The 41,877-nt window shown below is 70.1% G+C and carries 39 protein-coding genes, 1 pseudogene and 1 riboswitch; of the genes and pseudogenes, 26 read left to right on the top strand and 14 right to left on the bottom strand.

Going from position 1 to position 41,877, the window contains the following annotated elements; all coding sequences use genetic code 11:
* The 4 genes and pseudogenes from ABZS97_RS24715 to ABZS97_RS24700 form a co-directional block, all read right to left on the bottom strand.
* A pseudogene (locus ABZS97_RS24715) lies at positions 1–178 on the bottom strand (PTS fructose transporter subunit IIA); the annotation flags it as partial.
* Positions 153–770: a dihydroxyacetone kinase subunit DhaL gene (gene dhaL / locus ABZS97_RS24710; RefSeq protein WP_356140511.1), complete on the bottom strand. Its 618-nt coding sequence runs from the start codon at positions 768–770 to the stop codon at positions 153–155. The pseudogene ABZS97_RS24715 and the gene dhaL, both read right to left, overlap by 26 nt.
* Positions 771–816: 46 nt before the next feature.
* Positions 817–1,809 (bottom strand): dihydroxyacetone kinase subunit DhaK, encoded by a 993-nt coding sequence (dhaK, locus tag ABZS97_RS24705; RefSeq protein WP_356140510.1) that lies wholly within the window; start codon positions 1,807–1,809, stop codon positions 817–819.
* 149 nt (positions 1,810–1,958) lie between these two features.
* Positions 1,959–2,522, bottom strand: coding sequence for a PadR family transcriptional regulator (locus ABZS97_RS24700; RefSeq protein WP_356140509.1), 564 nt, complete (start codon positions 2,520–2,522; stop codon positions 1,959–1,961).
* 82 nt (positions 2,523–2,604) lie between these two features.
* On the opposite strand from ABZS97_RS24700, the gene ABZS97_RS24695 reads away from it, so the two are divergent.
* Both ABZS97_RS24695 and ABZS97_RS24690 read left to right on the top strand, forming a co-directional pair.
* Positions 2,605–3,000: a nuclear transport factor 2 family protein gene (locus tag ABZS97_RS24695; RefSeq protein ID WP_356140508.1), complete on the top strand. Its 396-nt coding sequence runs from the start codon at positions 2,605–2,607 to the stop codon at positions 2,998–3,000.
* Between the two features lie 122 nt (positions 3,001–3,122).
* The gene (locus ABZS97_RS24690; RefSeq protein WP_356140507.1) at positions 3,123–3,497 is read left to right on the top strand and encodes a ferredoxin; all 375 of its coding nucleotides are present in this window, start codon (positions 3,123–3,125) and stop codon (positions 3,495–3,497) included.
* A gap of 52 nt (positions 3,498–3,549) precedes the next feature.
* Here the strand turns inward: ABZS97_RS24690 and ABZS97_RS24685 are convergent, their stop codons facing one another.
* Positions 3,550–4,128, bottom strand: coding sequence for a histidine phosphatase family protein (locus ABZS97_RS24685; protein ID WP_356140506.1), 579 nt, complete (start codon positions 4,126–4,128; stop codon positions 3,550–3,552).
* 99 nt (positions 4,129–4,227) lie between these two features.
* Positions 4,228–4,391: riboswitch (cobalamin riboswitch) on the top strand.
* 36 nt (positions 4,392–4,427) lie between these two features.
* On the opposite strand from ABZS97_RS24685, the gene ABZS97_RS24680 reads away from it, so the two are divergent.
* From ABZS97_RS24680 to ABZS97_RS24655, 6 genes are all read left to right on the top strand, one after another.
* The gene (locus ABZS97_RS24680) at positions 4,428–4,649 is read left to right on the top strand and encodes a CbtB-domain containing protein (protein WP_356140505.1); all 222 of its coding nucleotides are present in this window, start codon (positions 4,428–4,430) and stop codon (positions 4,647–4,649) included.
* A gap of 25 nt (positions 4,650–4,674) precedes the next feature.
* Positions 4,675–5,439, top strand: a complete 765-nt coding sequence (locus ABZS97_RS24675) for a CbtA family protein (RefSeq protein ID WP_356140504.1) — start codon at positions 4,675–4,677, stop codon at positions 5,437–5,439.
* 194 nt (positions 5,440–5,633) lie between these two features.
* On the top strand, positions 5,634–6,824 hold the full coding sequence (locus ABZS97_RS24670) for an acyl-CoA dehydrogenase family protein (protein WP_356140503.1): 1,191 nt from the start codon (positions 5,634–5,636) through the stop codon (positions 6,822–6,824).
* Positions 6,825–6,881: 57 nt separating this feature from the next.
* Complete coding sequence (locus tag ABZS97_RS24665) at positions 6,882–7,760, top strand: oxygenase MpaB family protein (protein ID WP_356140518.1); 879 nt, start codon at positions 6,882–6,884, stop codon at positions 7,758–7,760.
* Positions 7,742–10,021 (top strand): tetratricopeptide repeat protein, encoded by a 2,280-nt coding sequence (locus ABZS97_RS24660; RefSeq protein WP_356140502.1) that lies wholly within the window; start codon positions 7,742–7,744, stop codon positions 10,019–10,021. Before ABZS97_RS24665 ends, ABZS97_RS24660 begins: the two co-directional genes overlap by 19 nt.
* 171 nt (positions 10,022–10,192) lie before the next feature.
* On the top strand, positions 10,193–11,752 hold the full coding sequence (locus tag ABZS97_RS24655; RefSeq protein ID WP_356140501.1) for an NAD(P)/FAD-dependent oxidoreductase: 1,560 nt from the start codon (positions 10,193–10,195) through the stop codon (positions 11,750–11,752).
* Between the two features lie 23 nt (positions 11,753–11,775).
* Here the strand turns inward: ABZS97_RS24655 and ABZS97_RS24650 are convergent, their stop codons facing one another.
* The gene (locus ABZS97_RS24650) at positions 11,776–13,545 is read right to left on the bottom strand and encodes a serine hydrolase (protein WP_356140517.1); all 1,770 of its coding nucleotides are present in this window, start codon (positions 13,543–13,545) and stop codon (positions 11,776–11,778) included.
* Between the two features lie 243 nt (positions 13,546–13,788).
* Between ABZS97_RS24650 and ABZS97_RS24645 the strand changes: the two genes are divergently transcribed.
* The 4 genes from ABZS97_RS24645 to ABZS97_RS24630 all read left to right on the top strand — a co-directional run bounded on the left by ABZS97_RS24645 (position 13,789) and on the right by ABZS97_RS24630 (position 19,261).
* Positions 13,789–14,901, top strand: coding sequence for a nitronate monooxygenase family protein (locus ABZS97_RS24645; protein ID WP_356140500.1), 1,113 nt, complete (start codon positions 13,789–13,791; stop codon positions 14,899–14,901).
* A complete protein-coding gene (locus ABZS97_RS24640) occupies positions 14,898–16,448 on the top strand; it encodes an acyl-CoA synthetase (protein ID WP_356140499.1) in 1,551 nt (516 codons plus the stop codon). The genes ABZS97_RS24645 and ABZS97_RS24640 overlap by 4 nt, the downstream gene beginning before the upstream one ends.
* A gap of 201 nt (positions 16,449–16,649) precedes the next feature.
* Positions 16,650–18,188: a carboxylesterase family protein gene (locus ABZS97_RS24635; protein WP_356140498.1), complete on the top strand. Its 1,539-nt coding sequence runs from the start codon at positions 16,650–16,652 to the stop codon at positions 18,186–18,188.
* A 146-nt stretch (positions 18,189–18,334) separates the two neighbouring features.
* Complete coding sequence (locus tag ABZS97_RS24630; protein WP_356140497.1) at positions 18,335–19,261, top strand: hypothetical protein; 927 nt, start codon at positions 18,335–18,337, stop codon at positions 19,259–19,261.
* A gap of 56 nt (positions 19,262–19,317) precedes the next feature.
* Here the strand turns inward: ABZS97_RS24630 and ABZS97_RS24625 are convergent, their stop codons facing one another.
* Positions 19,318–21,732, bottom strand: a complete 2,415-nt coding sequence (locus ABZS97_RS24625) for a penicillin acylase family protein (RefSeq protein WP_356140496.1) — start codon at positions 21,730–21,732, stop codon at positions 19,318–19,320.
* Between the two features lie 112 nt (positions 21,733–21,844).
* Between ABZS97_RS24625 and ABZS97_RS24620 the strand changes: the two genes are divergently transcribed.
* Both ABZS97_RS24620 and ABZS97_RS24615 read left to right on the top strand, forming a co-directional pair.
* Entirely contained in the window at positions 21,845–23,341 is a 1,497-nt protein-coding gene (locus tag ABZS97_RS24620; RefSeq protein ID WP_356140495.1) for a fatty acyl-CoA synthetase, read from the top strand.
* Positions 23,342–23,399: 58 nt separating this feature from the next.
* Positions 23,400–23,717 carry a MarR family winged helix-turn-helix transcriptional regulator gene (locus tag ABZS97_RS24615; RefSeq protein WP_356140516.1) on the top strand — a complete coding sequence of 106 codons (318 nt, stop codon included), beginning with the start codon at positions 23,400–23,402 and terminating at the stop codon, positions 23,715–23,717.
* 112 nt (positions 23,718–23,829) lie between these two features.
* Here the strand turns inward: ABZS97_RS24615 and ABZS97_RS24610 are convergent, their stop codons facing one another.
* Positions 23,830–24,471 (bottom strand): LUD domain-containing protein, encoded by a 642-nt coding sequence (locus tag ABZS97_RS24610; protein WP_356140494.1) that lies wholly within the window; start codon positions 24,469–24,471, stop codon positions 23,830–23,832.
* On the bottom strand, positions 24,468–24,950 hold the full coding sequence (locus tag ABZS97_RS24605) for a nuclear transport factor 2 family protein (RefSeq protein ID WP_356140493.1): 483 nt from the start codon (positions 24,948–24,950) through the stop codon (positions 24,468–24,470). The genes ABZS97_RS24610 and ABZS97_RS24605 overlap by 4 nt, the downstream gene beginning before the upstream one ends.
* A 193-nt stretch (positions 24,951–25,143) precedes the next feature.
* On the opposite strand from ABZS97_RS24605, the gene sigJ reads away from it, so the two are divergent.
* Both sigJ and ABZS97_RS24595 read left to right on the top strand, forming a co-directional pair.
* Positions 25,144–26,022, top strand: coding sequence for an RNA polymerase sigma factor SigJ (gene sigJ / locus ABZS97_RS24600; protein ID WP_356140515.1), 879 nt, complete (start codon positions 25,144–25,146; stop codon positions 26,020–26,022).
* Between the two features lie 101 nt (positions 26,023–26,123).
* A complete protein-coding gene (locus ABZS97_RS24595) occupies positions 26,124–26,597 on the top strand; it encodes a hypothetical protein (RefSeq protein WP_356140492.1) in 474 nt (157 codons plus the stop codon).
* 43 nt (positions 26,598–26,640) lie between these two features.
* Here ABZS97_RS24595 and ABZS97_RS24590 read toward each other — a convergent pair whose 3' ends face one another.
* Positions 26,641–27,318, bottom strand: coding sequence for a helix-turn-helix domain-containing protein (locus tag ABZS97_RS24590; protein WP_356140514.1), 678 nt, complete (start codon positions 27,316–27,318; stop codon positions 26,641–26,643).
* A gap of 85 nt (positions 27,319–27,403) precedes the next feature.
* Here ABZS97_RS24590 and ABZS97_RS24585 point away from each other — a divergent pair, with 85 nt between their 5' ends.
* On the top strand, positions 27,404–27,838 hold the full coding sequence (locus ABZS97_RS24585; protein ID WP_356140491.1) for a DoxX family membrane protein: 435 nt from the start codon (positions 27,404–27,406) through the stop codon (positions 27,836–27,838).
* A gap of 129 nt (positions 27,839–27,967) precedes the next feature.
* On the opposite strand, the gene ABZS97_RS24580 is transcribed toward ABZS97_RS24585, so the two are convergent.
* Positions 27,968–28,807, bottom strand: coding sequence for an endonuclease/exonuclease/phosphatase family protein (locus ABZS97_RS24580; protein WP_356140513.1), 840 nt, complete (start codon positions 28,805–28,807; stop codon positions 27,968–27,970).
* A gap of 172 nt (positions 28,808–28,979) precedes the next feature.
* Here ABZS97_RS24580 and ABZS97_RS24575 point away from each other — a divergent pair, with 172 nt between their 5' ends.
* The 6 genes from ABZS97_RS24575 (at position 28,980) to ABZS97_RS24550 (ending at position 37,766) form a co-directional block, all read left to right on the top strand.
* Complete coding sequence (locus ABZS97_RS24575) at positions 28,980–29,756, top strand: class I SAM-dependent methyltransferase (RefSeq protein ID WP_356140490.1); 777 nt, start codon at positions 28,980–28,982, stop codon at positions 29,754–29,756.
* A 240-nt stretch (positions 29,757–29,996) separates the two neighbouring features.
* Complete coding sequence (locus tag ABZS97_RS24570; RefSeq protein WP_356140489.1) at positions 29,997–30,647, top strand: dihydrofolate reductase family protein; 651 nt, start codon at positions 29,997–29,999, stop codon at positions 30,645–30,647.
* A gap of 612 nt (positions 30,648–31,259) precedes the next feature.
* Complete coding sequence (locus ABZS97_RS24565; RefSeq protein WP_356140488.1) at positions 31,260–32,396, top strand: chitinase; 1,137 nt, start codon at positions 31,260–31,262, stop codon at positions 32,394–32,396.
* A gap of 108 nt (positions 32,397–32,504) precedes the next feature.
* Positions 32,505–34,658 (top strand): RICIN domain-containing protein, encoded by a 2,154-nt coding sequence (locus tag ABZS97_RS24560; protein WP_356140512.1) that lies wholly within the window; start codon positions 32,505–32,507, stop codon positions 34,656–34,658.
* A gap of 32 nt (positions 34,659–34,690) precedes the next feature.
* On the top strand, positions 34,691–35,974 hold the full coding sequence (locus ABZS97_RS24555) for a ThuA domain-containing protein (protein WP_356140487.1): 1,284 nt from the start codon (positions 34,691–34,693) through the stop codon (positions 35,972–35,974).
* A gap of 373 nt (positions 35,975–36,347) precedes the next feature.
* On the top strand, positions 36,348–37,766 hold the full coding sequence (locus tag ABZS97_RS24550) for a condensation domain-containing protein (RefSeq protein WP_356140486.1): 1,419 nt from the start codon (positions 36,348–36,350) through the stop codon (positions 37,764–37,766).
* A gap of 80 nt (positions 37,767–37,846) precedes the next feature.
* Here the strand turns inward: ABZS97_RS24550 and ABZS97_RS24545 are convergent, their stop codons facing one another.
* Both ABZS97_RS24545 and ABZS97_RS24540 read right to left on the bottom strand, forming a co-directional pair.
* On the bottom strand, positions 37,847–38,422 hold the full coding sequence (locus ABZS97_RS24545) for a hypothetical protein (RefSeq protein WP_356140485.1): 576 nt from the start codon (positions 38,420–38,422) through the stop codon (positions 37,847–37,849).
* Positions 38,423–38,569: 147 nt separating this feature from the next.
* Entirely contained in the window at positions 38,570–38,887 is a 318-nt protein-coding gene (locus ABZS97_RS24540) for a hypothetical protein (protein WP_356140484.1), read from the bottom strand.
* 245 nt (positions 38,888–39,132) lie between these two features.
* Between ABZS97_RS24540 and ABZS97_RS24535 the strand changes: the two genes are divergently transcribed.
* The gene (locus ABZS97_RS24535; RefSeq protein ID WP_356140483.1) at positions 39,133–39,573 is read left to right on the top strand and encodes a VOC family protein; all 441 of its coding nucleotides are present in this window, start codon (positions 39,133–39,135) and stop codon (positions 39,571–39,573) included.
* 19 nt (positions 39,574–39,592) lie between these two features.
* On the opposite strand, the gene ABZS97_RS24530 is transcribed toward ABZS97_RS24535, so the two are convergent.
* Entirely contained in the window at positions 39,593–40,387 is a 795-nt protein-coding gene (locus ABZS97_RS24530; protein ID WP_356140482.1) for an alpha/beta hydrolase, read from the bottom strand.
* Between the two features lie 352 nt (positions 40,388–40,739).
* Between ABZS97_RS24530 and ABZS97_RS24525 the strand changes: the two genes are divergently transcribed.
* A complete protein-coding gene (locus ABZS97_RS24525) occupies positions 40,740–41,531 on the top strand; it encodes a GNAT family N-acetyltransferase (RefSeq protein ID WP_356140481.1) in 792 nt (263 codons plus the stop codon).
* Positions 41,528–41,752 carry a translation initiation factor IF-1 gene (infA, locus tag ABZS97_RS24520; protein ID WP_356140480.1) on the top strand — a complete coding sequence of 75 codons (225 nt, stop codon included), beginning with the start codon at positions 41,528–41,530 and terminating at the stop codon, positions 41,750–41,752. Before ABZS97_RS24525 ends, infA begins: the two co-directional genes overlap by 4 nt.
* Positions 41,753–41,877: the final 125 nt, after the last annotated feature.

The raw sequence follows: 41,877 nt of genomic DNA, 5'->3' as shown, positions 1-41,877 counted from the left end.
GCTTGCGGGCGGCGGCGCCACGGCGCCCGTCGCGCCGGCCGGCGGCAAGCCCCGTCGCAAGCCCCGTCGCAAGCTCGGCCACCGAGGCGGCGACGGCGGCGCTGTGGGAGACGAGCACGATCCCGACGAGCTTGTCCGCCTTGTCCCCGGCGTCACCCACCGGACTCACCGGACTCATCCGCCGTCTCGGCGAGCGCCGCCATCAGCAGCGCCGATGAGGTGGCGCCCGGGTCCTGGTGCCCGATGCTGCGCGCGCCCAGATAGCTCGCCCTGCCCTTGCGGGCCTGCAACGGCGTCGTAGCGGCGGCGCCCTCCTCGGCAGCCGCCCGGGCCGCCGCGAAGGAGTCGGCGAGCGCGTCGACGGCCGGCACCAGCGCGTCGATCATGGTCTTGTCGCCCGGTGCCGCGCCTCCCAGCGTCATCACGGCGTCGACGCCGGTGCGCAGCGCGTCCGTGAACCGCGCCCGGTCGACCTCGGCCGCGTCACCGAGTTCCTTGCCGGTACGGCGCAGCAGCGTCCCGTACAGCGGTCCGGAGGCGCCGCCGACCGTCGAGATCAGCTGCCGTCCGGCGAGTGTCAGGACGGCGCCGGGCGTGTCCGGTGCCTCTTTCTCCAGAGTGGCCACCACCGCGGTGAATCCGCGCTGCAGGTTGCTGCCGTGGTCGGCGTCGCCGATCGGTGAGTCCAGGTCGGTCAGCCGTTCCGCCTCGCGGTCCACGGACGCGGCGGTCGCCGTCATCCAACGGCGGAAGAAGTCGGCGTCGAGCACGGAATCTCCTTGCGTGGTACGGATGTTGACGGAGGGTCAGGCGAGCTCACATGCCCCAGCGCAGGCCCGGCGTGCTGACCGGTGCGTTCCACAGGCGCAGCAGTTCCTCGTCGACCTGACACAGCGTCACCGACGCGCCGGCCATGTCGAGGGAGGTGACGTAGTTGCCCACCAGGGTGTGCGCCACCGGGACCCCGCGCTCGGTCAGCACGCGCTGGACCTCCGCATTGAAGCCGTACAGCTCCAGGAGCGGGGTCGCGCCCATGCCGTTCACCAGGACCAGCACGGGGTTGCGCGGCGTGAAGTCGTCCAGGATCGCGTGCACGGAGAAGTCGGCGATCTCGCGCGAGGTCATCATCGCGCGCCGCTCCCGGCCGGGCTCGCCGTGGATGCCGACGCCCAGCTCCAGTTCGCCGCTCGGCAGGTCGAAGGTCGGGCTGCCCTTGGCCGGGGTGGTGCAGGCGCTGAGGGCGACCCCGAAGCTGCGGGAGTTCTCGTTGACCTGCCGGGCCAGCGCCTCGACCCGCTCCAGCGGCGCGCCCTCGTCGGCGGCGGCGCCCGCGATCTTCTCCACGAACAGCGTGGCGCCCGTACCGCGCCGCCCTGCCGTGTACAGGCTGTCGGTGACGGCGACATCGTCGTTGACGAGGACCTTCGCGATCTGGATGCCCTCGTCCTCGGCGAGTTCCGCGGCCATGTCGAAGTTCAGTACGTCGCCCGTGTAGTTCTTCACGATGAACAGCACGCCCGCGCCACTGTCCACGGCGGCCGCCGCACGCACCATCTGGTCCGGCACCGGAGACGTGAAGACCTCGCCGGGGCAGGCCGCCGACAGCATCCCGGGACCCACGAAACCGCCGTGCAGCGGCTCGTGCCCCGACCCGCCGCCGGAGACGAGGCCGACCTTTCCGGCCACCGGAGCGTCCCGCCGTACGATCACGCGGTTGTCCACGTCCACCGTCAGCTCCGGATGAGCGGCCGCCATGCCCCGCAGCGCGTCCGCGACGACTGTCTCCGCGACGTTGATGAGCATCCTCATGGTTACCTCCTGGTGCGATGAACAGGCAGGGCTCTGGGTCTCGTGATCAGGGTAGGCGGCCGAGTGGGGAGGAGGGGTCCGTCCACCGGCAGTATCTGCGCTTTGGTCCCGGAGGTCACCCGTCGCGCAGGCTGTCCGCGGCGCCGGGACTACGGCCGCACGGAGGCGCGTTGCTCAAGGACGCTCAGGGTCCGCTCGGCCCATCGGATGTTCTCCTGCTCGAAGGCGCGGCCCCGCATCAGGGACAGATACGGCCCGACGCGCTCGGCCCGTTCCAGGAACTCGTGTTCGGTGCGGCCGTCGAGGAGACGGTCGCGGAGCCGGTCGAAGCGGGCCAGCTTGTCGCGTGACCGCTCCAGCTGCCCGGCGACCGCCGACCGTACGGCCTGCTCGTCGCCCTCGTCGACGGCCTGGACCTTGACCATGAGTTCGGAGCGGATGGCCGTCGGCTTCGGCGGTTCGGCCGTGAACGCGTACAGGGCCCGGCGGCCGGCCTCGGTGAGGGAGAACAGCCGCTTGTTCGGCCGGCGCTCCTGCTCCACGAGCCGGGCCGCCACGAGCCCTTCGGACTCCATGCGGTCGAGTTCGCGGTACAGCTGCTGTGGGGTCGCCATCCAGAAGTTGGCCACCGAGGCGTCGAAGCCCTTGGCGAGGTCGTATCCCGACGCCTCGCCCTCCAGGAGGGTGGCCAGGAGTGCGTTGCGCAATGCCATGCCCCCAGGCTAGACGGCACCCGCCGCGATGACTAACCTACTCCGCATCTAGTCAACTAATTGAGTAAGAAAGGTGGGCGTGATGCACCCCTTCCGCAAGGCCGTGGAGGCCGACGACTTCACCGGCATCGAGAGCCTGCTGGCCGACGACGTCGTCTTCACCAGCCCCGTCGTCTTCAAGCCCTACCCCGGCAAGGCGATCACCGCCGCCATCCTGCGCGGCGTCTCCCGTGTCTTCACCGACTTCGAGTACGTGCGGGAGATCGCCGACGGCCGCGACCACGCCCTCGTCTTCAAGGCCAAGGTGGGCGAGAGGGAGATTCACGGCTGCGACTTCCTGCACATGGACGAGGACGGCAGGATCGACGAACTGACGGTCATGGTCCGCCCGCTGTCGGCGGCGCTGGCCCTCTCCGAGGCGATGGGCGCGCAGTTCGAGGAGATCGCGGCGGAGGCGGCGCGGGCGGAGGGCGCCTGAGCGCTTTCGTGGCTTGAGTACGCGGGTTGCGGTGGCGGCCTGCGAGGCGTGGGCGCCTCGGTATCGGCGCGGGTGCCGCAGGCTGCTGGTTTGACCCTATTTCCTTCGGCTACCCGCGTCTTGTGACTACGACGACATCTCAGCAGGAGCTCTATCAATTCCTGGAGGACCGCTTTGCCTGCGCACAGGCCTGCACGGAATGCGCGCGGGAGTGCGCGCTGCGTGCGAGCCTCGCGGAGCCGGACGGATCCGAAGAGGACCAACGCGTAAGGCGCGAAGGCGTCCTGTGCGCCGAGGTGTGCGACGCGACCTGTCGCGTGCTGTCCGAGCAGATCCGCGAGGACGAGTCCGGCCTGCGCATCCAGGCGGAGTGGTGCCGCGAGGTCTGCCTGGCGTGCGCCCGGGTCTTCGACGAGTACGCCGGCGCCGAGGACGGGGCGAAGGCCTGCCGCATCTGCGCCCAGGCCTGCACGGACTTCATCGCGACACTGCTCTGACGGACTTCCTCGCGACACCGCTCCGGGCACGGAGCTCACCTCGTGCCCGGCGTCAGTCCGAGACCCCGAGCGGCCGTCCGGCCCGTACGTTCCAGCGCCCCGATCGCCCGCTGAACTCGGTGGCGGTCAACGGCGGCACGTCGACCCGCCAGAACGCGGACTCCGGTGCCCCCAACGTCCGTACCACCAAGGCGCGTACGACCTCGGGCTCCACCACGGCGACCGTCCGGCCCGCGACGTGTGCGGTCGCGTCCAGCCAGTGCGCCACCCGTGTGCAGAAGGCCTCCACCGACTCGCCGTCGTGCGGCGCCGAGCCCGGATCGGACAGCCATCGGGCCACCGCCTCCGGTTCCCTCGCGCTCACCTCCTCCAGGGTCGCGCCGCGCCAGCGGCCCACGTCCAGGCCCGCGAGTTCCGGCGCGTCCGCCGCCGTACCGAGGCCGAGCGCGTGCGCGGTCTCGCGGCAGCGCACCGAGGGGGAGACCAGCGGCCGGTCCACGGCCGCAACCGCCCCCGCGGCCGCCCGCGCGAGGCGCAGCCCCGTGGTATCAACCGGACATCCATCGTCGAAGCGGGCTTCCCGTACGGCCACACTCATTGCGGCTGAGATCAACATCACTCGGCTCGTCATACGTCCACTCTCGTGCTCAACACCCGTGTGAAATCGGGGAACTGACGACGTGACCAGGCCACCGGCGCACCCTCCGCGCCTTCGTGCGCCCTTGGCCGCAACCCCGGTTCGCGGTACGGTCTCGTCGATATTGACGACGGTTCGGCGGAAGCCGGTGAGAATCCGGCACGGTCGCGCCACTGTAAGCCCAGCAAGAGCCACTCCCACCAGGGGTGGTGAAGGTCGAGCAAGTCAGACCCGCAGCCGTCGTCCTGTGCACCACCGAAATGGGACGCGAGTTCCCCAGGAGGTTCTGCCCCATGGCGCAGTCCGTCGCTCAGCCGACCGCTACACCCACCGCTGTTCCCGCCAAGCTGCCGATCGGTGCGATCGCCCCCTGGGCGGTCTTCTTCGGCATCCTGATGCTGGTTCTGCTCTACTTCGTCGGCGCCGAACAGGGCGCCACATCCGTGATGTCGGGCTCGGACGTCCACGAGTGGGTGCACGACGCCCGCCACCTGCTCGGCTTCCCCTGCCACTGACGGCGCCGGGGAATCGTAGAAGCTCATGAACTCCGCAACTGTCAGAAACCTCCTGGTACGGGGCATGCTCGCGGGTCTCGCCGCGGGCCTGCTCGCCCTGGTCGTCGCCTACTTCCTCGGTGAGCCGCGCGTGGACTCGGCGATCGCCTACGAGGAGTCGCACAGTCACGAGCACGGCATGGAGGTCGTCTCCCGCACGATGCAGTCCACCGGTGGCCTGGCCACCGGCGTCCTCGTCTACGGGGTCGCCTTCGGTGGCATCGCCGCCCTCGCGTACTGCTTCGCGCTCGGCAGGATCGGGCGCTTCGGACCGCGTGCCAGTGCGCTGCTCCTCGCGGCGGCGGGCCTCCTCGCGGTCTACGTCGTGCCGTTCCTGAAGTACCCCGCCAACCCGCCGTCCGTGGGCGAGCCCGACACCATCGGTAAGCGCACCACGCTGTACTTCCTGATGATGGTGCTCAGCGTGCTGCTGGCCGTCGCCACCGTGATCCTGGGCAAGCGCCTCGCGCCACGCCTGGGCAACTGGAACGCGACACTGGCCGCGGGGGCGTTCTTCCTCCTCGCCATCGGCCTCGCATACGGGTTCCTGCCCGCGGTGAACGAGGTGCCGAAGGACTTCTCGGCCAGCCTCATCTGGCAGTTCCGGCTGGCCGCCCTGGCCATCCAGCTGACCCTGTGGACGGCCTTCGGGCTGATCTTCGGTGTGCTGGCGGAGCGGGTGCTGTCACCGAAACCGGCCAAGGCCGCGGAGAAGCGAGCGGAGGCGCGGGCGACTCCCGTCGCACGCTGACCACCACTCGATCGCCGCACGGCTTCATCGATCCACCGATCGATCCACCGAAGTGCCGCTCGACGGCGCAGGGCCCCCGGATATGGCGCGAATCCTGGGGGCCTTTCGCATGCGTACGTCACCGGCATTCCCAATTTCTGAAACACGTTCTACGGTGTGCGCCGTCAGGTCCGGCCTTGGAGCCAGGAGGCGCCGTGCATCTCGAATACACGCCCGAGCAGCAGCGGTTGCGCACCGAGCTGCGCGGATACTTCGCGGACCTGGTGCCCGACCACGCCTATGCGCGCTACGGCGACCCCGCGGCCCAGAAGCGCTTCTACCGCGAGACGATCCGCCGGCTCGGCACGGACGGCTGGCTCGGCGTGGGCTGGCCCACGGAGTACGGCGGGCGCGGCCTGAGCCCCATGGAGCAGTTCATCTTCTTCGACGAGGCCGCTCAGGCGGGCGTCCCGCTGCCGCTGATGGCCCTCAACACGGTCGGCCCGACGATCATGCAGTTCGGCAGCGACGAGCAGAAGGCGTACTTCCTGCCGCGCATCCTCTCCGGCGAGATCGACTTCGCGATCGGCTACAGCGAGCCCGACGCGGGGACGGATCTCGCCGCGCTCAAGACCCGGGCCATACGTGACGGAGACGAGGCCACCGGCCATTACACGGTCAACGGCCAGAAGATCTGGACGACCAATGGCGACACCGCCGACTGGGTGTGGCTGGCCGTGCGCACCGACCCCGACGCGCCGCCGCACAAGGGCATCACCATGCTCCTCGTGCCGACCTCGGACCCCGGCTACTCCTGCACGCTCATCAACACCCTCGCCTCGCACGACACCACTGCCAGCTACTACGAGAACATCCGCGTCCCCGCCTCCCGCCGGGTCGGCGAGGAGAACAAGGGCTGGCGGCTGATCACCAACCAGCTCAATCACGAGCGCGTCACGCTCGCCGCGCACGGCACCATGGCGATCCGCGCCCTGCACGACGTACAGCGCTGGGCGATGGAGACCAAGCTCGCCGACGGCCGCCGCGTCGTCGACCTCCCCTGGGTCCGCCGCCGCCTCGCGCAGACCCACACCCGCCTCGACGCGATGAAACTCCTCAACTGGCAGATGGTGAACGCCGTCCAGGAAGGCACCCTCACCCCGCAGGACGCCTCCGCCGTCAAGGTGTACGGCTCCGAGACGCGCCGCGACGCCTACGCCTGGCTGATGGAGATCGTCGCCACCCCCGGCATCCTCAAGGAGGGATCAGCGGGCACCGTGCTCCACGGCGACCTGGAACGTGGCTACCGCTCGGCGGTGATCTTCACCTTCGGCGGCGGGAACAACGAGATCCAGCGCGAGATCATCTCCTGGATCGGTCTGGGGATGCCGCGGGTACGGCGCTAGCCTGCTGGTGTGGACGCGGACCCCGGGCTCTTCGGACCCTCCTCGGTGACCTGGCAGATGCACGGCGACCCCATGATGTGGGTCGCCGGAGTCCGTGCGCTCTATCTGCAGGCGCTGCACCCGCGCGCGGTGCGGGGCGTCATGCAGAACTCCGACTTCCGGCGCGATGCGTGGGGCCGGCTGATACGGACCGCGAACTTCGTGGGGACGACGACGTACGGCACCGCGGAGGCCGCCGAGCGGGCAGGTGCGCGCGTACGGAAGATCCACACGATGCTGCGAGCGACGGACCCGGACAGCGGGGAGCGGTACCGGGTCGACGAGCCCGAACTGCTGCTGTGGGTGCACTGCGCCGAGATCGACTCCTATCTGCACGTCCTGCGGCGCTCCGGGTTCCGGCTCACGGACGCCCAGGCCGACCGCTACATCGGTGAGCACCGCGTCAGCGCGCGGCTGGTGGGCCTCGACCCCGAGGACGTACCGGCGAATCGGACGGAGCTGGCCGCCTACTTCGAGAAGGTGCTGCCGGAGCTGGCCGCGGGCCCGGAGGCGCGGGACGTGGACGACTTCCTTCGCCGTCCGCCCACGCACCCGCTGCTCGTCCCGGCACGTGCGCTGCTGTGGCGGCGCGTGGCCGGTATGGCGTACGCCGCTCTGCCTCCGTACGCCCATGAGTTGTACGGCAGAGCGGCCCCGCCATCGACCGTGGTGACCCGGCGCCTGCGTCTCACGGGCACCTTGCTGCGCTGTGTTCCCGCGCGTCTGCGCTGGCAACTCCCGCCCAAACACATTATCCGCGCCATGTCACGGCTCGGCCCCGGCTCGCGCCCGGCACCGTACAAAGTCGGCAGACAGCTCGCCATACTGGACGGGCCGGGGGAGGGCGAGGCGAGCAGCGACGGGGGCGATCGCGCGAGATGGCGGAAACCAGGCTGATCCAGAGCCGGTACCGGCTGCTCGATCTGATCGGGCGCGGCGGTATGGGCGAGGTGTGGCGCGCCCGCGACGAGTCGCTGGGCCGGCAGGTCGCCGTGAAGTGCCTCAAGCCCCTCGGCCCGCACCATGATCAGTCCTTCACGCGTGTCCTGCGGGAGAGGTTTCGCCGCGAGGCCCGGGTGGCCGCCTCGCTCCAGCACCGCGGAGTGACCGTCGTGCACGACTTCGGCGAGTCCGACGGCGTGCTCTATCTCGTCATGGAGCTGCTGGAGGGACGCAACCTCAGCCAGGTCCTGGAGGACAACAAGCAGCACCCGCTGCCGGTCGCCGACGTGGTCGAGATCGCCGACCAGGTGACCGCGGCGCTCGCCTACACCCACCAACAGGGCATCGTGCACCGGGACCTGAAGCCCGCCAACATCATGCGACTGACCGACGGCACCGTGAAGATCTGCGACTTCGGCATCGCCCGCCTCGGCCATGACATCGGCTTCACCTCCCGGCTGACCGGCACCGGAATCGCGATGGGCACCCCGCACTACATGTCGCCGGAGCAGATCGGCGGCTCCCAGGTGGACCACCGCAGCGACCTGTACTCGTTCGGCTGCGTGCTGTACGAAATCGCCACCGGGGCCCCGCCGTTCGACCTCGACGACGCGTGGGCGGTGCTGGTCGGGCACCGCGACACGCCGCCCGAACCGCCGCGCGCCCGGCGGACCGAACTCCCCGAGTACCTGGAGCGGATCATCCTCGATCTGCTGGCCAAGCAGCCCGAGCAGCGGCCGCAGGACGCCCGTGAGGTAGGCCGACGGATCAGTGCGGGCCGCACCACACCGGTGTACGTACCGACGGTGGTGACGCCCGCCGTGCACCGGCCCGCGACGGAGCGCCGGCCCGCGGCACCCTCGATCCGGACACGCCCGGAGCAGCCGCCCGCGCGTGAACCCCGCCTGCCCTCCTGGACCCGCGGCATGACCACCGGCCACAAGGCGACCGGCGCCGACCTGCGCTCCACGCCGCCGGACGCCGCTGCGGGGCTCACCGGCGAGTGGATCGCCCGCCCTGCCACCACCGACATGCGCGAGCCGGCACACGGTGAACGCCCGGCGCCGTCACCGGAGTTGGTCACCACGCTCGCCGGGCGGCACAACGCAGGGCTGAGCCTGGGACGGCTCGGCCGGTGGACCGAGGCGGGCGAGGTGCACCGCGCGGTCGCCGTCGAACGCGAACACGCCCTGGGTCCCGACCACCCGGACACCCTCGCCAGTCGCTACGAGGTCGGCTTCACACTCAGTCGCACCGGGCACCCCGCCGGAGCGCTGCGCGAGTACGCGCACGTCGCTCAGGCCAGGGAGCGCGTGCTCGGCTCCGACCACCCCGACACGCTGGCCGCACGCCAGGAAATGGCCTATGTGCTCGGCCAGTTGGGCCGTCACTTCGAGGCGCACCAGGCCTACACCTCGGTGCTCGCCGCCCGCGAGCACGCCATGGGCCCCGACCACCCCGACACCCTGCGCTGCCGCCACAACCTCGCGTTCAACCTCAGCAGACTCGGGCGGCTGGAGGACTCGTACCGCATGGCGACAGAGGTGGCGTCGGCCCGCGCCCGGGTGCTCGGCGCGACCCACCCCGACACGCTCGTCACCCGCTACGAAGTCGCTTATGCACTCGGCCAGTTGGGCCGCTGGCCCGAGGCGCTCCAGACGTATCAGGAGGTGGCCGACGCGCGCGCCCGTGCGCTGGGCCCCGACCATCCGGACACCCTCGCCGCCCGCTACGAGGTCGGGATCAGCCTCGGCCGGCTCGGCCGCAGCGCGCAGGCCCTGGAGCTGTACCGCGACCTGATCGAGGACCGCACCCGGGTGCACGGCCCCGCCCACCCCGAGACCCTGCGCGCCCGGCACGGCCTCGGCGTCAACCTCGGCCGGATGGGCCGCTGGGAGGAGGCGCTCGCCGAGTCCCGCGACGTGTGCGCGATCCGCGAGCGTGTCCTGGGTCCCGACCACCCGGACACCCTCGTCAGCCGCCGTGAGGTCGCCGTCGGCCTCGGCTGGCTCGGCCGCTGGGCCGACGCGCTCACCGAGTACCGGCGTGTCGCCGCCGCTCGCGAACGGGTCCTGGGCCCCGACCACCCGGACGCCCTCGCCAGCCGCAACGACGAGGCGCACTGCCTGGAACAGCTCGGCCGAGGCCAGGAGGCCGTGGAGCTGTACCGCAGGGTGGCGGTGCTGAGGCAGCAGCGGGCGTCCGGCGGGCATTGAGCCACGACTGACGGTGGGTGACCGCGGGCTCCTACGGGCAGCGCCGCGCCCAGCGGCCGCAGGCGTGACCCGCGCCCCGCGCCCCGGACCCCGGGGCCTGCGCCCGGACGGGTGCCCGCCGCCTGCCGCGCAGCTCTGGCCGCCGTAGATCATCCCGTGCTACGAAGAGGCATGCCTGCACTTGAGGGATACGACGCCGTCATCGTCGGCGGTGGTCACAACGGTCTGGTCGCCGCCGCTTACCTGGCCCGGGCCGGGCAATCGGTCCTGGTCCTGGAGCGGCTGGGGGCCACCGGGGGCGCCGCCGTGTCCACCCGGCCCTTCGCCGGGGTCGACGCGCGGCTGTCGCGATACTCGTACCTGGTCAGCCTGCTGCCCCGGAAGATCGTGCGGGACCTCGGGCTCGACTTCCGCGTCCGTGGGCGCACCGTGTCGTCGTACACGCCCGTCGAGCGGGACGGACGTCCCACCGGGCTGCTCGTCGGCGGCGGCGAGCGGCGCACCCGCGAGGCGTTCGCCCGGCTGACCGGCTCGAACGGTGAGTACGCGTCCTGGCAGCGCTTCTACGGCATGACGGGCCGCGTCGCCCAGCGTGTGTTCCCCACTCTCACCGAACCCCTGCCCAGCCGCGACGAACTGCGCACCCGCGTCGACGACGAGGAGGCCTGGCGCCTGCTGTTCGAGGAGCCGATCGGGACGGCCGTCGAGGAGTACTTCGCCGACGACCTCGTCCGAGGCGTCGTCCTCACCGACGCGCTCATCGGGACCTTCGCCGACGCCCATGACGCCTCCCTGCGGCAGAACCGATGCTTCCTCTACCACGTGATCGGCGGCGGCACCGGCGCCTGGGACGTGCCCGTCGGAGGCATGGGGGCCCTCACCGACGCGATCGCCACGGCGGCGCGCGCCGCGGGCGCCGTCGTCGCCACCGGGCACGAGGCGGTGCGGATCGAGACGGACGGGCGGGCCGCCGAGGTCACCTACCGGACCGCCGACACGGAGGGCGTGGTCGCGGCCCGGCACGTCCTCGTGAACGCCTCGCCGCAGGAGCTCGCCGCCCTCACCGGCGCCGCACCGCCCGCCCCGGCCGAGGGCGCCCAGCTCAAGGTGAACATGCTGCTCACACGGCTGCCGAGGCTGCGCGACACCTCCGTGGACCCGCGTGAGGCGTTCGCCGGAACCTTCCACATCGCCGAGGGCTACGAGCAGTTGGCGACCGCGCACGCCCAGGCCGCATCCGGCGAACTGCCCGCCGCCCCGCCCTCGGAGATCTACTGCCACTCCCTCACCGACCCGACCATCCTCGGCCCCGACCTCGTCGACCAGGGCTACCAGACCCTCACCCTCTTCGGCCTGCACACGCCCGCCCGGCTCTTCGCGCGCGACAACGACGGTGTGCGCGAGGAACTCCTCAAGTCGACGCTGGCGCAACTCGACGCCCACCTCGCCGAGCCCCTCGCCGACTGCCTCGCCACCGACGCCGACGGCCGCCCCTGCATCGAGGCGAAAACCCCGCTCGACCTGGAACGCGACCTGCGTCTGCCCGGCGGCAACATCTTCCACCGCGATCTCGCCTTCCCCTACGCCCAGGAAGGCACCGGCCGTTGGGGTGTGGAGACCCCGCACGCCAACGTGCTGCTGTGCGGCGCGGGCGCGGTGCGCGGCGGAGGCGTGAGCGGGGTGCCGGGGCACAATGCGGCGATGGCCGTGCTGGAGCAGGTCGACGGCTGAGTCGTCGCGCCCCCGGACACCCCCTAGTCGGCCGACGGCGTCCAGCCGGCCGCCTGGATGCGTGCCGTGTCCGCGGGGCGCGCCTCGTCGAAGAGGGTCTCTTCGCCGGTGACGACCCGCAGCCCGTCGACGTAGGCGCCTCGCCCGACGTACAGCCGGTCGGTCGCGTACCGCCAGCGCAGGGTGAGGTGCTGTGCCCCGGGAAGGTCCGCGGCCAGGCGGTGCCAGACGCGCCCCGACCAACCGGTGACCGAGCCGGAGGGGTGTGCGGCGGGGTCCTCGCCGGAGTGTCGGGTGGTGAACGGGAGCGGCTGCCAGGTGGCGCCGTCGTCGGTCGAGGCCTCCAGGAAGAGGGCATCGGACTGGGGTTCGGTGTCCCACCACAGGGTGCAGTGCAGACGGGCGGAGCGGGCCGCGGTGTCGAGCGTGGGCAGCGTCAGGGTCGCCGTGCCGGCGCCGGCCATGCCGGAGAACCAGGCGGTGCGGCCGTGGGCGGGGCGCACCGGCACGGCCCGGGCGAGGCTGTTCGCGGTGGCGACCCGGGGAGCGGAGCCGGATCGCCATGTGCGCACGGGGTGAACGGAGTTGCCGAGGACGATGAGGAACGAGTCGGTCGTCGGGTCGAGGACGAGCGAGGTTCCGGTGAACCCGGTGTGCCCGGCGGTGCGCGGAGTGGCCATCGCGCCCATGTACCAGTGCTGGTAGAGCTCGAAACCGAGGCCGTGCTCGTCGCCCGGGAAGGCGGTGTTGAAGTCGGTGAACATCAGCTGCACCGTCTCCGGCCGCAGGATGCGCGCTCTGCCGTACACGCCGCCGTTGAGGAGCGTGCGGCCGAGGATCGCCAGGTCCCAGGCGCAGGAGAAGACGCCCGCGTGTCCGGCGACACCGCCGAGGCTGAAGGCGTTCTCGTCGTGCACCTCTCCCCACACCAGGCCGCGGTCGAGTCCCGACCAGGGCTTGCGGGCATCCTCGGTGGCGGCGATCTTCGGCTTCCAGGCGGCGGGCGGGTTGTAGCGCGTGCGGTGCATGCCCAGCGGGGCGGTGATCTCGTCGTGCAGGAGGGTGTCGAGAGTGCGGCCGGTGACCCTTTCCAGGACCAGTTGCAGGGAGATCAGGTTCAGGTCCGAGTACAGGTAAGCGGTGCCCGGCGGGTTGAGCGGCGCCTCGTTCCAGATCAGTTGGAGCTTTCCCTCGCGGGTCGGCGCGTTGTAGAGGGGGATCCAGGCGCGGAAGCCGGAGGTGTGGGTGAGGAGTTGGCGGATGGTGATGTCCTGCTTGCCCGCGCCGGCGAACTCCGGGACATAGGCGGCGACCTTCGCCTCCAGCTCCAGCGCGCCGCGCTCCATCTGCTGCACGGCGAGGATGGAAGTGAAGAGCTTGGAGACGGAGGCGAGGTCGAAGACGGTGTCCTCGGCCATGGGGATCTGCTGGTCGGCCGGGAACTCGACGCCGGTGTCCGTCTTCTCGTGGTACGCCGCGTAGCGCACGGCCTTGCCGATCGGCTGGTGCAGGGCCACGATGCCGCCCCGTCCGGCGAGCAGTACGGCGCCCGCGTACCAGGGGTGCTTGGGGGAGGGGCCGAGGAACGACTCGGCGTCGGTGACGAGTTGGCGCAGGTGCTGATCCAGCAGTCCGGCGCGGTGGGCGGTGCCGCGGCGCAGGGTCGGGTGCCGGTGGTTCTTCTCCGCGGCCGTCGCCGGTCCCGCGGGGAAGGGGGCGATGGCCAGGGCGCCGCCCAACGCCATGGCCCGGCGGGCGAGTTGACGGCGGGTCAGTCCACTGCTGCACGGCATCCCGCCCGCCGCGTCGCCGACCGTTCTGCCGTGTGCGCCTTCGGTCATCGAGGAGCCTCCCGCCGCGCCGCCTGAAAGTATCTTTCGGGGTTCGTCGTGCGGAGTGAAACTTTCGTGTCAGTCGTGGGGTGTGTCAACCCTGCCGGTCGGCCCCGTCGTCGTATCGCCCGGATGGCCGGAGAAAACTGACGGAGCATCAGAAAAGGGCTTCCCTCGTCCGGGGGACTGCGGCATCCTGCGGCCATGCAGACGGAGCTGAGCAAGAAACTGGGAGTCGAGCACGCCATCTTCGGCTTCACGCCGTTTCCCGCCGTCGCCGCGGCCATCAGCCGGGCAGGCGGGTTCGGTGTGCTCGGCGCGGTCCGCTACACGGCCCCCGACGATCTCAAACGCGACCTCGACTGGATCGAGGCCCATGTCGACGGAAAGCCCTACGGCCTGGACGTGGTCATGCCCGCCAAGAAGGTGGAGGGCGTGAGCGAAGCCGACGTCGAGGCGATGATCCCCGAGGGGCACCGGCAGTACGTGAGGGACACGCTGGCCAAGTACGGCGTGCCCGAGCTGGCCGAGGGGGAGGCGCCCGGGTGGCGCATCACGGGGTGGATGGAGCAGGTCGCCCGTACCCAGCTCGACGTCGCCTTCGGCTATCCGATCAAACTGCTCGCCAACGCGCTGGGCTCACCACCCCTCGACGTCGTCGAACGCGCCCACGCACAAGGCGTGCTCGTCGCCGCCCTCGCGGGCAGCGCCCGGCACGCGCGCAAGCACGCGGAGGCGGGTATCGACATCGTCGTCGCCCAGGGCTACGAGGCGGGCGGCCACACCGGGGAGATCGCCTCGATGGTGCTCACCCCCGAAGTCGTGGACGCTGTCGACCCGCTGCCCGTGCTGGCCGCCGGCGGCATCGGCAGCGGACCGCAAGTGGCCGCCGCGCTCAGTCTCGGTGCCCAGGGTGTGTGGCTGGGATCCATATGGCTGACCACCACAGAGGCGGACATGCACTCCCGCGCACTGACGCAGAAGCTGCTTGCCGCCGGGTCCGGCGACACCGTCCGCTCGCGGGCGCTGACCGGGAAACCGGCGCGCCAGCTGCGCACCGAGTGGACCGACGCCTGGGACGACCCGAGCGGGCCCGGCACGCTGCCCATGCCGTTGCAGGGCCTGCTCGTCGCCGAGGCGGTCTCCCGCATCCAGAAGCACGAGGTGGAGCCCCTGCTCGGCACTCCTGTCGGTCAGATCGTCGGCCGGATGAACAGCGAGCGCAGCGTCCAGGCCGTCTTCGACGACCTGACGCGGGGATTCGAGGACGCGGTCGACCGGATCAACCGAATCGCCGGAAGGAGCGCTCAGTCGTGAGCACACCCCCGAACGGTTTCTGGGCCCAGGCCTCCGCCGACCCCGAGCGGCCGGTACTGATCACCCCCGACGGTGAGGAGTGGACCGCCGGCCGTCTGCACACCTGCGCCAACCAGCTGGTCCATGGACTGCGGGCGGCAGGCCTGGAACGCGGCGACGCCTTCGCGGTCGTCCTGCCCAACGGTGTCGAGTTCTTCGTCGCCTATCTCGCCGCCTCGCAGGCCGGCTTCTACCTCGTGCCCGTCAACCACCACCTCGTCGGCCCCGAGATCGCCTGGATCGTCTCCGACTCGGGCGCCAAGGTCGTCATCGCCCACGAACGGTTCGCGCAGGCAGCGCGCCACGCCGCCGACGAGGCCGGGCTGCCCGCGGCGCAGCGGTACGCCGTCGGCACGGTCGAGGGCTTCCGGCCCTACGCCGAACTCCTGGACGGACAGCCCGGGTCGGCGCCCGCCGACCGCACGCTCGGCTGGGTCATGAACTACACCTCGGGCACCACCGGACGCCCCCGCGGCATCCGCCGGCCGCTGTCCGGAAAGCTCCCGGAGGAGACCTACCTCGGAGGGTTCCTCGGCATCTTCGGGATCAAGCCGTTCGACGGCAACGTGCACCTGGTGTGCTCGCCGCTCTACCACACGGCGGTGCTCCAGTTCGCGGGCGCGTCCCTGCACATCGGCCACCGGCTGGTGCTCATGGACAAGTGGTCGCCCGAGGAGATGCTGCGTCTCATCGACGCCCACCGGTGCACCCACACCCATATGGTCCCGACACAGTTCCACCGTCTGCTCGCAATGCCGGACCACATCAAACAGACATATGACGTGTCGTCCATGCGGCATGCGATCCACGGTGCCGCCCCGTGCCCGGATCACGTCAAACGGGCCATGATCGAGTGGTGGGGCAACAGCGTCGAGGAGTATTACGCGGCCAGCGAGGGCGGTGGCGCGTTCGCCACCGCCGAGGACTGGCTGAAGAAGCCCGGGACGGTCGGCAAGGCCTGGCCGATCAGCGAACTCGCCGTCTTCGACGACGACGGAAACAGGCTGCCCGCCGGTGAACTCGGCACCGTCTACATGAAGATGAGCACCGGCGGGTTCTCGTACCACAAGGACGAGAGCAAGACGCGGAAGAACCGCATCGGCGACTTCTTCACCGTCGGCGACCTCGGCTACCTCGACGCCGACGGCTACCTCTTCCTCCGCGACCGCAAGATCGACATGATCATCTCGGGTGGCGTCAACATCTACCCGGCCGAGATCGAGGCCGCGCTGCTCAGCCATCCCGCCGTCGCCGACGCCGCCGCCTTCGGCATCCCGCACGACGACTGGGGCGAGGAGGTGAAGGCGGTCGTGGAGCCCGCCCCCGGGCACGATCCGGGCCCTGACCTCGCCGCTGACCTCCTGGCCCACTGCGCACAGCAGCTCGCCGGGTACAAACGCCCCAAGAGCGTCGACTTCATCGAGGTCATGCCCCGCGACCCCAACGGAAAGCTCTACAAACGGCGGCTGCGCGACCCGTACTGGGAGGGACACGCCCGGCCCGTGTGACGTGTCAGGTGCCGTAGCCGTGCGCGGATAATCGTTGGCCCTCATCCTGACTCGGCGGGATGATTCCTGGTGTCGGCCGTGCGACCGCCCGGACAGAAGGGCCGGTCGCACGCTGCTGCCCAAGCTGCGCGCGGTGGGTGCGGATGACGTGCCGCCGGCGATGTCCGTGCACGCGTTCGCGCTGCCCTGGAGGGGACTGCAATGGCGACTGCCGCGACCGAGCCGACCGGCTCCGAGCCCGAGGTCCGCACCGCAGCCGGGGCGCTGCGCGGCACCGTGGACGCGGGAGTGGCGGTTTTCCGTGGCATCCCCTTCGCCGAGCCGCCGGTGGACGCGCTCCGTTTCGCCGCGCCACAGCCGGTGCGGGGCTGGGACGGCGTGCGCCCGGCCAAGGCGTACGGCCCGCCGCCTCCGCAGGCCGGTCACTTCGGCATGGACGCCCTCTCGCGGGACGCGGCGGGCGCCGACTGGCTGACGGTCAACGTCTGGTCGCCCGAACCGCACCCGGGAGCGGAACTTCCGGTCATGGTGTGGATCCAGGGCGGCGCCTACAGCATCGGCATGTCCAGCCTGCCCGAGTACGACGGGGCCCGCCTCGCGCGGGACGGCGGGCTCGTCATGGTGACCTTCAACTACCGCGTGGGCATCGAGGGCTTCGCCCACCTCGACGGAGCGCCGGCAAACCGCGGCCTGCTCGACCAGGTCGCCGCGTTGGAGTGGGTGCGCGACAACATCCGCGCCTTCGGGGGCGACCCGGCGCAGGTCACGGTCTTCGGAGAGTCGGCGGGCGGGGGGTCGGTCGCCGCCCTGTCGGCGATGCCACGTGCGTCCGGGCTCTTCCGCCGGGCGGTCGTACAGAGCATGCCAGGCACGTTCTTCTCACCCGCGCTTGCTGCCGACGTCGCCGCCGCCTGCGCCGCCGAGCTGGGGCTGCGGCCCACGGTGGCCGACCTGTCGACCGTGGCTCCGGACCGGCTGGCCGCCGCCGGTGACGCGGTCGCCGCCAAGACGGCCTCGTTCGTGGATCGTTGGGGTCTGGCCGCCCACCGGTCGATCCCCTTCTCGCCCGTGGTCGACGGCGATGTCCTGCCCGTCACTCCCTGGCAGGCCCTGGCCGACGGCGCCTGCCGGGACATCGAACTTCTCGTCGGACACACCCGCGACGAGCAGCGGCTGTTCACCGTCATCGAGGGCATGTTCGGGCAGGTGACGGAAGACCAGGCGGCGACCGCTCTCCAGCTCTTCGCCCCCGGCCCGGACGGCGTACAGCGCTACCGTGACGCGTTCCCGGCCGCGGGCCCGCAGGAGCTGTACGAACTGGTCAACTCGGACTGGCTGTTCCGCATGCCCAGCCTCCACCTCGCCACCGCGCAGATCGCCGGCGGCGGGCGGGCCCATGTGTACGAACTGGTCTGGCCCGCACCGGGAATGGGAGGCATGTTCGAGGCCTGCCACGGCCTCGACGTACCCCTCGTGTTCGGCAACCTGAGCAGCGGCCGGCCCGCCGTGCTGATCGGCGAGAGTCCCTCGCCCGCCGCGGAGGAGCTGTCCGCGCAGTTCCGCACCGCGTGGACTGCCTTCGCCGCCCACGGCGACCCCGGCTGGCCCGCGTACGACCTCGAGCACCGCCTCACGCGGGTCTTCGACACCCGGCCGGCCGTCACCGCGTATCCGGAGGAGGCCTCCCGTCTGCTCTGGCACAACCACACCTTCCCTGCACTGCCGCTGATCGGCCACTGACGGCGGGCGTTCCTCCGCGAGCCCGACCGCGTGCCCACGTGGCCAACGGACCGAACGTCGCCGGGGGCCGGCGCGTCATAGAGGCGGTACGGCTTCCACCTCGTACCGCACCGCCGCCGCCCGTCACCGTCAGCCCCGGGGGACCCATGCGCACGCACAACGCCCGAACCGTCCATCTCCTGGCGGCACTTGCCCTGTTCGCCATCGGAACCGGCGCACTCGCGGGCTGCGGTGGCGAGAGGGCCGACGGCCTCGGCACGGAGATCACCGGCGCCGATCCCGCGCCGAAGTCGAAGGCCAGGGCCCGGCAGGTCGCCGCCGCCTGGGACGGCTCCACGGCTGCCGCAGCCTGGCGCAGGGGCTACTACCCGATGGGCGACACGGTCCAGCTGCCCGAGCGCGCCTTCCGCAACGACGCCGACAAACGGGCCTACGGCGCCCACAACTTCGTCCTGCACACTCGACTCCCCACCGCCGCACCGAAGAACGGCCACGTGAAGTGGGAGAGCGGCGGCTCGCTCACGCTGCCGCTGACGGGGGCGCGGACGGCGTACGAAGCCTTGGCCGACGGCAGTGGCGACGGGCCGCACCTCACGGTGACGGGCGCCGAACTGGGCGAGACGAGCCTGCTCACCAGCCGCGGCCGGGCGACCGTCCCGGCCTGGCTGTTCACCGTGAAGGGCTACGACACCCCGCTCAAGCAAGTCGCCCTCAGCCCGTCGAAGCCCCCCGCGCCGCCGATCAAGCCGGCCGCCGATTTGCCCAGCGGTCAGTTGTGGCCGCTCGGCGGCCTGGTGGAGGTGGCCGCGGACGGCCGGTCCGTCACGGTGATCGCCCAGCACGGTGCGTGCGACGACGGCCCGGCCGTGCACGTCCTGGAGACGGACGGAAGCGTGGTGCTGTACGCCTCCATGGTCGGCACGAAGGACGGGGCCTGCACCGCCCAACTGATCGGCGAGAAGGTGACGGTGAAACTGGACCGGCCGGCCGGCGACCGCGTCCTTTTGGACGCGTTCACGGGCCGGCCGGTGCCGTACGGCGAAGGACACGGGTACGCGCCGAACCGAAGCTGAACCCGTCCGCTTCGCCCCGCCCCGCCCCGCCGCGGCCGGCGGGGCGAAGCGGTCTGTCAGCGGTGCTCGCCGATCCGGACGATCCTGAGCGCGGGCGAGGACAGGATCTCCCGCTCACAGAACCGGGACGTCACCCACTTCTCCCCGGAGAACAGCCGCGTCTGATCGCTGTAGTGCGGCGAGTTCGGATTCGAGGACTGGGAGTACGTCAACAGCGTACGGGCGACCGGGCAGCGGCCGCCGTTCCAGCCGACGGCCTGGATGTAGCTCGAACCGGTGGTGACCTCCGCGTATCCGCCCGCTGCCGCGTTCCACACCGACTCGATCTTGTTCCACACGCCGAGCGACTCGGTGCCGCCCGGCACGGGGATCCGCTCGGCGCCGCGAACGACGAACTGGTTCGCGCCGAGCTTCGCGTCCAGGGCGATGCCGGCCGCACGCAGCTCCGTCACCGCATCGGCGAGGGCCGTCGCGAAGCCCGGCGCGCCGGTGTTGAGGGTGCTCGGCGTGTGGACCGGGTCCGCCGCCGAGAACGGGACCTTCCACAGCTGCGCGGCCGGGACCGCGGCTGTCAGCCTGCGCCAGAACCGGTCGAAGAGCAGCGCGCCCCGGCTGTCGGTGTTCATGGAGTGGTCCCAGGCCTTCAGTACACCGCACGCCCCCGAGACGTCAACGGCGGTTCCGTCACTGCCCGTTGCCGTGCCGCCCGGCAGCGAGGCGCAGCCGGCCGCGGCGTCGTCCGCGATGAGATCGCCCGCGGGCACCCGGTTCGCGAACTGCTGCTGTTGCAGGTCACCGACGGTCAGACCGCCCTTCGCGGCCATCGCCGCCACGTCCTCGACCGCGCCGCGTGTGCGCATCGAACGCTGGGTGCCGATCGTGCCGAAGACCCGCTCGTACCCGGTCAGCGGCCGGTCGGCATTGGCCAGCCAGGCACTGTCGTTGGAGTTCTCCGCGTACGAGGCGTCCTTGAGCACCGGCATCTTCGCCGGTCCGAAGATCCCCGGCTGCGCGGCGTCGGGGTCGCTGCCCAGTGCGCAGTCGCCGCGCGAGCCGTCCAGAATCGCGACCCCCGCCGACGGATACGTGACCTTTCCGAGCAGTGTGGAGCAGCGCTGCGCCAGCTCGTCGGTGATCCGGGGGAGTACTTGTGACTGCGTGTACAGCGAGTGCCCTTCGGAGTCCGCGGCGATGGTGTTCACCCAGGGCATCCCCTGCGTGCGTCGCAGGGAGGCGAGGACGCCGGCCGTGCTGCGGGCCTTGCTGAAGCCGAGCGCGGTGTCGGAGGCGCGCAGGTTCTGGGAGTTGGGGTCATTGAGGGCGTACGCCGTCGTGGAGCTCCAGGGCAGCGGGAGCTGCGCGCCCAGCGAGGTGATGACCGGCCCGTACCGGGTCCACCACTGCGCACGGGTCACCGGCACGCCGTCCTTCACGTCGACGGTGACGGTCCGCCGGGTCATCCGCTCCGGCTTGCCGTCGACGAGATACGTCGTCGGATCGGCGGGGTCCAGGGTCAGCTGATGCAGGTTGAGTGTCACGCCCGTCGCGACGGTGTGGCTCCACGCCACGTGTGCGTTGTGGCCGATGGATATCGTCGCCGAGCCGAGCAACGAGCCGCCCGCGACGTTCAGTTCGCCGGGGATGGTCTGCTGCGACTGCCAGAAGCGGCGGCCGCCCTGCCAGGGGTAGTGCGGGTTGCCGAGCAGCAGACCGCGGCCGTTCGCGGTCGTGGTCCCGCTGAAGGCGACCGCGTTGGAGCCCATGTCGGCCTGGTCGGCGGCGAAGAGGTCGCGCGCGGCGCGGGCGGCGCTCTGCGCGTCCGGGGCGGCCGTGGTCGAGGATGTGGCCGTCGGCGGCTGCGCGGCCGTGATGCCGTCGACGCCGCGGCCCTGGCCGCCGAGCACAGCTAGCGCGAAGGTGCGCGCGGCCACGTCCAGGGTCGTCACCGGCCGGACCCAGCCGGCCCCCTTGCAGGCCGGGTCGCTGATCCTGTTCTGGGCGAGCCAGGCGTTGTAGCCCGCCGCCCACCCGCGCGTCAGGTCCTTCACCTGGCGGCTCGGACCCCGAGGCGCGGGCTCCGCGAGCAGCTTCTCCACGGTGCCCGTCTTTCGTACCCCGCGGAAGTACAGGTCGCTGGAGAGGTTCTTGGTGGCGGAGGACAGCGAGCCGTCGGGCGCGGCGTCGGGTCCGAACCAGCGGGAGCGTTCGCCGCGTACGGTCACGAAGCCGTCGGCGAGCGTGCACACCTGGTCGGCGGCCTGCGCCCAACCCGTGCCGAAGCCGAGGTCTGCGTAGTCCTTCGCGACGATGTGCGGAATGCCGTACTCGGTGTAGCGGATCACGGCGGACAGACCGCCGTGCGAGGGATGTTCCTGACGGCCTTGTCGTTCGGCCGCGGCCGCCGGCAGTGTGGCCGTGGCGGTGAGCAGGGCGACGGCCGTGATGACGAGCCGTCTGAAGCGGGTGCGCATTCGTGCCTCCCAACGTCATTGAGGGAAGGGGCGGTTGAGCGTACCAACGGGTATGTGCTGCGTCGTGTGTCTGACTTGACCTCCTTCGGAGGCGGACCGAGGATCATGTGTCATGACGCGCGAATACGGCAGCACGGTTGACGGGGTACTGCGACGCACCGCCCGGCGCACCCCGGCACGCGTCGCGGTCGACTACCGCGAGCGCTCCTGGACGTACGCCGAACTCGACGACGCCGTCTCCCGCGCGGCCCGCCTGTTGCTCGACCTGCGACTGGCCCCCGGCGACCGGGTCGGCGCCTACGGCCACAACTCCGACGCCTACCTGATCGGCTTCCTCGCCTGCGCCCGCGCCGGCCTCGTGCACGTGCCGATCAACCAGAACCTCACCGGCGACGACCTCGCCTACATCGTCGGACAGTCCGGCAGCACGCTCGTTCTCACCGACCCCGACCTCGCACACCGACTACCCGACGGCGTCTCCACGGTGGCGCTGCGGGACACCGAGGACTCGCTGCTCGCGCGCCTGGCCGCGACCGCTCCGTACGACGGCCCCGAGCCGCGCAGCGGGGATCTGGTCCAGCTGCTCTACACCTCGGGTACCACGGCCCTGCCGAAGGGCGCGATGATGACGCATCGCGCCCTCGTCCATGAATACCTGAGCGCGATCACGGCCCTCGACCTGAGCGCCGGCGACCGGCCCGTCCACTCGCTGCCGCTGTACCACTCGGCGCAGATGCATGTGTTCCTGCTGCCGTATCTCGCGGTCGGAGCCACCAACACCATCCTGGACGCGCCCGACGGCGACCAGCTCTTCGACCTGGTCGAGGCGGGCCGCGCGGACAGCCTCTTCGCACCCCCGACCGTCTGGATCGGGCTGGCGAACCGTCCCGACTTCGCGACGCGCGACCTGAGCGGGCTGCGCAAGGCGTACTACGGGGCGTCGATCATGCCGGTGCCCGTCCTGGAGCGGCTGCGCGCCCGGCTGCCGAAGCTGGCCTTCTACAACTGCTTCGGCCAGAGCGAGATCGGCCCGCTGGCCACGGTCCTCGCACCCGACGAGCACAAAGGCCGGATGGACTCCTGCGGGCGGCCCGTCCTGTTCGTGGACGCCCGGGTGGTCGACGAGAACGGCAAGGACGTCCCCGACGGGACGCCCGGTGAAGTCGTCTACCGCTCGCCGCAGTTGTGCGAGGGGTACTGGGACAAGCCCGAGGAGACCGCCGAGGCGTTCCGCGACGGCTGGTTCCACTCCGGCGACCTCGCCGTACGGGACGCCGAGGGCTACTTCACCGTGGTCGACCGGGTGAAGGACGTCATCAACTCCGGTGGAGTGCTCGTCGCTTCACGCCAGGTGGAGGACGCGCTCTACACCCACGAGAAGGTGGCCGAGGTGGCGGTCATCGGGCTCCCCGACGACCGCTGGATCGAGGCCGTCACCGCCGTCGTAGTCCCCCGGGGCGAGGTCACCGAGTCCGAACTCCTCGCCCACGCCCGCGAGAACCTCGCCCACTTCAAGGCCCCCAAGCGCGTGCTGTTCGTGGACGAGCTGCCGCGCAACGCCAGCGGGAAGATCCTGAAGCGGGAGTTGAGGGACCGGTTCGGGGGGTGAACGCACCACCATCATCGCCGCCGCTGCCGGAGCCCGCTGGAGACGCTGACCGTGCGGCATCTGCCGTCAGGCCGGGGAGGGGGTCTCGCAGCGTCGGCTGGCCGACGACCTCACGCTGACCAGCAGCGGCATCACCCGACTGGTCGACCGTATGGAGGAAGCCGGTCTGGTCAGCCGCGTGCCGGCGCCCGCGGACCGCAGGAGTGTCCTGGTGGAACCGACCGACCAGGGCCGCACCGCCTTTGTCCTCGCGGCAGGCGTTCACGCCCAGGTCGTCGAGCAGTACTTCGTAGGACCGCTGTCCCAAGCCGAATACACGCGACTGACCAGCGCACTCGGTCAGATCGACAAAGCCCTGGACGACACCGTGCACTGAACCGCGCCGTCGACGCCGTCGACTGGCAGACCTGTCCCGGCGGCCGGATACGCGCCACGCACCAGCCGCCGGCCCGGGCGGCCCGGTTCGCTGCGCCGGGCCGGGCCGGGGATCAGAACCCGACGGCCTCGCGCAGCAGCAGAACGGTGACGCGGCCGGGGTGAGGCTCGGCGTGCAGTACGAGCAGCCGGTTGATCGCGCTCGGCACGCCGTAGACCTTCCGGGCGCGTTCGTCCTCCAACGGCAGGGCGTGCTCCTCGAGCCGGCGCATCGCGGTCGGCAGGTCGGGCACGACCTTCTGCGCGCCGACGATCCAGATCGCCCGGCCGGCGCCGCCGGAGTAGGCGGGCAATTGGCTGCCGCTGCCCGAGGCGACGACCAGCGAGCCCGTCTCGGTGACCGCGGCGACGCTGCCGACGACCACGTCCGGGCTGCTGATCAGCCGCCGGATCTCGTCACCCTCGGTGGCCCGGTCCATGGCCAGCACCCTCGGCCGGATCGCGTCGTAGCGTCCGCCGGCGTTGAGGTCCTCGTCGATGCCGGAAAGCCGTAGCGTCTCGCTGGCCCCGGTGAAGACCGACGCGCCCTCGGGTATCAGCTCACCGACGCGGCCGCGGGCGGCGGTCATGTCGTCCAGGATCTCGACGGCGAAGCCGTGCTCACGCAGCGCTGCGGCCGCCCGCTTCAGTTGCGGCGCGGGCACCGGCTCGGCGAAGTCCGTCTCGGTCGTCGTCGTCGTGATCGGCGTGCTCATGCTTGCTTGCCTTCCTGCTGCTCGTGCGGGGTCCGGTTGTTCGGCGCGGGTGCGGAGCCGCCGAGCGGGGTGGTGTCGAGGTATCTGATCTCGTAGACCCGCTCGGCGAACCGCCAGCCGTCCGGGGTGCGCCGATAGACGTCGTGGTAGACGGCGAAGTTCTGTCCCTCGACACCGGTGCGGAGGCGGGCGAGTTCGTACATGAAGGCCCGCCCGGTCGCGGTGTCGCCGTCGATCACCACCGAGCCCGGGTGCGTGTTCTGCACGAAGAAGTCCCACTGGGCCTGCAGCCGCTCGCCGCCGACGCGGATCTCCTCCCGGCCGGTCAGTTCGATCGGCACATCGGGCATGCGCAGCACGCCGTCCTCGGTGAACAGCGCAGCCAGGCGGGCGCGGTCCCGCATCATCGCCGCGTCGGTGAACTCGGCGCGCAGCGCGTCGATCTCGACGCGGTCCGCGATGGCTTGAAAGTCGGTCATCATCTTCTTCCTGCCATGGATGGCGTACTCGTCTTCACCACTTCGACCATGCAGCCGCCTGGAATGTGAGGCGGCGCTGTCGCGCGGACGCCCGACCTCACATTTCGGCGGCCTGCCCGGTCGAAGATGTGTGGACGATCGGATACGAGCGAGAAACGGGGACCGGGTGCGCGTGAGCGGCGAGGACGTGGTCATGGACGAGCGGCAGCGGCTGATCAACCTGGCGTACCGGCTGCTCGGTTCGCTCGCCGACGCCGAGGACGTGGTCCAGGAGACCTACGCCCGCTGGTATGCGTTGACCGATGCCCAGCGAGCGGACATCAAGGTCCCGGCCGCCTGGCTGACGACGGTGGCCAGCCGTGTCTGCCTGAGCCTGCTCGGTTCGGCGCGGGTCAGGAGGGAGACGTACGTGGGTGAATGGATCCCTGAGCCGTTGCCCGAGCCGACCGAGTGGATCAGCGGGGGAGCGGCCGACGGCGGCGTGGATCCTGCCGACCGGGTCAGCCTGGACGAGTCGGTCAGCATGGCCTTCCTCGTCGTGTTCGAGTCGATGACCCCGGCCGAGCGCGTCGCGTTCGTCCTGCACGACGTCTTCCGCTACCCGTTCGCGGACGTCGCCGAGATCGTCGGGCGCAGCTCCGCGGCCTGCCGTCAGCTGGCCTCCTCGGCCCGGCGGCGGATTCGCGAGGCACGGGCCGACGCGGGCCCGAGCGCCGGTCATGCCGCGGTGGTCCGGGACTTCAAGGCGGCCTGGGGGGCGAAGGACATCGGCGCGATGATCGGCCTGCTCGATCCGGACGCCGTCTGGGTCGCGGACGGCGGTGGCAAGGCCCTCACCATCCTGGATCCGATGGTCGGCGGCGAGCAGATCGCCCGCGCCTACCTGCGGATCGCCGAGGTCGCGCCCGCGCACACCCTGCTCGAGCGCACCGTCAACGGCCTGCCCGGGCTGGTGGTCCAGCAGCACGACCGGATCGTGACCGTGTTCGCGTTCGAGGTGGTGGACGAGCGGATCACACGCATCTGGGCGGTACGCAACCCGGACAAGCTCCGGCCGTGGGCGATGCGTTGAGGTGCGTGCGCGGTGGTCCGCGCCCGTGACCCGCGCCGAGGTTTCCTTGCTCGTCCTTGGCGTGGCTGTCCTGTCAGTGGCGGCCAGTAGCCTCGGGAACCATGGGAATTGAGATGGATGTAGTGGTGGGTTACCCGATCAACGATGAGATGGAGAGGGTGCTCGGGCTGGCCGAGGCGGTCGGCGAGCCCGTCAGTGTCACGTTCATCTGGGAGGGGACTGAAGTGGGGGAGCGCGCCGTGTTGGTGCCGGCAGCCACACTGGCGCTCTGGGAGCACTGGGCCCCGAACGCCTACCCGACGAGTGACGCCCGGGACGAGAACCCGGCCGATACGGAAAAGCCGGAGCTGGCCCACCCAGCGGAATTCGGCCCGTTCACGCTCTTTCGCCGTCGCGTGGGCGGGCGCACGGCGGTCGCTCGCGGAGGCGTCGTGGTCGCCGAGCTCCTGGACCCCGACGAGGCGCACTGGCTCCAGGAGAAGGCCCGCAACGTCCGCCAAGGCTTCATGGATCCGAAGCAGAAGGCGGCGTTCGAGGAGTTCCTCGCGCGACAGCCACCCGTCGGCGAACAGTGACGCGCCGACTCATGCTTGCGGCGCGGCTTCTGACATGAGGTGATCAGGCGACAGGCTCCAAGCGGACGCAGCACCGGCCCGGGCTGGGCGACAGGCATGCCGTGTACCCGCACTCGCCCAGCCCGTGCAGGACACCGCGCAGCAGATGCAGGTTCATGCCGCAGACCGTCTGTGTGTACTCGCGGGCCAGGGCATGGAAGGGGCAGTTGCCGAGCACAATGGCGCCTTCTTCGTGCCGCGGCTCGAACCCGTGCTGCTCCAGCAGGTCGAAAAGGCCCCCGCTGCCCGGCTCGCCCAGCAGCGTGCCGAGCTCTTCGGCCTTGCGGTGCAGCACATCTCGTACCGGCTCACCGGTTGCGCCGGATTCCTCCACGGACTGTGCGAGGAGTCGTCCGGCGAGCTCGTAGCGCCGGTCCGGCAGGCTGACCGCGATCTGTTTCGTCGAACGCCGGTACAGCTTGGCCGGCCGGCCCGCCCCCGGGCCCGCCCGTCCGCTGCGTCGCTCGTAGACCACGTCGAGCAGGGCTTCATCGGCCAGACGGTCGAGGTGGAACGCCGCGGTCTGGCGCGCCAGGCCCAGCGCGGCGGCCGCGTCGTCCCGGCTGACGGGGCCGGGCCGGCGCACCACATGGTCGTACAGCCTCCTGCGCGTCGGCTCGTCCAGAGCGGCGATGGCGGAGACATCGGCGTCGCGTACTTCCTTCGGGTCGTCCACGAACACCAGTGTAAAACCAACAGCCATTGACTAAAGAAGGGATCGGCGCTTCTATAAGTAATGAGAGTTGTCGATAGAAGGAGAGGTTGCCATGTCCTCCGCAACCACAACCACCACGTCCGTCACGCCACGTCGCGCACTGTTCGCCGATCCCGGCTATCAGGCGTTCGCGATCCTGCGCATCGCCTTCACGGTGGCGCCGATCCTGTTCGGGCTGGACAAGTTCGCCAACCTGCTCGTGGACTGGCCCAACTACCTCGCGCCGTGGATCAACGACATCGTGCCCGGCAGCGCTCAGGCAGCCATGTACGCCGTGGGTGTGATCGAAATCGTGGCAGGCATCGCCGTGGCCCTCGCTCCCCGCTTCGGAGCCTGGCTGGTGGCCGGCTGGCTGGCCGGCATCATCGTCAACCTGCTGACCATCCCCGACTACTACGACATCGCACTGCGCGACTTCGGCCTCCTTCTCGCCGCCGTCGCACTGGCGCGCCTCGCCGAGCGCTACCACGGCAAGCGGGAGCACTGAGCCGGCGCGACGCATGCCGAATGGCTCCGTCGGGCGGGCTCTCCGGTTCTGCTGCCGCTGAGGCGATGCGCGGACTTATGGCTTGAAGGGCGAACAGACCGTCGTCGGCCGACTCGGCCGGGATGCCACTTAAGTCAGGTCCAGGTCGCTGTACAGCAGGTGGTGGTCCGAGTACGGGGTCGGATGCACATGGTGATCGAGCCGGACGACGCCTCGCAGGAAAATGTAGTCGAACTTGCTCTGCCAGTCGGTGGTCGGCTTGCAGCTGCCAGTGGGCGAGGGATGGCACTGGGGGTCTGTATCCGCGGCCAGTGCCCAGATCCTGGAGAGTTCAGGGGCGTCCGGCGCAGCGTTGAAGTCGCCGACAACGATCGCGCGGTCGTGTCGGGCGATCTCTGCGGCGAGTACGCCGACCTGACCCGCTCGGACTGCCTCTTGCTGACGTTGGGCGAGATGTGTGTTGAAGACCCGGACGAGCCGGCCGCCCACAGTCGTGGTGACCGCCATGTACCCACGGTCCTCCGAACCGCCGTCGGGATATTCCACGTTGACGAGGTCAGTCATCGGTGCAGCCGAGAGGATCGCCTGGCCGAAGGCCCCCGGACTCCACGGCATTCCCCCGCAACGTCCCCAATTCCGAAGAACCGTCCCGTACTCGACGTGGTAGACGAGTCCGTGAAGGTTCTCGAGATACTCCCGGATCCTCTCCACGTCACCTACGCATGCTTCTTGGAGGCCGACGACCTGGGGCGCAAACGCGGCGATCTCCGCCGCCCGGTCGACGTTGCTCTTGTCGCAGGGGTTGCAGATGTTCCACGTCATGACCCGGTTCGGTACGACATCCCTGACGGCTCCGACAGGCAGTGACCTGGCGGAAACAGCACCGCTTGGTGCACTGGGGCCGACGAGCACCACCCAGGTCACGGCCATGGCGCCCGCGAGCAACCGCGTGGCCCTTCTGAGCACCATCGCCTCCACACCGTGGATGGACAGATCATCCGACGTCGTCCTGCAGGAGGTTATGACACAGCGCTCAGCCCAGGGAATGGGGCACGAGAAAGAGTGACGCCGCTGCGCTGCCGGAGCGCGCAGCGCTTGGACCAGCACGGGCCTGTGGAGGGTGGCACGGTAATCTCGGCCCATGCCCGAGACATCGGTGGCGCACTTCTACGACGAACTGGCCGACGACTACCACCTGATCTATCCGGACTGGGACGCGAGCATCCGCCGGCAGGGGAACGCCCTGGACGCCCTGATCGGCCAAGATCGCGCGGCGGTTCTCGACTGTTCCTGCGGCATCGGCACGCAGGCCATCGCTCTGGCGCAGCGCGGGCACCAGGTCACCGGGACCGACCTCAGCCACCGCGCCGCCGCCCGCGCTGCACGTGAGGCCGCCTCCCGGAACCTGAGCCTGCGCACGGCCGCTGCCGACATGCGGCGCCTCCCGTTTCCAGATGGCCGGTTCGACACAGTCGTCTGCGCCGACAACTCGCTGCCTCACCTGCTGACGGAGCAGGATGTGCACGCCGCCCTGGCCGAGATGCGCCGCGTACTGCGTCCGGCCGGCCTGCTGCTGGTCAGCACACGCAACTACGACGACCTGCTGGGCGACCGCCCCACCTCGATGCCTCCACAAGTCCACAAGGACGTCGACTGCGCCGACGGCGAAGAACGCACCGTCACTTTCCAGCTCTGGGACTGGCACGACGACGGCGAGCACTACGACTTGGAGCACTTCCAACTCCTTCCGGCAGGCGGAGCATGGCGCGTCAAGGTCCGCCGGACCACGTACTGGGCAATTGGCCGGGACCGACTGGCCGGCCTCGCAGTCGAGGCCGGGTTTGTCGACCCCGAGTGGCGGATGCCGCAGGAGACAGGCTTTTTCCAGCCGCTGCTCAGGGCCCGCGCCGCTGAGTAGGTGACTCCACCTCTCCGCGGACGGAATGCGTCGAACACGCCAGGCAGCCGTGCAGGGCGCGCCGGTACGGAGCGCCGATGCAGCTGTCGGCCGCCTTGTTACGGTCGGCTGGGCTGCCCCCACGCCTGGGCACGCTGCGGAGAACTTACAGGCCGCTGTCGATCCGGCCATGTCCCGTTCGACGTACCGATGTGGAGCGCATCGCCACATGGGATGCGACAGGACCTGATGAGGAGACACATGGAGCAGCTGCTGAGAGTCATGAACTTCAATGTCTCAAGCGACGGAATCGGTGCCGGTGAGAGCCGGAGCCAGAGCCTTGAGAACCCGTTCGGCCTCGCCCACGCCGAAAGGCTGTTCGGCTGGGCCGGTGCCACGGCGAGCTGGCCCATGCGCACCGATGCCGGAGGGAGCCGCGGCCTCGACGACTACTTCACGCGGGACTTCGCACGCAACATCGGCGCCGAGATCATGGGCCGCAACAAGTTCGGCCCCCAGCGCGGGCCGTGGCTGGACCATGACTGGCGCGGCTGGTGGGGCGACGAGCCCCCGTTTCACACCCCGGTGTTCGTCATGACCCACCACGGGCGTCCTTCGATCACGCTCTCCGACACCACCTTTCACTTCGTCGACGGCGACCCGGCCGCAGTGCTCGAACAGGCGCGGGAGGCGGCACAGGGCAAGGACGTCCGACTCGGCGGTGGGGTCACCACCATCCGGCAGTTCCTCGACGCCGACCTCGTCGACACCCTGCACGTAGTGGTCTCGCCGGTGGAACTCGGGTCCGGCCTCAAACTCTGGGAGTCGCCCGATGAGCTGCTCGACCGGTTCCAACTGGAGGTCGTGCCCAGCCCGAGCGGCGTGACGCATCACCTGTTCTGGCGAAAATGACGCGAGGGCCCTCGGGGATCTCGGCGTGGCGGAGGCGAGCGCTCGGAGGTCGTGGCGGTGACCCAGCGCGGGCGGAATGGATGTCCGCCGTTTAACAAGTGAACGGCGTTCCCCGGTACTTGGGCCGTTCGAAGCGGCCTGGGTAGAGCTTCGGGACCGCGGCTGCGTGTCTCGGCGGCGCGGCCCGGTCGGGGCTCGCGGCGGCGGGATCCCACGAATCCTCGCGGCGCCGACCGTCGAGTCCCTCGCGTGCCAGGGAGCGGGGCGGCTCCGAACAGACATCGTACGGGCGCTCACCGGCGTCCCTGAATCCCTGACGGCCGCATCGCTGGTCCTGCACCGGCCTGCCTGGCCGCCGGCCCGTCCGGTCGGTCGGCCGTCGTCCCGCCACCTGACGGGGCGACGGCCGATTCAGTGCCCGAAAAGCGGCAGGCGTCTTCAACTCCTACTGCCCGCATGCCAATTCCGGCGTCTTCGTGCTTCATCTCTTGACGTGTCTGGTTCAGACCTTTAAGTTCACCGATCACCAAGCCTCCACGCATGCGCTCGTCGTTCACCCACATGAACGCACCCTGCCCCCCACCATCAGCCACCCGTGAAGGGCTGCCCCCCATGGCCAAACGCCCCCGCACGCGTTCCACCGCACTGCGCATCACCCTCTCGACCGCAGTACTGACTCTCTCGGCCGGCGCTCTCACCGCATCACCCGCGGCGGCCGCCACCGGCACCATCACCGGAGTCGGCGGCAAGTGTCCCGACGTGGCCGGAGCAAGTTCCGCCAACGGCACGGCCGTTCAGGTCCACGGTTGCAACGGCATTGCCGCGGCCAACCAGAAGTGGACCGCGCCCGGTTCCGCCGGCCCGGCCCCGGTCGCGCCGATGGCGGTCGCCCCGTACCTCTACAACGGCTGGGGCAGCCCGCCCGACCCGGCCGCCGTCATGAACGCCACCGGCGTCAAGTGGTTCACGCTGGCCTTCGTCCTGAGCAACGGGTACTGCACCCCGCAGTGGGACGGCAGCCGTCCGCTGACCGGCGGCGTGGACCAGCGGACCGTCACCACCGTGCGGGCGGGCGGCGGTGACATCATTCCGTCCTTCGGCGGTTACAGCGGCAACAAGCTGGAGAGCTCCTGCTCCAGCGCGGGCGAACTCGCGGCGGCCTACCAGAAGGTCATCAACGCCTACGGCCTCAAGGCCATCGACATCGACCTGGAGGCAGACGCCTACAGCAACGGCACGGTCCAGCAGCGCACCGTGGACGCGCTGAAGGCCGTGAAGGCAGCCAACCCGGGCCTCAAGGTGTACGTCACCATCGGCACGGACCAGGGCGGGCCCGACACCAGCCTCATCAAGCGGGCCGCGGCCGCCGGGCTGACCGTCGACAGCTGGACCATCATGCCGTTCGACTTCGGCGGCGCCGGCCAGAACATGGGCACGCTCACCCTGCGGGCGGCCGAGGGGCTCAAGGCGGCCCTCAAGAGTGCGTACGGCTACAGCGACGACCAGGCGTACCGCGGCATGGGGATCTCCTCCATGAACGGCATCACCGACGTCAACGAGACCGTCACCCTCGCCGACTTCCGGACCATCCTCGGCTACGCGCAGCAGCACCACCTGGCACGGCTGACGTTCTGGTCGGCCAACCGCGACCGCCCGTGCTCCGGCAGCTACCCGAACGACGACACCTGCTCGGGCGTGGCGCAGACCCCCTGGCAGTTCACCGGCATCTTCGCCAAGTACACCGGCTGAGGCCGCGGCTCACCCCTCCCACCCCCACCTCCAGGAGAATCCGTGTCCAGAACGACGCGAGAACCCGGCCGCGGCCGGATACCGAGACTGCTCGGCGTGTTCGCCCTGGTGGCGACCGCCGTAACAGGTGTGGCGAGCGCCGCGCCTGCGCCGGCTGTGACGACGGCCGCCGAGGCCCTGCCCACCGGCTGGGCCACCGTCGTCAACGCCAAGAGCGGCAAGTGCGTCGACGCCCGCTCCGCGGGGACCGCCGACGGCACCGTCGTCCAGCAGTACGCCTGCAACACCAGCCAGGCCCAGCAGTGGCAGTTCAAGGACACCTCGGGCGGATACGCCCAGGTCGCCAACCGTCCCGACGCCACGAAGGCCTGGGATGTCACCGACGTGTCGACCGCCGACGGCGCGGGCGTACAGCTGTGGACCTACAGCGGCGGGAACAACCAGCAGTGGCAGGCCGTGGCCGAGTCCGGCGGCACCTACCGCTTCGTGAACCGCAACAGCGGCAAGTGCCTCGACGTGCCGGGCGCGTCGACGGCCGACAGCGTCCAGCTCCAGCAGTACTCCTGCAACGGCAGCCAGGCCCAGTCCTTCTACGTCAATCCGGTCGACGCCTCGCAGCCCCCAGGCACTCCCGACCTCGGCCCGAACGTCACGGTCTTCGACCCCTCGACCCCGGCCGCGACGGTCCAGAGCAGCCTGAACGCGGCCTTCGCCCAGCAGGAGACCAACCAGTTCGGCACGGCTCGCAAGGCCTTCCTCTTCAAGCCGGGCACCTACACCGCCGACGCCAATGTCGGCTTCTACACCCAGGTCGCGGGCCTCGGTCTGTCGCCCGACGACGTGAACATCCGCGGCGCGGTGCACGCGGAGGCGGACTGGTTCCAGGGCAACGCCACGCAGAACTTCTGGCGGTCGGCCGAGAACCTGTCGGTGACCCCGACATCCGGGACCGACCGCTGGGCGGTGTCGCAGGCGGCCCCCTACCGGCGTATGCACCTGCGCGGCAACCTCCAGCTGGACGACGGCGGTTGGTCCAGCGGCGGCTACATGGCCGACACCAAGGTCGACGGACAGGTCAGGTCGGGATCGCAGCAGCAGTGGCTGTCCCGCAACACCGACTGGTCGAGCTGGACCGGCTCCAACTGGAACATGGTGTTCGTCGGCGCCAGGAACGCACCGGCCAACAGCTTCCCCAACCCGCCCTACACCACCGTCGCTCAGACACCGCTCTCCCGCGAGAAGCCCTTCCTGTACGTCGACGCGGCCGGCGCCTACAAGGTGTTCGTGCCCTCGGTGCGCTCCAACTCCAGTGGCACCTCGTGGAGTTCGGGCACACCTGCCGGTACGTCACTGCCGCTCTCCGACTTCTTCGTCGTCAAGCCGGGTGCCACGGCCGCGCAGATGAACGACGCGCTCGCCGCGGGCAAGAACCTGCTGGTCACCCCGGGTGTCTACCACCTCGGTCAGACACTCAAGGTCACTCGTGCCGACACCGTGGTCCTGGGCCTCGGGCTCGCCACACTCATCCCGGACAACGGCATCACCGCGATGTCCGTCGCCGACGTGGACGGTGTCCAGCTGGCCGGCCTGCTGATCGACGCGGGGACCACCAACTCGGCGCAGCTGATGGAACTGGGCCCCAACGGCTCCTCGGCGGACCACAGCGCCGACCCGAGTTCGCTGCACGACGTGTTCTTCCGGATCGGCGGCGCCGGCGTCGGCAAGGCGACCACGAGCCTGACGATCAACAGCGACGACGTCATCGGCGACCACCTGTGGCTCTGGCGCGCCGACCACGGCAGCGGGGTCGGCTGGACCAGCAACACCGCCGACACCGGACTCGTGGTCAACGGCGACGACGTCACCATGTACGGGCTGTTCGTCGAGCACTACCAGAAGCACCAGACCCTCTGGAACGGCAACGGCGGCCGCACGTACTTTTACCAGAACGAGATGCCCTACGACCCGCCCAACCAGGCCGCCTGGACGAACGGCTCCACCCAGGGCTATGCCGCCTACAAGGTCGCGAACTCGGTGACCAGCCACCAGGTGTACGGCTTCGGCAGCTACTGCTACTTCAACGCCAACCCGGCGGTCACCGCCGAGCACGCCATCGAGGCACCGAACACCGCGAACGTCCGCTTCAAGGACATGGTGACCGTGTCACTGGGCGGCACCGGCACCATCCGGCACGTCGTCAACGACCGGGGCGGTCCCTCCGACTCGGCCACCAACGTGGCCAACCTGGTCAGTTACCCGTGAACCGCAGAGAGGGGATCGATCCCTTGCGACATGTGACCGAATCCGCACCGGTGCGCGCGGTACTGCGGGGGCTGCTCCTGCTGGCCACGCTGCTGGGCCTGGCCGTGACGCCCGCGCACGCCGCCCCCGCCGCCTCCCCGTTCAAGGTGCTTGCGCTCTACAGCGGCACCTGGGATGCCGCGCACATCGACTTCGTCAAGGAGGCCAACGACTGGTTCCCCAAGCAGGCCGCAGCCAACGGGTTCACCTACACGGCCAGCAACAACTGGGACCTGCTGAGCAACGGCGGGGTGAACGGCTACCAGGTCGTCCTGTTCCTCGACGACCTGCCGCAGACCGCCGCCCAGCGCACGGGGTTCGAGCAGTACATGCGCGGCGGCGGCGCCTGGATGGGCTTCCATGTCGCCGCCTTCACGACCGAGGCCGGCAGCTGGCCCTGGTACCACAACCAGTTCCTGGGCAGCGGGAACTTCAGCACCAACACCTGGGGACCGACGTCGGCGACACTCAAGGTCGAGGACCGTACCCACCCCTCGACCAGGAACCTGCCGGCCACGTTCACCTCGTCGGTCAGCGAGTGGTACAGCTGGTCCAACGACCTGCGGCAGAACCCGAACATCAAGATTCTGGCATCGGTCGACCCCAGCAGCTTCCCGCTGGGCACCGACCCCAACCAGTCCTGGTACAGCGGGTATTACCCGATCCTGTGGACCAACACGCAGTACAGGATGCTGTACGCGAACTTCGGCCACAACGCGATGAACTACCAGACCAACACGCGTCTGTCGTCGACGTTCGCCAGTGAGACGCAGAACCGGTTCCTGCTGGACGGCCTGAAGTGGCTAGGCGGCGCGGACACGACGTCGCCCCCGGACGACGGCATCTCCGAGACCGCCTGGTACTCACTGACAAGCCAGGCGAACGGCACCTGCGTGGACACCCGGCCCGCGGCCACGGCGAACGGGACCGCCGTTCAGCAGTACACCTGCAACGGCACGCAGGCGCAGCAGTTCCAGTTCCGCGCCAAGGACGGCGGCTACAGCCGCATCACCGCCCGCGGCAACCCGCAGCAGGTCGTCGACGTCACCGACCGCTCCACGGCCGACAACGCGCCTCTTCAGCTGTGGAGTTGGTCCAACGGCATGAACCAGCAGTGGCAGCCCGTGAAGGAGACAAGCGGGCGGTATCACTTCATCGCCCGGCACAGCGGAAAGTGCCTGAGCACGGCCACCGCCGCGACGAACAGCGTCCAGCTGACCCAACGGACCTGCGACAACTCCTCGACCCAGAGCTTCACGCTGACCAGCCGGCCCTGACGGCCCAGGAGCGCCGGAGCGGCTGAATCAGGCCATGGACTGCATGGAGGCATTACCGCCGCGCACGGGGTGGTGAGCGACGCGGAGGTGCCCGGGGCTTCGGAGAGCCCCGGGCACCTCCGCCGCGCCAGGCGAGCCTGGTCGTTTCCGGTGGCGCAGGCAGCGGATCGGTCGCTGCGACACCGTCTCTCGGTTCAGCTGCTGTGCAGAAGCTGAATGGATTGATCCGCAGGCTCGTTCACGGCGTTGCTTTCGGAATATCCGATCGTTGATCTCCTCATGCAATGAGCGGTGCCCGAGCGGCATGGAGGCGTGGATCGACAGTGATGCCCGGCGGCCTCCCGTGGGCGGGCGAACGGAGAGTCCTGTGCGCATGACCGACCTTCAGCGGTGCGAGATCCGACCCGGACGACTTGTCGAGTGGACGCTGCACCCGACGGCCGTAGGGGCGGCGCGAGCGCTGCCGGACGACGCGCGGCCACCGGCATACGTGCAGGAGTCCCACATTCGTACGGCGCGATCGGTGCGCCAGGACGGGCTGTTCGTGCCGACCTGGCTCGGTACGGCCTTCGACATCCCGGGACTTATCGAACTCGACGTGCTGCAGGGCGCGTTGCGGACCTGGATGCTCCGGCACGAGACCCTGCGCAGCGGCTTCCGGTGGGCCGGTGACGAGATGCGGCGGTTCACCCTGGACCCCGACGCCGTGGCCCTGCACCGTGAGGACGTCGGGGACTTCGCCGACGCGGGGACGCTGACCCGGTATCTGCAGGACCGTTTCGACGTGGCGGCGGACGCGCTCACCTGGCCGAACTTCCTCTTCACGGCGGTCGTCCGGGACGACGGCGCGAGCGTGTACCTGGCGTTCGACCACAGCAACGTCGACGCGTACTCGATCCATCGCATCGCGGGGGAGATCCACGAGCTCTACGATGCCGGTCGCGCCGGGCGGGCCGTGGAGACGGCACCCGTCGCCAGCTACATCGACTTCTGCGCGGACGAGCGCACGGACGCCGACCGGATCGACGACACGCACACCGTCGTGTCCCGCTGGCGGGAGTTCATCGCCCGCTGCGACGGCAAGCTGCCGAACTTCCCCGTCGACCTCGGCCTCGACCCCGAAGGACCGCTGCCCGAGCAGAAGTTCCTCGAGGAGATGCTCGTGGACGACACGGACGCCGCGGCCTTCGAGGCGTACTGCCGTCCCTACGGCGGAAGTCTCGTCGGTGTCCTGGCGGCCGTCGCGCTCGCAGCCCGCGAGATCAGCGGGCTGGACGTGTACCGAACCGTCGTGCCCTTCCACACCCGGGCCAAGTCCCGCTGGGCCGACTCGGTCGGCTGGTACGTGGGCGGCGCGCCGATCGAGATCCCCGTGGAACATGCGACGGACTTCGAACATGCCCTGCGTATGGTCCGCGCCGCACTGCGCGAGAACCGGCCGCTCTCCCGCATGCCCATCGCCCGCGTACTGTCCCTGCTGGGCGCCGACTTCCGGCCCACGTCCCCCGACCTCTACTCGATCGTCTCCTACGTCGACTCGCGCGGCCTTCCTGGTTCGGAGCGCTGGCAGGAGCTGAAGGCGTACGGCCTGATCCGGGTGTCGTACGGCGATCAGGTGTGCGCGTGGGTGACCAGGGTCCACGAGGGCCTGCAGTTCGCCTGCCGGCTCCCGGACACCGATGCCGCGGACAAGAACATGCGGCGGTGCGTGGAGTTGGTGCGGGAGCGCGTGGTTACGGTGGCCCGGGAAGCCTTGGGGATGTCCACTACCAGGAAAATGGTCGGGCGCTGAGACCCCTGTCGTGTCACGTCCTGCGGGACGTCACCTGTTAGGTGAGCAGGACGTGGAGGTCCGCCACCACACCGATGCCGTCAGTAGCTCACGGAACCGGGCCGGGACCGGTCGCGGAACCACGCAACGGCCCCCACCAGTACCGCCGCCCCCAGCCCGTACAGGGGCAGCCACAGAGTCGTCGTGGCCGCCAGGCACTCGGCAACGGCCTTGCGGGCATGGTCGTCCTGCGTGAACGCCAGGGCAGCACGGTCACCGCCGGCCAGGTTCCCCAGCGCGGCCTTCACGTGGAGGGCCTCGTACCTGCCTGTCAGCTCGCACTCCCTGCGCGTGCCCGGCATCGGAAACAGCCAGGCCTGGCGCTGCAGCAGGGGCGCGAGTGCGATCGCCACGCACAGGCCCACGACCAGCGCGTACGCGACCAGGCCGCGCATGTACGACGAGCGGATGTCCGGCGTCCACTGCGGCCGTTGCTGGAAGGCGAGGATCACCGCAAGGAGCGTCACCCCGATGAACGTGGCGAACCACTGCCACGAGCCCTGGGCGAGCGCGAAGGTGAGCACTGCGGCGAGTCCGATGCCGGTGACCCCGGGAGTGGGAAGGTCATCGTCCGCTGCGACGGCCGGCCTCGGGGTCACTCGGGAGCTGGGTTTCACTCACGGGCCTCTCCTGCGGGGGAGGCATCAGCATCAGCCGCACGGCGCCGCGGCCCTGGGCACCATGCCGCACGGGCCCCGGGGCCTCGCCCGGATGGCCCGCACGCACGGCCCCTCCGGTATCTGCTCCGCTTCGCTCTGCCGGGGTCACAGGGTGTGGTGCAGCCAGCGCTGGAGGACGTGGTGGACGCCTGCGGGCAGAGCGCTGAGCTGGTCGATGACGGCGCGGTCCTCGGGCATCGGGGGGATACCGGCGGCGGTGAGTGCCGCATGCAGGTCGAGGCGTTGCCGGTCGTGCGGGTCGAGGGTGTAGCTGAGGCGGTGGGCGGGGTTGGGCGGCGGCAGGAAGTAGTCGATGTCATCGACGGGCTCGGCCGGAGTCGGCCACGCGGTGTCACTGGGAGTTACGGCGTAGGGGTCGACGAAGGCGCAGGAACTGAGGGTCTCGTTGCTCCAGGGGGTCATCTCTGTCTCCTTGCAGGCGAGTTGTGTACTGGTCGAGAGTCCCCTCGGTGCCGCTTCGGTTGCGGCCACGGCCGTACATCACGCTGATGGCGCCTTCGAGGGCTCATCACCTCGTGTGACCAGCAGGCGACAGACGGCGCCGCATCTTCCCCATGCGGTCGGTCAAGCCGCCAGGACGGCACGGGGGCTCCGTCTTGGGAGAGGATGCGGCCACCGTGGCCCGTACCCCACCAAGGAGACCCAGCATGACGATCCGGCGGATGGACAACATCCTCATCGTTGTCGACGACCTTGACGCTGCCATTGCGTTCTTCGTCGAACTCGGGATGGAACTGGAGGGCAGGATGCCGATCGAGGGACGCTGGGTGGACCGTGTCATCGGGCTCGACGGCGCCCGACAGGACCTCGCGATGATGAGGACCCCGGACGGCCACAGTCGGCTTGAGCTGACGAAGTTCCATACGCCGAAGGCGATCAGCGCCGAGCCGGCAAACGCACCGACGAACACGTTGGGAATTCGGCGCATCATGTTCGCCGTCGACAACATCGAGGACGTCCTTGCCCGCCTCCAAACCCATGGCGCCGAACTCGTCGGCGAGGTGCAGCAGTTCGAAAACAGCTATCTGCTCTGTTACGTCCGCGGCCCCGAGGGCATCCTCGTCGGACTGGCCGAGCAGCTCAGCTGAAAGCTGCTCGAGGGGGCGGCTAGACCGAGGTTAGGAAGCTGCGGACCGCGTTCGCGAAGCCGGCCGGGTCGTTGGCGTAGACGAAGTGGTCCGTCTCCAGCTCGACGAGGCGGGTGCCGGGTCGTCGGGCGGTCATCTGTTCAGCCTGCTCTGCCGACAGCACACCGCCCTTGGTGCCGCGTACCAGCAGCGCGGGGCATGCGGAGCCGGTCCAGTCGGCCCAGTGGTCGCCGTGCACCTGGTCCTCGGAGTCGTAGATGTCCTGGGGGTGGAAGTGCAGGCCCCAGGTGCCGTCCGGCCGCTCGTGGACGGCGGACTCGAGGTAGGGGGCGAAGGGGCCGAGCTGCACCACGAACGCTTCTCGGCTGGTGGCGGTGGCGTCCGGCAGGTTCAGGACGAAGGCCAGTGGATTGGTGCCGTCCAGGCCGAGTTCGGCGCAACCCTCGGCGTTGATCAGCGCGGTCACGCGCTCGGGGTGGCGGGCGGCGAACTGGTAGGCGTTGATCGCCCCGAGCGAGTGGCCGAGGAGGACCGCTTGCTCCAAGTCCAGGTGGTCCATGAGGGCTTCCACGTCGGCGACGTATCCCTCGCGGCTGTAGTCAGCTGCCCGGTCGGAGGCGCCGTGGCCGCGCTGGTCGGGGGCTATGAGCCGCCAGTCCGGGGCGAGGCGGCCGGCGAGATCGGCGTACGACATGCCCTCGGACATGTGTCCGTGCAGCGCGATCAGCGGGAGGCCCGGGCCGCCGAAGTCCACGAAGGAGAGGGTGCGGCCGTTGATGGTGAGCGCGGAGCGCTTGGGGGTGTCGGTGTTCATGGGATTACCGTAGACGAGATCTATACACTTGTGCAAGACATGCGTATAAGACGTGCGTATGAATCTCGATGTCCCGGTGCTCGCCGAGCGGTCGGCGAACGAGGCCCGTGATCCCCTGGCGGAACACTCCGGCAGCCCATCCGGCCATCCACCGGCCATCCACGGGAAAGGGTTTGAGCGAGGCTGTGCCCCGCTGCTACGGTCCTGATGGACCGTGAAGTCGTCGTATGGAGGTGAGCCCCCGTGAACACAGTTACCCGTGGGTGCTCCCTCGATCCGTCACGGTCCGACGGCTGACGTTCGGTGTCGCCAGGAGCGCCTGAGATCGAGGCACTCCCGGAAGGGGACTCCGATGAACACAAAACCTTTCACATCTGGCCTGAGCGACAACGCGGTGATGATCACGCGCGTCGCCGACAGGCAATGGCATGCGCTGGACGATGACTTGGTGGTCGGCCGCGGGCATGCGGAGCACCGGCCCGACGGACGGTTGTTCGTCAGCATCGACGCCTGGCACGACGCCGTCTTCGACCGGCTCGCCGAGGCGATGCTGGCGGAACTGCCGGCGCCGCTGTACACGCTCGTCGACGAAGCCGACGTCGAGTTGACGGCCGGCTGGCGGCGAGCCGGGTTCACGATCCGGCGCCGCGAGTGGGAGTACGTCGTGCCGACCGACCCGCGGGTCACCGGGCTCGACGAAGCCCTGCCACCTTCAGGGGTGACGATCGTTCCCGCCGGTCAGGCGGACGAGGGCCTGCTGCGGGCGGTGGACCGCGCGATCCGTGACGAAGTCGGGGCGAGCGTCGGGTGGCAGTCGATGCCTGCGGAGGTGATTCGCCTGCCTGAAGGCGACACCATCGTCGATCCGTCGAAGTACGCGGTGGCCGCGGCAGCGGACCGCTACCTGGGTCTGATCCGGGTGGTGACGGTGAACCGGCCACGTGTCGGGCTGGTCGCGGTCCGCGCCGGCGAGCAGCGCCGCGGCATCGCACGGGCGCTGCTCGGCCACGCGCTGGGGACGCTGCACCGCTCCGGGTTCGCCGCGGCCTGGGCCGAAGTCCAAGAGTCCAACCAAGCGGCCTCGGCGCTGTTCGAGGGCGTCGGCGCCCAGCCGGCGAGCAGCAACCTGGAGCTGGTGCGATGACGAAGTCCAAGAACGTCATCGAAGTCGAGGGCAAGGTCGTCGAGTGCCTGCGCAGCGCCATGTTCACCGTGGAGCTCGAGAACGGCCACCAAGTCCTCGCGCACATCAGCGGGAAGATCCGCAAGAACTACATCAAGATCATGCTGGAAGACCGGGTGCTGGTGGAGCTCCCGCCCTACGACCTGACGCGCGGCCGGATCGTGTTCCGGTACCGGAACTAGCGCCGGTCGGCGCCATCCCCGGTAGGTGATCCCGGGGCCGCGGGCGGCGGCGGGGGGGGGCCCGGGGCCCCCCCGAGGGGAGCGCCGCGGGGCCACCCCCCCGGCGTGGGGGGGGGGTGCGGGGT

The organism is Streptomyces sp. NPDC005485 (genome assembly GCF_040606085.1).
Taxonomy (GTDB): Bacteria; Actinomycetota; Actinomycetes; order Streptomycetales; family Streptomycetaceae; genus Streptomyces.
This window is presented reverse-complemented; position numbering and strand designations above follow the sequence as displayed.

Coding starts and splice junctions, on each gene's coding strand:
- dhaK (WP_356140510.1), bottom strand. CDS start 1,809: ATGAGGATGCTCATCAACGTCGCGGAGACAGTCGTCGCGGACGCGCTG.
- ABZS97_RS24700 (WP_356140509.1), bottom strand. CDS start 2,522: ATGGCATTGCGCAACGCACTCCTGGCCACCCTCCTGGAGGGCGAGGCG.
- ABZS97_RS24695 (WP_356140508.1), top strand. CDS start 2,605: ATGCACCCCTTCCGCAAGGCCGTGGAGGCCGACGACTTCACCGGCATC.
- ABZS97_RS24685 (WP_356140506.1), bottom strand. CDS start 4,128: ATGACGAGCCGAGTGATGTTGATCTCAGCCGCAATGAGTGTGGCCGTA.
- ABZS97_RS24680 (WP_356140505.1), top strand. CDS start 4,428: ATGGCGCAGTCCGTCGCTCAGCCGACCGCTACACCCACCGCTGTTCCC.
- ABZS97_RS24675 (WP_356140504.1), top strand. CDS start 4,675: ATGAACTCCGCAACTGTCAGAAACCTCCTGGTACGGGGCATGCTCGCG.
- ABZS97_RS24665 (WP_356140518.1), top strand. CDS start 6,882: ATGCACGGCGACCCCATGATGTGGGTCGCCGGAGTCCGTGCGCTCTAT.
- ABZS97_RS24660 (WP_356140502.1), top strand. CDS start 7,742: ATGGCGGAAACCAGGCTGATCCAGAGCCGGTACCGGCTGCTCGATCTG.
- ABZS97_RS24655 (WP_356140501.1), top strand. CDS start 10,193: ATGCCTGCACTTGAGGGATACGACGCCGTCATCGTCGGCGGTGGTCAC.
- ABZS97_RS24650 (WP_356140517.1), bottom strand. CDS start 13,545: ATGCCGTGCAGCAGTGGACTGACCCGCCGTCAACTCGCCCGCCGGGCC.
- ABZS97_RS24645 (WP_356140500.1), top strand. CDS start 13,789: ATGCAGACGGAGCTGAGCAAGAAACTGGGAGTCGAGCACGCCATCTTC.
- ABZS97_RS24635 (WP_356140498.1), top strand. CDS start 16,650: ATGGCGACTGCCGCGACCGAGCCGACCGGCTCCGAGCCCGAGGTCCGC.
- ABZS97_RS24630 (WP_356140497.1), top strand. CDS start 18,335: ATGCGCACGCACAACGCCCGAACCGTCCATCTCCTGGCGGCACTTGCC.
- ABZS97_RS24625 (WP_356140496.1), bottom strand. CDS start 21,732: ATGCGCACCCGCTTCAGACGGCTCGTCATCACGGCCGTCGCCCTGCTC.
- ABZS97_RS24620 (WP_356140495.1), top strand. CDS start 21,845: ATGACGCGCGAATACGGCAGCACGGTTGACGGGGTACTGCGACGCACC.
- ABZS97_RS24610 (WP_356140494.1), bottom strand. CDS start 24,471: ATGAGCACGCCGATCACGACGACGACGACCGAGACGGACTTCGCCGAG.
- ABZS97_RS24605 (WP_356140493.1), bottom strand. CDS start 24,950: ATGACCGACTTTCAAGCCATCGCGGACCGCGTCGAGATCGACGCGCTG.
- sigJ (WP_356140515.1), top strand. CDS start 25,144: ATGGACGAGCGGCAGCGGCTGATCAACCTGGCGTACCGGCTGCTCGGT.
- ABZS97_RS24595 (WP_356140492.1), top strand. CDS start 26,124: ATGGGAATTGAGATGGATGTAGTGGTGGGTTACCCGATCAACGATGAG.
- ABZS97_RS24585 (WP_356140491.1), top strand. CDS start 27,404: ATGTCCTCCGCAACCACAACCACCACGTCCGTCACGCCACGTCGCGCA.
- ABZS97_RS24580 (WP_356140513.1), bottom strand. CDS start 28,807: ATGGTGCTCAGAAGGGCCACGCGGTTGCTCGCGGGCGCCATGGCCGTG.
- ABZS97_RS24575 (WP_356140490.1), top strand. CDS start 28,980: ATGCCCGAGACATCGGTGGCGCACTTCTACGACGAACTGGCCGACGAC.
- ABZS97_RS24570 (WP_356140489.1), top strand. CDS start 29,997: ATGGAGCAGCTGCTGAGAGTCATGAACTTCAATGTCTCAAGCGACGGA.
- ABZS97_RS24565 (WP_356140488.1), top strand. CDS start 31,260: ATGGCCAAACGCCCCCGCACGCGTTCCACCGCACTGCGCATCACCCTC.
- ABZS97_RS24550 (WP_356140486.1), top strand. CDS start 36,348: ATGACCGACCTTCAGCGGTGCGAGATCCGACCCGGACGACTTGTCGAG.
- ABZS97_RS24540 (WP_356140484.1), bottom strand. CDS start 38,887: ATGACCCCCTGGAGCAACGAGACCCTCAGTTCCTGCGCCTTCGTCGAC.
- ABZS97_RS24535 (WP_356140483.1), top strand. CDS start 39,133: ATGACGATCCGGCGGATGGACAACATCCTCATCGTTGTCGACGACCTT.
- ABZS97_RS24530 (WP_356140482.1), bottom strand. CDS start 40,387: ATGAACACCGACACCCCCAAGCGCTCCGCGCTCACCATCAACGGCCGC.
- ABZS97_RS24525 (WP_356140481.1), top strand. CDS start 40,740: ATGAACACAAAACCTTTCACATCTGGCCTGAGCGACAACGCGGTGATG.
- infA (WP_356140480.1), top strand. CDS start 41,528: ATGACGAAGTCCAAGAACGTCATCGAAGTCGAGGGCAAGGTCGTCGAG.